At 54.2% G+C, this 57,671-nt stretch carries 49 protein-coding genes, 1 other RNA gene, 5 pseudogenes and 1 other annotated feature (1 of these 56 running past the window's edge); of the genes and pseudogenes, 22 read left to right on the top strand and 33 right to left on the bottom strand.

Annotation, left to right across the window (positions count from 1 at the left end; all coding sequences use genetic code 11):
• Positions 1-882, top strand: partial view of a non-ribosomal peptide synthetase gene (locus XaFJ1_RS07270; protein WP_012916030.1) — the end only. Its footprint begins 5,013 nt before the window's first position; the window shows 882 of its 5,895 coding nt (coding positions 5,014-5,895); the start codon falls outside the window, past its left edge; it ends in the stop codon at positions 880-882.
• Positions 883-904: 22 nt separating this feature from the next.
• Here XaFJ1_RS07270 and XaFJ1_RS07265 read toward each other — a convergent pair whose 3' ends face one another.
• The 5 genes from XaFJ1_RS07265 to pabB form a co-directional block, all read right to left on the bottom strand.
• Positions 905-1,534 (bottom strand): chorismate--pyruvate lyase family protein, encoded by a 630-nt coding sequence (locus XaFJ1_RS07265; protein ID WP_155394434.1) that lies wholly within the window; start codon positions 1,532-1,534, stop codon positions 905-907.
• 20 nt (positions 1,535-1,554) lie between these two features.
• Positions 1,555-2,157, bottom strand: a complete 603-nt coding sequence (locus tag XaFJ1_RS07260) for a pentapeptide repeat-containing protein (protein ID WP_012916028.1) — start codon at positions 2,155-2,157, stop codon at positions 1,555-1,557.
• Positions 2,138-2,509 carry an aminotransferase class IV gene (locus XaFJ1_RS07255; RefSeq protein ID WP_012916027.1) on the bottom strand — a complete coding sequence of 124 codons (372 nt, stop codon included), beginning with the start codon at positions 2,507-2,509 and terminating at the stop codon, positions 2,138-2,140. The genes XaFJ1_RS07260 and XaFJ1_RS07255 overlap by 20 nt, the downstream gene beginning before the upstream one ends.
• Positions 2,510-2,626: 117 nt before the next feature.
• On the bottom strand, positions 2,627-2,806 hold the full coding sequence (locus XaFJ1_RS07250; protein ID WP_045756843.1) for a hypothetical protein: 180 nt from the start codon (positions 2,804-2,806) through the stop codon (positions 2,627-2,629).
• A 19-nt stretch (positions 2,807-2,825) separates the two neighbouring features.
• Entirely contained in the window at positions 2,826-4,976 is a 2,151-nt protein-coding gene (gene pabB / locus XaFJ1_RS07245; RefSeq protein ID WP_012916026.1) for an aminodeoxychorismate synthase component I, read from the bottom strand.
• Between the two features lie 411 nt (positions 4,977-5,387).
• On the opposite strand from pabB, the gene XaFJ1_RS16120 reads away from it, so the two are divergent.
• From XaFJ1_RS16120 to XaFJ1_RS07210, 7 genes and pseudogenes are all read left to right on the top strand, one after another.
• Positions 5,388-5,585 carry an MbtH family NRPS accessory protein gene (locus XaFJ1_RS16120; RefSeq protein ID WP_275402254.1) on the top strand — a complete coding sequence of 66 codons (198 nt, stop codon included), beginning with the start codon at positions 5,388-5,390 and terminating at the stop codon, positions 5,583-5,585.
• Positions 5,586-5,716: 131 nt separating this feature from the next.
• A complete protein-coding gene (locus XaFJ1_RS07235; protein ID WP_012916025.1) occupies positions 5,717-6,664 on the top strand; it encodes an alpha/beta fold hydrolase in 948 nt (315 codons plus the stop codon).
• A 251-nt stretch (positions 6,665-6,915) separates the two neighbouring features.
• Positions 6,916-8,025, top strand: a complete 1,110-nt coding sequence (locus XaFJ1_RS07230; protein WP_155393536.1) for a benzoyl-CoA 2,3-epoxidase subunit BoxB — start codon at positions 6,916-6,918, stop codon at positions 8,023-8,025.
• A gap of 36 nt (positions 8,026-8,061) precedes the next feature.
• Entirely contained in the window at positions 8,062-9,015 is a 954-nt protein-coding gene (locus XaFJ1_RS07225) for an alpha/beta hydrolase family protein (RefSeq protein ID WP_012916023.1), read from the top strand.
• Between the two features lie 12 nt (positions 9,016-9,027).
• Positions 9,028-10,518, top strand: a complete 1,491-nt coding sequence (locus XaFJ1_RS07220; protein WP_012916022.1) for an MFS transporter — start codon at positions 9,028-9,030, stop codon at positions 10,516-10,518.
• A 41-nt stretch (positions 10,519-10,559) separates the two neighbouring features.
• On the top strand, positions 10,560-12,314 hold the full coding sequence (locus XaFJ1_RS07215) for a carbamoyltransferase family protein (protein WP_012916021.1): 1,755 nt from the start codon (positions 10,560-10,562) through the stop codon (positions 12,312-12,314).
• 208 nt (positions 12,315-12,522) lie between these two features.
• Positions 12,523-12,657, top strand: a pseudogene (locus XaFJ1_RS07210) (transposase); the annotation flags it as partial.
• Here the strand turns inward: XaFJ1_RS07210 and XaFJ1_RS07205 are convergent.
• From XaFJ1_RS07205 to XaFJ1_RS07195, 4 genes and pseudogenes are all read right to left on the bottom strand, one after another.
• Positions 12,639-12,767: pseudogene (locus XaFJ1_RS07205) on the bottom strand (transposase); the annotation flags it as partial. The pseudogenes XaFJ1_RS07210 and XaFJ1_RS07205 overlap by 19 nt on opposite strands.
• 18 nt (positions 12,768-12,785) lie before the next feature.
• Positions 12,786-14,486 carry a hypothetical protein gene (locus XaFJ1_RS07200; protein WP_012916019.1) on the bottom strand — a complete coding sequence of 567 codons (1,701 nt, stop codon included), beginning with the start codon at positions 14,484-14,486 and terminating at the stop codon, positions 12,786-12,788.
• A gap of 97 nt (positions 14,487-14,583) precedes the next feature.
• A pseudogene (locus tag XaFJ1_RS16115) lies at positions 14,584-14,700 on the bottom strand (IS1595 family transposase); the annotation flags it as partial.
• An 885-nt stretch (positions 14,701-15,585) separates the two neighbouring features.
• Complete coding sequence (locus XaFJ1_RS07195; protein WP_012916017.1) at positions 15,586-18,159, bottom strand: xsa-associated protein; 2,574 nt, start codon at positions 18,157-18,159, stop codon at positions 15,586-15,588.
• A 109-nt stretch (positions 18,160-18,268) separates the two neighbouring features.
• On the opposite strand from XaFJ1_RS07195, the gene XaFJ1_RS07190 reads away from it, so the two are divergent.
• Positions 18,269-18,343, top strand: a non-coding RNA gene (locus XaFJ1_RS07190) — sX9 sRNA.
• Positions 18,344-18,408: 65 nt separating this feature from the next.
• Here XaFJ1_RS07190 and XaFJ1_RS07185 read toward each other — a convergent pair.
• From XaFJ1_RS07185 to XaFJ1_RS07095, 19 genes are all read right to left on the bottom strand, one after another.
• Complete coding sequence (locus XaFJ1_RS07185) at positions 18,409-19,224, bottom strand: OmpA family protein (protein ID WP_155393096.1); 816 nt, start codon at positions 19,222-19,224, stop codon at positions 18,409-18,411.
• Positions 19,225-19,247: 23 nt separating this feature from the next.
• Positions 19,248-20,231 carry a hypothetical protein gene (locus XaFJ1_RS07180; protein WP_012916015.1) on the bottom strand — a complete coding sequence of 328 codons (984 nt, stop codon included), beginning with the start codon at positions 20,229-20,231 and terminating at the stop codon, positions 19,248-19,250.
• A gap of 243 nt (positions 20,232-20,474) precedes the next feature.
• Positions 20,475-22,088, bottom strand: a complete 1,614-nt coding sequence (locus XaFJ1_RS07175) for a hypothetical protein (protein WP_155393658.1) — start codon at positions 22,086-22,088, stop codon at positions 20,475-20,477.
• 406 nt (positions 22,089-22,494) lie between these two features.
• Positions 22,495-23,667, bottom strand: coding sequence for an IpaC/SipC family type III secretion system effector (locus tag XaFJ1_RS07170; protein WP_045756838.1), 1,173 nt, complete (start codon positions 23,665-23,667; stop codon positions 22,495-22,497).
• 107 nt (positions 23,668-23,774) lie between these two features.
• On the bottom strand, positions 23,775-25,379 hold the full coding sequence (sctE, locus tag XaFJ1_RS07165) for a type III secretion system translocon subunit SseC family protein (protein ID WP_012916012.1): 1,605 nt from the start codon (positions 25,377-25,379) through the stop codon (positions 23,775-23,777).
• Between the two features lie 267 nt (positions 25,380-25,646).
• Positions 25,647-26,162 carry a SycD/LcrH family type III secretion system chaperone gene (locus tag XaFJ1_RS07160; RefSeq protein ID WP_012916011.1) on the bottom strand — a complete coding sequence of 172 codons (516 nt, stop codon included), beginning with the start codon at positions 26,160-26,162 and terminating at the stop codon, positions 25,647-25,649.
• 180 nt (positions 26,163-26,342) lie between these two features.
• Positions 26,343-27,419: an EscU/YscU/HrcU family type III secretion system export apparatus switch protein gene (locus XaFJ1_RS07155; RefSeq protein WP_012916010.1), complete on the bottom strand. Its 1,077-nt coding sequence runs from the start codon at positions 27,417-27,419 to the stop codon at positions 26,343-26,345.
• A complete protein-coding gene (gene sctT, locus XaFJ1_RS07150; RefSeq protein ID WP_012916009.1) occupies positions 27,416-28,186 on the bottom strand; it encodes a type III secretion system export apparatus subunit SctT in 771 nt (256 codons plus the stop codon). Before sctT ends, XaFJ1_RS07155 begins: the two co-directional genes overlap by 4 nt.
• On the bottom strand, positions 28,186-28,452 hold the full coding sequence (gene sctS / locus XaFJ1_RS07145; RefSeq protein ID WP_012916008.1) for a type III secretion system export apparatus subunit SctS: 267 nt from the start codon (positions 28,450-28,452) through the stop codon (positions 28,186-28,188). Before sctS ends, sctT begins: the two co-directional genes overlap by 1 nt.
• 2 nt (positions 28,453-28,454) lie before the next feature.
• Positions 28,455-29,150: an EscR/YscR/HrcR family type III secretion system export apparatus protein gene (locus XaFJ1_RS07140; RefSeq protein WP_012916007.1), complete on the bottom strand. Its 696-nt coding sequence runs from the start codon at positions 29,148-29,150 to the stop codon at positions 28,455-28,457.
• On the bottom strand, positions 29,147-30,187 hold the full coding sequence (locus tag XaFJ1_RS07135) for a FliM/FliN family flagellar motor switch protein (RefSeq protein WP_012916006.1): 1,041 nt from the start codon (positions 30,185-30,187) through the stop codon (positions 29,147-29,149). The genes XaFJ1_RS07140 and XaFJ1_RS07135 overlap by 4 nt, the downstream gene beginning before the upstream one ends.
• Positions 30,184-31,332: a hypothetical protein gene (locus XaFJ1_RS07130; protein WP_012916005.1), complete on the bottom strand. Its 1,149-nt coding sequence runs from the start codon at positions 31,330-31,332 to the stop codon at positions 30,184-30,186. The genes XaFJ1_RS07135 and XaFJ1_RS07130 overlap by 4 nt, the downstream gene beginning before the upstream one ends.
• On the bottom strand, positions 31,322-31,774 hold the full coding sequence (locus tag XaFJ1_RS07125) for a hypothetical protein (protein WP_012916004.1): 453 nt from the start codon (positions 31,772-31,774) through the stop codon (positions 31,322-31,324). Before XaFJ1_RS07125 ends, XaFJ1_RS07130 begins: the two co-directional genes overlap by 11 nt.
• Positions 31,761-33,110, bottom strand: coding sequence for a FliI/YscN family ATPase (locus XaFJ1_RS07120; RefSeq protein ID WP_012916003.1), 1,350 nt, complete (start codon positions 33,108-33,110; stop codon positions 31,761-31,763). Before XaFJ1_RS07120 ends, XaFJ1_RS07125 begins: the two co-directional genes overlap by 14 nt.
• 2 nt (positions 33,111-33,112) lie before the next feature.
• On the bottom strand, positions 33,113-33,523 hold the full coding sequence (locus XaFJ1_RS07115) for a type III secretion system chaperone family protein (RefSeq protein ID WP_012916002.1): 411 nt from the start codon (positions 33,521-33,523) through the stop codon (positions 33,113-33,115).
• Between the two features lie 11 nt (positions 33,524-33,534).
• Entirely contained in the window at positions 33,535-35,646 is a 2,112-nt protein-coding gene (locus XaFJ1_RS07110; RefSeq protein WP_012916001.1) for an EscV/YscV/HrcV family type III secretion system export apparatus protein, read from the bottom strand.
• A 195-nt stretch (positions 35,647-35,841) separates the two neighbouring features.
• Entirely contained in the window at positions 35,842-36,957 is a 1,116-nt protein-coding gene (locus tag XaFJ1_RS07105; RefSeq protein ID WP_012916000.1) for an HrpJ domain-containing protein, read from the bottom strand.
• Entirely contained in the window at positions 36,944-38,758 is a 1,815-nt protein-coding gene (gene sctC / locus XaFJ1_RS07100) for a type III secretion system outer membrane ring subunit SctC (protein ID WP_052688441.1), read from the bottom strand. The genes XaFJ1_RS07105 and sctC overlap by 14 nt, the downstream gene beginning before the upstream one ends.
• A 62-nt stretch (positions 38,759-38,820) precedes the next feature.
• Positions 38,821-39,441, bottom strand: coding sequence for a helix-turn-helix domain-containing protein (locus XaFJ1_RS07095; RefSeq protein WP_049887173.1), 621 nt, complete (start codon positions 39,439-39,441; stop codon positions 38,821-38,823).
• A gap of 181 nt (positions 39,442-39,622) precedes the next feature.
• Between XaFJ1_RS07095 and XaFJ1_RS07090 the strand changes: the two genes are divergently transcribed.
• The 8 genes from XaFJ1_RS07090 to XaFJ1_RS07055 all read left to right on the top strand — a co-directional run bounded on the left by XaFJ1_RS07090 (position 39,623) and on the right by XaFJ1_RS07055 (position 44,615).
• The gene (locus XaFJ1_RS07090; protein WP_012915997.1) at positions 39,623-41,026 is read left to right on the top strand and encodes a PrgH/EprH family type III secretion apparatus protein; all 1,404 of its coding nucleotides are present in this window, start codon (positions 39,623-39,625) and stop codon (positions 41,024-41,026) included.
• A 1-nt stretch (position 41,027) separates the two neighbouring features.
• Positions 41,028-41,321, top strand: coding sequence for a type III secretion system needle filament subunit SctF (gene sctF / locus XaFJ1_RS07085; RefSeq protein WP_012915996.1), 294 nt, complete (start codon positions 41,028-41,030; stop codon positions 41,319-41,321).
• Between the two features lie 87 nt (positions 41,322-41,408).
• Complete coding sequence (sctI, locus tag XaFJ1_RS07080) at positions 41,409-41,693, top strand: type III secretion system inner rod subunit SctI (RefSeq protein WP_012915995.1); 285 nt, start codon at positions 41,409-41,411, stop codon at positions 41,691-41,693.
• Between the two features lie 6 nt (positions 41,694-41,699).
• On the top strand, positions 41,700-42,587 hold the full coding sequence (sctJ, locus tag XaFJ1_RS07075; RefSeq protein ID WP_012915994.1) for a type III secretion system inner membrane ring lipoprotein SctJ: 888 nt from the start codon (positions 41,700-41,702) through the stop codon (positions 42,585-42,587).
• Entirely contained in the window at positions 42,584-43,180 is a 597-nt protein-coding gene (locus tag XaFJ1_RS07070; protein ID WP_012915993.1) for an oxygen-regulated invasion protein, read from the top strand. Before sctJ ends, XaFJ1_RS07070 begins: the two co-directional genes overlap by 4 nt.
• The gene (locus XaFJ1_RS07065) at positions 43,152-43,826 is read left to right on the top strand and encodes a hypothetical protein (RefSeq protein WP_049887171.1); all 675 of its coding nucleotides are present in this window, start codon (positions 43,152-43,154) and stop codon (positions 43,824-43,826) included. The genes XaFJ1_RS07070 and XaFJ1_RS07065 overlap by 29 nt, the downstream gene beginning before the upstream one ends.
• On the top strand, positions 43,823-44,053 hold the full coding sequence (locus XaFJ1_RS07060) for a hypothetical protein (RefSeq protein ID WP_012915991.1): 231 nt from the start codon (positions 43,823-43,825) through the stop codon (positions 44,051-44,053). The genes XaFJ1_RS07065 and XaFJ1_RS07060 overlap by 4 nt, the downstream gene beginning before the upstream one ends.
• A 115-nt stretch (positions 44,054-44,168) precedes the next feature.
• The gene (locus XaFJ1_RS07055) at positions 44,169-44,615 is read left to right on the top strand and encodes a lytic transglycosylase domain-containing protein (RefSeq protein WP_012915990.1); all 447 of its coding nucleotides are present in this window, start codon (positions 44,169-44,171) and stop codon (positions 44,613-44,615) included.
• A gap of 220 nt (positions 44,616-44,835) precedes the next feature.
• Here XaFJ1_RS07055 and XaFJ1_RS07050 read toward each other — a convergent pair whose 3' ends face one another.
• On the bottom strand, positions 44,836-46,353 hold the full coding sequence (locus XaFJ1_RS07050) for a hypothetical protein (RefSeq protein WP_012915989.1): 1,518 nt from the start codon (positions 46,351-46,353) through the stop codon (positions 44,836-44,838).
• Positions 46,354-46,477: 124 nt separating this feature from the next.
• Between XaFJ1_RS07050 and XaFJ1_RS07045 the strand changes: the two genes are divergently transcribed.
• Positions 46,478-46,849 carry a hypothetical protein gene (locus XaFJ1_RS07045; protein ID WP_012915988.1) on the top strand — a complete coding sequence of 124 codons (372 nt, stop codon included), beginning with the start codon at positions 46,478-46,480 and terminating at the stop codon, positions 46,847-46,849.
• Between the two features lie 355 nt (positions 46,850-47,204).
• Here the strand turns inward: XaFJ1_RS07045 and XaFJ1_RS07040 are convergent, their stop codons facing one another.
• Complete coding sequence (locus XaFJ1_RS07040) at positions 47,205-47,393, bottom strand: hypothetical protein (RefSeq protein WP_152625038.1); 189 nt, start codon at positions 47,391-47,393, stop codon at positions 47,205-47,207.
• Positions 47,394-47,642: 249 nt separating this feature from the next.
• On the opposite strand from XaFJ1_RS07040, the pseudogene XaFJ1_RS07035 reads away from it, so the two are divergent.
• Positions 47,643-47,815: pseudogene (locus XaFJ1_RS07035) on the top strand (transposase); the annotation flags it as partial.
• 96 nt (positions 47,816-47,911) lie between these two features.
• Here XaFJ1_RS07035 and XaFJ1_RS07030 read toward each other — a convergent pair.
• Entirely contained in the window at positions 47,912-49,792 is a 1,881-nt protein-coding gene (locus XaFJ1_RS07030) for an IpaD/SipD/SspD family type III secretion system needle tip protein (RefSeq protein ID WP_161525137.1), read from the bottom strand.
• 183 nt (positions 49,793-49,975) lie between these two features.
• Between XaFJ1_RS07030 and XaFJ1_RS07025 the strand changes: the two genes are divergently transcribed.
• Positions 49,976-50,710, top strand: coding sequence for an IS5 family transposase (locus tag XaFJ1_RS07025; protein ID WP_012915984.1), 735 nt, complete (start codon positions 49,976-49,978; stop codon positions 50,708-50,710).
• A 56-nt stretch (positions 50,711-50,766) separates the two neighbouring features.
• Positions 50,767-53,712: a hypothetical protein gene (locus tag XaFJ1_RS07020; protein WP_155393655.1), complete on the top strand. Its 2,946-nt coding sequence runs from the start codon at positions 50,767-50,769 to the stop codon at positions 53,710-53,712.
• A gap of 36 nt (positions 53,713-53,748) precedes the next feature.
• On the opposite strand, the gene XaFJ1_RS07015 is transcribed toward XaFJ1_RS07020, so the two are convergent.
• Positions 53,749-54,980 (bottom strand): IS3 family transposase gene (locus tag XaFJ1_RS07015; RefSeq protein ID WP_425477003.1). Its coding sequence is split into 2 segments (ribosomal slippage): positions 53,749-54,689 and positions 54,689-54,980, totalling 1,233 coding nucleotides; the frame shifts between segments, so codons are not numbered across the junction.
• Positions 54,586-54,702 (bottom strand) — a sequence feature (AL1L pseudoknot). Its footprint overlaps the gene before it by 117 nt.
• Positions 54,981-55,072: 92 nt before the next feature.
• Here XaFJ1_RS07015 and XaFJ1_RS07010 point away from each other — a divergent pair.
• A complete protein-coding gene (locus XaFJ1_RS07010; RefSeq protein ID WP_155393654.1) occupies positions 55,073-56,413 on the top strand; it encodes an F-box protein in 1,341 nt (446 codons plus the stop codon).
• Between the two features lie 58 nt (positions 56,414-56,471).
• On the opposite strand, the pseudogene XaFJ1_RS07005 reads toward XaFJ1_RS07010, so the two are convergent.
• Positions 56,472-57,592, bottom strand: a pseudogene (locus XaFJ1_RS07005) (IS3 family transposase).
• Positions 57,593-57,671: the final 79 nt, after the last annotated feature.

Genomic DNA, 57,671 nt, shown 5'->3' with positions numbered 1-57,671 from the left:
ATGCGCCAAAGCCAAGCCGGCAGCATGCCGGTAAGTCTTATCGTACCGCTTAGCCTACGCACCGAACGCGCGGCGATGTATGCCATCCACCCGATCGGCGGCCAGATTCATTGCTACATCGATCTGGCTGCCGCCCTAGGGCACTCTGCCAGGGTCTATGGCCTGCAATGCGAACCGGTGCGCCGCTTCGCGCATTTGTCCGACCTGGCCGCGCACTACTGCGATGCGTTGCTGGCTGGCCCGACCGGTGCGCCCTACCGCTTGCTGGGCTGGTCCTCCGGCGGCGTGCTAGCCCTGGCTGTGGCTGAGCAATTGCAGCGGCGCGGCCTGCGCGTCGATTACGTGGGCCTACTCGATAGCAGCCTGATACCGGTACATGCGCGCGAGCCCCGGCAGCTTACCTTCGTGGCGGCGCTCAATACGTTGGCCGCGTTGGCCAAGCGCGGCTTCGAGCAGGCTGAAATAGACGAAGCCCGGCAGCTGCTGTTCGCCGACGGTGACGACGAGCACGTGTTCGACTACAGCCGCCACCAGGCATCACTGGACAAACTGCTCGCACACCTGAGGTTTACTCTGGAAAGCCGCATGTGGCCACCGCTGGCCGAGCAATTGCGCGTTACGCGCTATCACCTGGGGCTGTTGGCCGGTTTCGAGCCGCAGTGCCTGCAGCCTAACGCTCATCTGTACCAGGCACAGACTGCGGTACACGTGTCCTATGCCGACATGTCCAAGCCACGCGGGGGTAGCGAGGTACTGCCGGATATCACAGGTTACGTACCACTTTCGCAGATCAAGAGCGCAGCGGGCAATCACTACAGCATGTTGCAAGGCGACCCGCTGCGTGAGCTGGCGCGCATGCTGGTGACGGACCTCGATGCCTGATCGGAGGGCTTCGATGCCAAGGCTATTCCAGCATCGACTCAGGCGAGACGATCTGCGCTGAATGCCGGCAAGGGCCGTCCGCACTCAGACTCGCCTGGCGCGGAGCTGCCACCGGTTCGAGCTTTGCCCACAACGCTGGCAGCATGCATTCGGTGATCAGCAACGGGGCGCCTTGCCGCGTAAATACCGAGCGACGCGTCAGCAGGGCTTGCGTCGCATGCGACTGTGCCACGAAGTTGCATGCGCGCCGGTGCAGCGGATGCTGCGCGGTGATGCGCCGACTCGCCAACGCCGAACGTAGCACGCTGCGATCACGGAACAACAGATCAGCTAACGGGCGACTGCCGATGCTACGCACTGCCTGCCAGGCGTTGTAACTGGCGGTCAGCGGCGTCAGGCTACGCGCATAGACATAGGGTTTGGCGTCCACCACCAGGACCACTTCACGCACCCATACAAGCAGGCAGCGCGACAGTCCGAGCACCCGATATTCATCCAGCCAGGCCATGGCTTTGTGCTCCCGTTGCACTTGCACCTGTACCTGCCCCAACAAGCACAGGTGCGCGGTCAACGAACCACCGCGTGTCAGCCAGTCTTTCTGCTGCGTGTTCAACGGCGACGGCGGATGCATCCGCCAGGTTGCATCAGTCACACGGTAGCGAATGGCCAGGCTCAATCGGACAGCTCGATATCCAGGCTGTTGAGCAGCGAGGCTGCTTCGGGCAGGCTGAACCTAGCCCGCTTGATATCGTTGTGGAAGATGTCAATGTGGTAGTTCACCGCATCGATGAAGCTGGCGCCGGTCAGTTTGGTGTTGTGGAAGGTGCTGCCCTTCAGGTCGCTCTGCGTGAAGTCCGCATCCTCGCAGTCGGCTTCGGTGAAGTTGGCATCGTGGATACGGCACTCCACCATTTTTACCCCGGCCAGGTATAGGCCGTAGAACAAGCTGTCGTTGAGGATGCAGCGCTCGAACGACAGCGCCCCCTCCATCTTCACCGATGGCCATTGTGCGCTGGTCCAGTTGACACCGAGCATCTTGCAGTCGACGAAGCGCACTTCCATGAAGCTGGTTTGCGGAATGCTGATGAGGCTCAGGTTGCAGTCGACGAACTCGCATTCGCGGAACTTGCAGCGATTGAGCTCAGCCTCGGTGAAGTTGCATTGTCGGAACGTACAATCCTCGAATCGGATCGACTCCAGCGATTGCCCGGAGCGATCTTCGCTGACGAAGCTTTCTCCACAGTAATCCTTGCTTTCAAGGGTCTTGGCCGGCATGGATGGAAACCTGATGTAGTGACCGTTCGGTGAAATATACGCCCTGACACAGGGCATTGAGCAAACGCAGGGTAACAGGACCGATGCGGTAGCTGTGAGCGTCAATGCTGCGCACCGGCAGAATGCCGAACACGGCGTTAGTCAGAAACACCTCCTGAGCACGCACTAGCTGGTCCGGATAGACGTGCTTTACCGCGCAGGCGAGACCGTGCTGCCGGCCATATTCGATCACCCTGCCTCGCATGATCCCGCTGACGCCGGCCACGCCCAGGTCGGGCGTCACCAGATGACCGTTCTCGACGAGGAACAGATTGTTGGTGCAGCCCTCGACCACCCGGCCGACCGTATCCATCAGCAGCCCGTCCTGGTTCGCGCGTAAGCGTGGGAGCCTAATTCAGGCTGAGCACCCAGTTGGGCGCCACCGCCAGAGGACAACGATAGCCGCGCTCGGTGCTGCCACGCGTCACGATCAGTTTTTCGCCACGGCACGCGGCGCGGCGCCAGCCGCGATGGCCTCGCAGACCTGCTGACGGATGTCCGGCAGCGCGATGCCTAGCCGTAGGGTTTCGAACAATCCATCGCCGTACTGTAGGCCGCGATCGAAAATCGCTATGGACGAAGCGGGAAGGCCGTTCACAATGGTGTGCATGGACCTCTCTCGCCGCGGCTCATGGTTCGATGAAGGCCTGCCTGGCCGGCATTTCGCTAACGCAGTGCTCGGCTAGCAGCAGCTTGTCCTCTCGCAACTCGTAGTGCAGGGGAGTGTTCGGCGCATGTAGATAATGCCAGATCGGCTTGAGGATCGCCTCCGCCTTCAGCAACACTTCGTCGAACTCATCCTGCGGGTCGGACAGGAAGGTGATGGCGCCGCCGGCGCCGAAACGTATTTCCTGCCCGTCATAAGAAAGACTGCGGATCGCAATGTTTAGGTCGGCGACGCAGTTGTAGCCCAGGTAGCCAATGCTGCCGCAATACACGCCACGCGGCGCATTCTCCAGGCCATCAATAATCTCCATACTGCGCAACTTCGGTGCGCCGGTGATCGAGCCGCCGGGGAACACCGCCTTAAGCAGGTCGACTAGACTGCAATCGGCGCGCAGCCTCGCTTCCACCGTGCTGACCATCTGATGCACGGTCTTGTAGCTTTCGATGTCCATCAGCTTGGGCACGGTGACGCTGCCGGGCACCGCCACGCGGCTTAGGTCGTTGCGCATCAAGTCGACGATCATCAAGTTTTCCGCTCGGTCCTTTTCCGAGGCGGCCAGGCGCATGGCCAAGTTACGGTCCAGTTGGGGATCCTCGGCACGGCGGCAGGTGCCCTTGATTGGCTTGGTCTGAATCGTGCCGTGGCCGTCCACTTCCAGAAAACGCTCTGGTGAAGTACTAAGGATACAATCGCTACCGTTACGCAAATAGGCCCCGAACGGCGCTGGGTTCCCTCGCCGCATGTAGCGATAGAGCATCAAGGGGTCCAGCTCGGCCTGGAACGAGAACAGGTCGGTAAGACAGATTTCATAGGACTCGCCATCGACGATGCGTTGTTTGCAACGCTCGATTGCCTCAAGGTAGCCGCGACGACCATGATTGAGCTCGATTTCCATGCTGCGCAGGCCTAGCGAAATGCAAGCCGGAGCCGCTTGACCAATGGCATGGATACGTTGCTCGATGGCGTCTAGCCAAGCCAATGCCGACAGATCCTCCGTATCGGCGAGCGCCAGCAACCATACCTCCTCAGTGGCGTGGTCGAAGGCAACGAAGCGCTCCACGCGCATCCACAACGCATCGGGGATGGCATTGGCATGTGAAGCCGGCGCGCCGAACACCGATTTCATTTCGTAGCTCATGTAGCCCACGTAGCCACCGCGAAACGCGAACGGTGGCCGCTCGGCGACGTCCTCAGTAAGCACCGATTGCAACGCCCGATCCATCTCAGCAAGAAACCGCTCGCCTGCCTCCTGCACCATGCTCCCTGGCCGCACGCAATGCCGCACTACCTCGCTCTCGTTCACCGCTCCCATGAACGAATAGCGCGCCATTGGACTGCAGACCAGCTGGCTGTCCAGCCAGAAGCAATGCTTTTCGGCAGCGAACAAGGCCAGAAAGACATCTTCCGCCTGCCAACGGCACTTGATCTTCCGGCTCAGCATGCGACGTACCCGCGGTGTCGCCATCTCGGGCGCGCAAACGCTTAAAGCCTTGCCGGCCTGCTCCGACCCGGCAAGTAACGGTGCACTGTGGCGCGCAGCCAGCTTGGCAAAGTTAGCAACAATGCGCTTGCCGTGTTCGGTGAGGATCGATTCGGGGTGGAACTGTACTCCCCATTTCGGGTGTTGCACGTGCTGCAAGCCCATCACCACACCGCAATCGGTACGCGCCGTCACTTTCAGCACAGGCGGCAGCGATTGCTGGCAGACCATCAACGAGTGATAGCGCACTGCCTCGAAACGCTGCGGGATGCCTTCGAACAAACCGTCGCCGGTGTTGATGACGGTGGAGCGACGGCCATGAAAGGGCACCGGCGCATGCAGGATGCGGCCACCATAGACATACGCAAGTCCCTGAAAGCCCAGGCATACGCCTAACACCGGAAATTCGTTCTGCTCCAGCGCCTGCAGCGAGATGTGAAAATCCGCCTCATTAACCACCGAGCCGGGACCGGGCGAAACGATGATCGAGGAAAATCCCCCGCGGTCCTTCAGTTCGTGCCAGGAGTACTCGTCGTTGCGCACCACCAGGGGATCTTCGCCGAAGATCTGCGCTACGTAGTCGGCGAGATTCCAAGTGAACGAATCGTAATTGTTTATGATAAGGCAGCGCAAAATAGCCTCCCAGACTGCTCGATGAGACAGTTGACGCCCGGCAAGACAAAAACCGCCGCGCGTGGATATTAAGCAGAAATTGCTATCCGCACCTCAACCGAAACCCAAAGTATTGCTCCCCACTGCCTTGGTGCTTTACGCACGAACATGGCTCTGCAAGCGCAAGGATGTTGCTTTGACCCGCGTATTGAACGCATGCCCTGGTGAATTTTCAGTGTAAGCTTTGCCGGGATGGCGATGGGACGTACAGCGTTGCGAAACACATCACTTTTACGCACTCTTCACGCGCTATTTTTCTTGACATCGTCGAAGTGACGTCATGTATAGTCGCTTTGCTTGGTCCATCGGCATCGCATTGTGCGATGTAGCAACTTCCGTGCTTTGCAGCAGCCTTCCGGGGGTATCTTTAGGATGACGTTCGAGGAACAGGCTTATCTGGTGCTGATCAACGACGAACTGCAGTATTCACTGTGGCCGTCCGATCTTGAGGTTCCGCCTGGCTGGCGCAAGGAAGGCTATGCTGGCGGTAAGAGTGCATGGCGTATATCGACGAAACCTGGACCGACATGCGCCCCTTATCGCTGCGCGAACTCGATGACAAGGGTTTAGGGGACGCGAGCTCTCCAGACGGAAGTGGGTTCGAATCGAGTTACTCGTGAGGTGTTCCGCCACGGCGCAAGCTTTCCAGCCACCGGTGACGGCGCAGTCTTGTCATGTGGTCAAGCGAGGGTAGGAAACTCATGGGCTGTGTTTGCTTGCCGCACTATCTGGAAAAGCAGGATCTGTCCGCCCTGGACGACGCGCTCGCAGGGGTAAGGCTGTCGCAATACTGCACTACCGATGGACGGCAGCTTGAGCTGTATTGGCTAGGCGCTCAGGCATCGCCCAAGCTGGTGCTGCTACCGCCCTATGGCATGTCCTACCTGCTGCTGAGCCGGTTGGCGCAACGACTGGCTAGGCATTTCCATGTCTTGTGCTGGGAATCCATCGGCTGCCCGAATCCCCAGACATCGGTAACCGCGGAAGACTTCGATCTGGATCGCCAAGCCGCGACCCTGCTGGGCATCCTGCACCAACACGACTACGCCGATTGCCATTTTGTCGGTTGGTGTCAGGCTGCACAATTGGCCGTGCATGCCATTGCGCTGCATGGCTTCGCACCACGCAGCATGGCTTGGGTGGCGCCGGCGGGCCTGCTGCCGCCCATCGTAAAATCCGAATTCGAACGTTGCGCCTTGCCGATCTACCTTCAGATCGAGCGGCACGGTCTGGAACAGGCCAAAAAGCTCGCCGCCATCCTGGACAAGTACCGCGGCCAACCTTTACGCGGCGACGACTTGGCCGAAAAGCTCACCATGCTGCACCTAGCCGATCCAGCGAGCACATTGGTGTTCTCGCGCTACATGCGTGCCTACGAAGAGAACAAGCAATCCGTGCAAGCCTTGCTGCCCACCGCCCTGGGCAGGCACCCTACCCTGATCGTGCACTGCAAGGACGACAGCTTCAGCCACTACTCCGCCTCGGTGCAGTTGGCTAGGCACGACCCGTCTTTGCGTCTGGACCTGCTAGATCATGGCGGTCACCTGCAACTGTTCAATGATCCGGGTGCCGTGGCTCAGCGGATCATCGACTTCATCGGGCTCACGGTCGGCGAAGTCGCCCCTACCTCGATGCACAGCGCGGCCTGACCCTCATGTACATTCCTAACAATATCGACCTTGATCCACACAGCGCGCTGGTCAGGCAACTGACTTCCTACCAAGTTCGCTTCCTGCAATGGTGGCGCCTCCGCGGCCCCAGCGAATTCCACGATCGCGAGATGAACCTGCGCATGCCTACCGGTGGCGTCAAGGGCAGCGAGTGGACGCGCTATCACCGCATGCGCCCCAGCGACTACCGCTGGGGCGTATTCATGATGCCGCCAGACCGCAACACCGTAGTGTTCGGCGAGCGCAAGGGACAGGTGGCATGGACGTGCGTGCCGGAAGAATATCGTGACCTGCTGCTGGATCATGTCACCGTGCAAGGTGACGTAGAAAACGCCGCGGTTGAGCAGAGCCACGAGCTGACGCAAATGGTGCCCAGCGCGATCGACCTGGAGCACTTATTCCAGTTTTTTCTAGAGGAAGGCCGGCACACCTGGGCGATGTCGCATCTGCTGATCGAATACTTTGGCAGCGACGGAGCCGACGCCGCCGAGGGCCTGCTGCAACGCATGAGTGGCGATGCGCAGAACCCGCGCTTGCTCGATGCCTTCAACTACCACACCGAAGATTGGCTATCGCATTTCATGTGGTGCTTCTTCGCCGACCGGGTAGGCAAGTACCAGATTCAAGCGGTGACCCAGTCAGCTTTCCTGCCGTTGGCACGCACCGCCCGCTTCATGATGTTCGAGGAACCTCTGCATATTAAGTTCGGCATGGATGGCCTGGAGCGCGTGCTATATCGAAGCGCCGAGATTACCTTGCGTGAGGATACGCACGCGATCTTCGACGCCGGTGCGATCCCCTTGCCCGTCTTTCAGAAATACCTTAACTATTGGCTACCGAAGATCTTTGACCTGTTCGGCCACGACATTTCGGAGCGTTCACGCGTCCTGTACCAGGCCGGCATCCGCAGTCCACGCAACTTCGACAAGCTCGAAGGCACGGAGGTCGCCGTCGACGTGCGCTGCGAAGACAGACTGGTCTCGTCCACCGCACCTGCCGAGTTGGCAATCAATGCGGTAATGCGCCGACAATACATAGCCGAAGTCGGCGCTATCATCGGCCGCTGGAATCAACAGCTCAGGCGCCTTGGCCTGGCTTTTGAGCTACAGCTGCCGCACGAGCGTTTCCACCGCGATTTCGGCCCGTGCAAGGGGCTTGCCTTCGACCTGGATGGCAACCCCGTGCACGATGCCGACGGCCAACGGCTGGCCGCGTTGCTGCCAACGCCGCAGGATCTGGCCGGCGTGCGAGGCTTGATGGGCAGGGAGCTGGGCGAAGGTCGTACCGCTGCTTGGCTGGCGCCCGCCGGTGCAAGTCTGGATAAGCTGATGCCGGCGTAAGCGGCACGCGTTTTTTATTCTTTCGTTGGGGTACGCATGAATAGCTATGTGGGTTGCCAAAAACTGGAAACCGATGGTGATGCCAGCAGGGTGGTGCCGATGTGGGTGATGTATCCCACCGCCACGCCTTCGCGGGATACGGCGATGGGACCTTATACGCTGGACGTGGCCCTGGGCGCGCCGATCGAAGCCGGCCCGTTTCCGCTAGCGGTGATCTCGCACGGCACGCGCAGCGCCGGCCTAGTGTTTCGCACGCTGGCGCATTACCTAGCACGGCACGGCTTTATCGTCGCCTTGCCGGAGCATCCGGGCGACAACCTGTTCCAGCATCAGCTGGAATACAGCTATCAGAATCTGGAAGACCGCCCCCGGCACATCCGCGCGGTGATCGATACGCTCACCGGCCATGCGCAGTTCGGTCCTGCCATTCAGGCCCATAACGTAGCGGTGATCGGCCACTCCGTCGGCGGCTACACCGCCTTAGCGATCGCCGGGGGCGAACCGCATACCGGTTTCATGGTCGATTTTGCGCATCGCCCGGAACACGCCGAACAACCCGCCTGGACCGCGCTGGTGCGACAAAATCGGGTGCCGATCAGGGCCGTGCCGGTCACAGCTGATCCGCGCGTGCGCGCCGTGGTGGCGCTTGCGCCGGATTTCAGCCTGTACATGCACGAGGATGCCCTGGCGAAAGTCGAGGTACCGGTGCTGCTCATCGTCGGTGAAAAGGATCAATGGGCGCACGAAACGATTGTGGCGGCACGCACGGCGCTAGGCAATGATGGTCGACTGGAAGCGCGCGTGGTGCCCAATGCCGGCCACTACGCCTTCATCAGCGTATTCCCCGAGGCGATGAAAGCTCGCGTGGGCGAGGCGGCCATCGATCCGCCTGGCTTCGACCGCAGCGCCTTCCAGCGCGAGTTGGAGCGCGACATCCTGCATTTTCTCACCGTCACCATGCGACCGGCTGAAGCGGCCATAAGCGGATAAAGAGCACACAACATGCAAAAACCCAAGCAAGCGCTGGGTATGCCGCCCGGCATGGCGCCACCCGGAGCGCAGTTCGACTACCGATGGCGCTGGCCAGCGATGATCGTGTTGCTGAGCGCCAATTTCATGAACTTGCTGGACGTAGGCATCGTCAATGTCGCCCTGCCCAGTATCCAGAAGAACCTGGGCGCGGACGAGCAACAGCTGGAATGGATCGTAGCGATATACATTCTGCTGTTTGCGTTGGGGTTGCTGCCGTTGGGGAGGTTGGGTGACATGCTCGGCCGCAAACGCATGTTCGGCACGGGCGTGGCCGGTTTTATCTTGATGTCCGCGTTCTGCGCCATCGCCGGCAATATCCACGTGCTCATCATCGCGCGCGCTTTGCAGGGCTTGGCCGCAGCCATGCTGGCACCACAGGTGATGGCCATCGCGCAAACCATGTTCGCTCCGAAGGAGCGTGCGGCCGCCTTCTCGTTGTTCGGCCTGGTCGCGGGCCTGGCCTCATTCGCCGGCCCCCTCGTCAGCGGCTTGCTGATCCACATCGATGCGTTCGGCGTCGGCTGGCGCGCGATCTTCCTGATCAACGTGCCGATCGGCCTCGTGACCTTGCTGGCGGCCGCCATCTGGGTGCCCAAGGTGCCGGCGCATGCGGGCATCCATAACGACTGGGTCGGCATCGCCCTGGCCGCGCTCGCCTTGTTGTGCCTGGTGTTCCCACTAATAGAAGGACGCGCATACGGCTGGCCGCTATGGTGCTTTGCAGCCATTGCGCTCGGTATTCCGCTGCTGGTGGCCTTCGTCGCCTGGCAACGTCGGCAAGCCCACTTGGCGCGCCCGGCCCTGCTGCCGATCTACCTGATGAGCCATCGCGACTACATCTTGGGCGCCTTGTCCGTGTCGGTGTTCTATTCGGCGCTGCAGGGTTTTTTCCTGGTGTTCGTGATCTTTCTGCAGCAAGGACTGGCGTATTCGGCACTGGAAACCGGCGTCGCCACTACTCCTTTCCCTGTCGGCGTGGCGATTGCCTCTATGCTCGCTCGGCACGTCGAAAGCCTACGCGCGAAAATCGTCAGCGGCGCCTGTCTGATGATCGCTAGCTATCTGGCCTTGTGGGTCATCATCACGCGCAGTGAAGGCTCGCTGGATCCCTGGACGCTTACCCTGCCGTTGCTGATCGGCGGACTGGGCTGTGGCATCACCATCGCCTCGCTATTCCAGACAGTGATGCGTACGGTACCTCTGAAGGATGCCGGCGCAGGTTCCGGCGCGCTGCAGGTCATCCAGCAGGTCGGCGGTATGCTGGGCATCGCCCTGGTCTCGGAAATTTTCTTTAGCGGCCTGCACCAGCATCTGCAGGGGCCGGCAGGCGTAGCTCTGGCTTTCAAGCAGGCCTTCGGGGCTACGGTGGTGTACTACATCGCGGCCAATGCTTTCGTGGCGCTCTCTACGCTGGGATTGCAGTTCAAACTGACACAATTTGCGCCGCAATCATCGCCGTAGGCATCCGGAAGCATCCATCGTCCCCTTCACTGGAATCGGACATGAAGCACACTTACATCGGACTCGCCAATTCCTTCCACGATTCAGCCATCGCTATCGTCGGCGACGATGGTCAGGTGCGCTTTGCCGAGGCCACCGAGCGCTACCTGCAGTACAAGCGTTCAATCGGCGTTGCCCCGGACGTGTTTCAGCGCGCCATCAAGCTGGTCCACGAATACGGCGATCCCGGCGCCGAACTGGTCGTCGCTACTAGTTGGAGCGGGCAAACACCTGAACTGATGCGGGAGGGCCTGGGCAAGACCGCGCAAGCGGTAGACCAATACCGCAGCGCCTTCGGCGACCTGCCTTGGCACGTCAACAAGCAATTCGTGGCACAGAGCTTCTTCTACCGTTCGCAGCTGGCGATGGTGGAGCACCCCGGACACCTGCTCGAATATGACTTGAGCCACATGGCCGAGCCTGCCTTCAAGCCACCCAGCTACCGTCATTACGAGCACCACCTAACCCACGCGGTGGCCGGCTGCTACACCAGCCCGTTCGAGGAGGCGGTGTGCGCAGTACTGGACGGCATGGGTGAAAAAAATGCTTTGGCCTGCTACCACTACCAACAGGGCAAGCTTACGCCGATCCACCAAAGCGAGACCAGCAGTTGGGCCAGCCTGGGCTTCTTCTACGGTATGATCTGCGAGGTTTGCGGCTTCGGCACCCTGTCCGGCGAAGAATGGAAGGTGATGGGCCTGGCTGCCTACGGGCACCATGATCGGCAACTGTACGAGTTGTTGCGCCAGATGCTACGCGTCGACGGCCTAACGCTGAGGTTTGCGCCCGCAGCACAATTCAGCCAGTTGCAGCGCACGCTGTATGCAATGCGCCGACGCAAGGGCCAGCCAGCGATCGAATTGGCCAACCTGGCCTATGCCGGCCAGCAGGTGTTCTGCGACGTCCTCTTCGAATTCCTGCACAACCTGCACGCTTTGGGCTTGTCCGACCACTTGGTGCTGGGCGGCGGCTGTGCACTCAATTCCTCGGCTAACGGCCGCGTGCTGGCTGAAACTCCGTTCCGTCATCTGCACGTATTCGCCGCCCCTGGCGATGACGGTAACGCGGTGGGCGCCGCATTATGGGCACACGCCGAGGACCATCCTGAGCAGACACCGCCGGCTGCGCGCGAACAATCGCCCTACCTGGGCAGCAGCATGAGTGCGGAGACCTTGCATAACGTGGAGCGCTTCGGCGCGCTATCCAAATTCACTCGTTGCCTCGACGACGCAGCACAACGCGCGGCCCGGCTGCTGACCGAGGGTAAGATCGTCGCCTGGGTGCAAGGCCGCGCGGAATTCGGGCCACGGGCCCTAGGCAATCGCTCGATCCTTGCAGATCCGCGTTCGCCTGCGATCAAGGACATCATCAATGCGCGGGTGAAGTTCCGCGAGGAGTTCCGCCCGTTCGCACCGTCGATTTTGCATGAGCACGGCGCGGAGTATTTCGAGCTGTACCAGGAATCGCCCTACATGGAGCGCACCCTGAAGTTCCGTGCGGAAGCAACGCGCAAGGTGCCGGGCGTCGTGCACCACGACGGCACCGGACGTCTGCAGACGGTGAAGCAACATTGGAACCCGCGCTATCACGCGCTGATCAAAGAATTCTACAGCCTGACGAGTATTCCCCTGGTGCTTAACACCAGCTTCAACGTCATGGGCAAACCGATCGCCCATTCAGTGGAGGATGCGCTGTCGATCTTCTTCACCAGCGGACTGGACGCGATGTTCATCGATGACGTACTGATCGAAAAGTAGGCTTATGCGGCGAACCCAGATGGCGGCGGTTCCTAGCGGCTGATCGTGTCAAACAAGGGCCGAACCAAACCACTAGGCATAACGTACTGTTCTCGATGTAGGCTTCTCTTCTGCTGCGACTTACCCAGGCTGGATGCGTAAGCTCCCCCGATCCGCAGACACCGCATAAGTAGATCTTTCTGGCATCGTTCCCAAGTCAGGAGGCTCCATGCGCACATCGAAGTTCACCGAGACACAGATCATCGCCACGCTCAAGCAGGCCGACGCAGGCGTTCCAGTCAAAGACATGTGTCGCCAAGTCGGCATCAGCACGGCGACCTATTACCAGTGGAAGAGCAAGTACGTCGCCTCGGAAATGCCCAACTCACGGCATACATACTTGACCTGGCGACCGCCCTCCACCTGCTTCAGCGTGGCGACGATCTGGCTCTCGGTGAACTTGCTCTTGCGCATTGTTGGTCTCCTCGGTGGCTAGTGTGCACGGAGACCTCTAGCTATGGCTGGATCAATTTTACGGGAGGCTGACACTCTGACATGGGGGGGCAGTTGCCCGGACCCCGGTTTCTGTAAACGTTTGGCTGTCTGTAGTACTTGATTGTATGCATGCTCCACGCCTTTATTCATTAAATCATAGTCTTCAGCTAAGCTCTTAAAAGAGATTGATTTAAATTTCCCTGCGTTATTGTACGAGAATACAGAATAAGCTTCATTAAAAGAGTGCCCTCCACTATAAGCAAGCCAAGAGGCCACGGCCAATCTCCCGGCATCCATAGGAAAATTCGTTGATGTTTTTCGAATTTTATTGAAAAGAAAATTAAGAATATTTGATGAGCCAGAAACTCCAGTCCCAATGGTTATCTCATTGGATGACGCTACCAGATCATCCTCATGCATACCATCTTCCACGCCAGGGAGTGCATAACGATCAATAGGCCTGATGCCGATCCCGCCACTCATGGAATAGCCTGCATTTGCTCCACGTTGATATGGAAGCATCAAACCATAAAGGTTGGATTTTTTATTATGAGCATTATTACTTAATATAAGCTTGCGAAGCTCGCGTTGCGGAATGATTTTTTCAATATAAAATTCACTCGCTTTATTTTTAAGCTCTTGCAATCCTGGCGCGATAGTAATATATTTCACTGCCACAGAAAGAATCAATGGCACAGAAAATTCGCCATGATATTTCATCATTTCTATAAAGTCAGCTTGACTCTTAGAGGCAAGAAATTTCTTAACTGATTCAATATTGCACCGCCAAGAAGGAGGGTCATCTTCCATAAGAGAAGCTAGCCTTTCACAAATTGCAGATTGCGATTCTTCATTCCCTTTGCACGTTAAAAGTGGAGATATGAAGTCTTGCAAAATAAATGCAGCCACTGCATCACGGACCTCCATCATCGCATAATCAGGATTTTTTATTAAATATTCTGATAAATGCGTTTCAAAAAGGCGACCATAGAAATTGTCATTCCGTTTCGTCTGGAAGGTTTCTTTCTCCAAAGTTCCAGCAATATCGTCAATTTTCCTTCTTATTTTTGGATATAATTCAGGCGCATTAAACCTGGTTCTCAACTTGATAAGCTCGATTAAATTTACAAGGGCTTGACGCGACAAGCCACCATCAAGCCAAGTATATCTTATAGTCGCTTGAATTTCATCCTTAAGCGGGATTGGTGGCATGACACTGTCAAGAGAGATGGCAATATTTATTAAACACTCCCCAGGGGTTCTAATCTTATTTTCTATTAAATGCGGAGTCTCATTAATAGAATGAATGCAATTTTTTATTAGAAAATCAAATTTATTATTTGAAATTTCCTTTTTGAATCCAATTATTTTACCCGTTCCATCAAAGGAAACTTCCGAGCGAAAGCGATCTGCAACTTGGGGATGTATTGTTTTCCCCACTAGATTACTAGCATGGTTAAAAAAAGATTTTTTTCTAAAAGCATCAGACGTAGATTGTCCAAAATCGCATTTTTGCAAAATTTTCATATTTGCATTTATGGCCTGATCTGCGCTGAAAACGGCTGCAATTTCATTGCATAATTTAGGCCTGGGAATTTTTACATTACCTTCAATCTCTATTCTATTTCTTGAGGAATCTATATTTTTTCCATAACTTAAATTATGTGGGGCACAAATTTCTCCAACGTATTGCAACATATATAATCACCTTGTTAATAAATAAAATCGATCATCTATTCTGATGATGGCGATGAGATAGTGCGATTATGTTATTTATTAGTAAATATTCTCGGCTATGAAAATTACTGGCCATCCGCAAGACCGGCTGCGCATGAGCCTGGTGCAGCATCATGGCGCGAGCCAGACGCGGTAGCATCTCGCGCAGTCGAAAACTCCGTTTGAAGTGGTAGGCGCAGGAGTTCTAAGAGTCTATTCAAAGTCTTCCAGTTCTGTGCGAAAGTGGGAGGATGGGAAAAATTTATCCCAGTGACATCAGTGGTAAGAATTTTAATTACAGGAATCACCGCGTTCATCATTTATCAGTTCAAGTCCGACTTGCAGGATACCGGCGTAACTTTGCATCGATATAATTCCGAATATTCGCCTTGATTCTCGCCACAAGACCGCCTGCATTATGTTGGCCCCGTTGGGTCATGTCGTCTTTTTCATGTTTGCCTTTCACGTTGCGCGGGCGGTTGGTCGCGTCTGCACCGCTGGCGATGTCCGATAGGGCATGCCCTGCCGTAACACGACTCCCTAACGTTACAAACGTACTTGCAGGCCGATTGACGAGCAAGCATGAATTTTGAATATACTCAGATGCCAATGGTCCTGCTAGCCTATGGCCCACGGCGACACTCGGTGGCAGATTCGACGGGACACACGACCGGATTCCTCGTCGCACCGCGCTTGCAGCGAAAAGAGGGCTCGCGCTCGCATTGTCCAGCCGCCGCGCCTGCTGCACGACGCCCGAAGCCGGCCTGCACTCCTCCACTGCCGCGCTCGTGGTGGGTTTGGCAAAAAACCGGGGATGGCGATAATCGTCTTTGACACGCCGCTCTTTTGGCACCCTATCGCGTTCATCCACCCAATCGTCAACGGAAGGGCCATAGGGACGCGGATAAATGTTGTTGGTCCACTCCAACTCACCCGCGAGCCTCCTATTGTATCCATCAATACCTATGGTCGTATAACGCCGCTCCTCAAACTTGCCTGCATTGTAGATACCTCCGGTGTGGTAGCCGTGAAATACTGCACCATCCATATTAAATCCTCAAAAAGTATTTTGCCTTGCTCATTACAATCCGGTATAGACCGCGGTGTTCAGAACCGATCCGATCGCAGCCAGTTTTGCGTCGATAAGCGCCGCATAGCTGGGTATCGGCGCTGACTTGTCTTTGCCGCCGCAGTGGCTATCCACACCGTTGACGGCAACGAGTTGCTGGTCGGCGGGCCACGCAGTTAGCTGTGGGTCGTCGCGAAGGGTTATAGGGCGGAATACCAGCCGGATGTAATCCGACGTTCCTTCCGGAATCGGCGCAAACGTCATTACGGCGGCATGATCGCACTCCAGCAGTCCGTTGCCATGGCGCGTCACGTCATCAAATATATAATCGGTTGACTCGAAGCGCAGTTGTGGCCCACTGGACTCAGATATATAGCCGTACGCCTCAGCTGGAAAGCTGGTCACCGATTCGATTTGCAACCACTGTGCGACAGCGCCGATTTCAACGTACACCTTACCTTGGCTAAGTGGAAAAACGGCAGTGTAATATCCATCATATGTCGCATGTGCGGGCACGCATCGACGCGCGACGTCTGCTTCAAATGCGAATGTCAGCGGCAATGTAATGTGGCGGTAAGAAAACGCAGGCTCGGTCATCCGCAAACCGTTGCGAAAGCACGCCATGTAAAGGGCCAGCTGATCTGCGCCCGCATAACGCAGCTCAAAAGGCCAATTGCTCCGAAACTCGCCACCGCCAGTCATATAAAGCAGCCCCCGCCGCCGCAATCCACTCAGGCCTTTTTCTGGATCGCACAGGCTGTGGCAGATATCGGCGCCGAGATTCACTTCCCCCTGCATCTGACTGATCTCGGACAATTCGCACTCGCTGGGGAAAAACAGCATGGCGCTGATGTTCGTCAATGCGGACTCGCGTAAACGGCTACGCGTCAGCTTCGGCAGCTCGGACGCGGATGAGGCGCAAACCTGATTGACGAACATCAGCGCCATACGCTGGCATGCGTCTATCCATGGCGAGCGGCAGACCATCTCCGCATTGCAGACGGAGCGCCCATTCTGCGCATAGTCGACAACGCAGCCGCCAGCACCGGCGCATAGCGCCTCTAGATACGACAGACCCGACTGCGAGAGCGTATGAATCAGTCCGTGGTCGAGCCACGATTCGTCGATGAGGCCCGATGCCCTTCCGTGCAGTCTGAGGTTCTGCCGGTAGATTAGATACCGTCCGATGACGGTGACGTTCATTTCCTTACGCAATACATCATGCAGCAAGTATTGAATCGTTCCATTATAACCTGTATCGACGAGACATAATGTGTCGCCGCGCTTGAGTCCTGTCTGCGCGACGATGTGCCTGATGAGCCTGGCACGGAACGCTTTCGAACGCGTCTTGATAGCGTCCAACATCTGCGGAGAAAAAAATTCCCGCATTGCACCTGTTGTGTCTTCTTTTGCCATGAACGCTTCCGCCAGACGCGCTTTCTCTACCTCGTTCAGAAGTAGACAGACGCCACATTGCGCGGAACTCAACCGATATTCGAGCCTGCCCAACTTGACGAAATGCAGGATGGCATCGTCACTATCGAAAGACGCAGAGAACGCGGTCTTTCGACTGATGTGCAATGACGGATGCGGCTCATGAGGTGCGACGATATCCGCAGCTTCGCGTAACAGATGAGCATCGCGCATCAGAAACCCGAAGCGAACCGTCGGCTGATCGATTCCGTGTGTTTGGCCGGCAAATTCGTCGGCCAGCGTTTTCGCAAAAGCAAAGACCACCGGTCCGAGAAAGTGCCAGCCGAGTTCATCATGCCAGTTCGAACGCTCGGCTTGCGTTCGACAGTCGAGGCCGTCGTAAAGTGTCCACACGGACCGAGTCTCTTCAACGCCGCTGAATATCAATCGGGTCGCGCATTCGCGTCGGCGCAACACGGTCATGGCTGCACCGGCATACCGATCTAGCCACAGGCACGCGATGCCCAGCTTCGACGGCATTAGTATGTCGGCGACGCGATTGTCACCTAAATGCACGATTGTTTCAGGTGCTGCATACAGTTCGTCGAGCACGCGGTGCCATAGCTGGTACTTCTTCATGGTCCGATAGTCGGAAGAGCAGAAGATCCGGTCGACCAGCTCGTCGGCTTCGGGCGACACCGACGCAATGAGTGCACGCAGCTGGCCAGCGTTAAAATAGGTATCGCTGACGACGATAATGGTCATCCCCAAGCGCCTGGCTTCGCGCATGCAGGCAATCACAGCTGGCACGACGAAGCAGATCGATGCCTCAGCTTCCTGTTCGCACGCCATGCATGCCGTTATCCGGGTTGCATCGTCAGGCTCCGGGAATAACTGCTGATACACCTCGCTCAGCGTGACTTCTGGAACCTCTTTCTGTTCAAACCGGACACGACGCGCCAACGATTCGGCCATCACGCGATGGTAGGCGGTATAGCCTTGCGTCGAAAACGGCGGCTTGCCGGCCAACTCACAAAAAACTTGGCTCGGCGCGCTCACGCCACGCCACAGCAGCGTATCGAAGCAGTCGAACGAGGCGATGGTCTTGCCTTCGGCGGCATGACGCCAGACATCCGGCAGCGCACACGGCGCAATACTTGTCATCGTTTCCAAACTATCATTCCTGTTAGTGATGCTCTGATTAACCTCATCCTGCGCTTAGAGCAGCTAACAAAACTACTGCGTGTCCGCCAGACGGGCGCGTGCTGTGCTCGGATTCCTTATGTACCACTCGTACACACCGGTTCCTGCGTGCTGCGCGGTACGCCTGAGAGTCGCTCGCTATGTTTTGTTATCCGCTCTTATTCACACCTATAAAATCAATAAATTGCATTACTGGGGAGGGTGGTATTCAGACCTTCCCTAACGCGATCCAAGCGCACACGACCCGACCGGCATCGCAAGCACAGCAGATCGCCGCCGGGGCTCGTCGATCTTGTAAAAATCCAGCTTCAACGCTAATCGCCTGCTTGCTGCGGCACTTTCCTTCTGTGCGTCGGCGGAATAGCCGCCAACCCTGAACAGGTGCCGGATGGTCTGCAGCGTGTCCTCGGTCATCGTCGGTGCGCCTGTCGCGCTACTCTGTTTTTCCAGCGTGGCAAGTAGCACGCACATCAGGCGTTCGCTGCGGCGCGCACTCAGATCGAGATTGAACAGATACGACCCAGCCGGATCTGTATAGCCGACCACGGTGATGCTCTTCAATGGTGCCATGGCCGGATCGTTCTGAGTCAGTGCGATGAGATCGGCGACATAATTGCGCAGCAACCTTTCCTGTGTCGCGCTCAAGCGGTCGCTTCCAAGCGGGAATAGCCCCGACTGGCCGAGATCGATCGTGTTAGTGGTAGCATCGACCGAAAATCCGTATTTCTGCGATAACGCCGATATATTTTTCAACACGGTGGAAATATCCGATTCGTAGGTAGCAAGTCGGTTCGCATCATGCGAAGCGTTCACTGCCGCACCCACGGAACGCTCGTTGCGCTGCGTCGGCGCGGCGGTATCAACGACTTTCTCGTCGCTGGGCGATGTTCCACTGGGCGATTTCGATTCGGTGATGCGCATTAGCAGCATGCTGCAGGCCAGCACCAGAAAAAGCGCGGTCATGCCGGTCATCATGTCTGACAGCGAAATCCAGAAGGGGCTTTCTTCCTGGCCACGCTCGACGTCACGCCGCACAGGAAATCCGTATCGATAAAATCTCACTGAACTTGATCTCGCGAAATTGCGATGTCGTCTAATGCAAGCGCGATCCGCTTGATTAGCCGCTCTGTCGATTCCGACGTCAACGTCAAACGCATCATCGGATCGTCGCCAGGATTAAATGCGAACAGTCGGTCAATCGTCGACGACAGTTCCTGAAGCTGATGAAAGCATTGCGCCACTAGTAACTTTTCGACGAACGTGGTCAAAAGCGCGCACAACACCGCAATGGCCGAAACGAGGAAAGCGCCCGACACGCTGTGCAGCAGGCAGCTCAACGCGCCTGTCAACATGTCCCCTGTCAATGGAGCCATCACCGGTTTTATCGCCGCATGAGTGATAGCCGCGCCCGCCATGCCGTCATGGCCCTCATTGAGAACCTTCATGCCTGTTACCGCGGGCAATCGCACCGGCGTTGCGGAAAAAGAGACGAACACCCCGCCAGTCATCGGCGCACTGGCCGCGCTAGCGGGTGCATGTCCCATCGCTCCAATCTGCCGCACCGGAGTAGCCAACGCGGTGGCCTTCGGCGCGATAGCATCCGCGAACTGATGCAGACCGAGCAACAAGCCAGAGAAGGTCCCGACAATCCCGATGCCAGTCATCAATCCCGGGCAATGGCGAAAGAATTCCAACTTCAGCGGTACATCGATGTTTTCATGACGCTCGAAGCAGACGGCCGCGGGTACCGTCGCGCGACGGCTACCAGATCCACCGGACGACACCAGTGTCTTCCGGTAATTCTGCCAGGAGCGCGCGAGGTAGCGGCCCGCGTCGAAAATCGCATCGAGTTCGACATCCGCAACGGGGCCGTTGCCTGACCCAGCTATTTTCCGTAGACGACCATTGGCGCGCCGGATCCTTACGCACAACACAAATGAGGGCAGAACAAAACACAACGCGAAATACAGCGACAGCATCATCAACCCGCACAACAGCAACACGACGAAAAGCGGCTTGTCCATCAAATCGAGATACATCACAAAAGCACAGTTCCTTGCAAACCGGTGGAGGGTAAGGGACGGGCCGCGTCTTCACCGCGACCCGCTACCACCCCGAAAAACCGGACTATTCCATTTTTTATGTCCCTTTCACCATGGGTCGATACGCGTTTGGGGTTGGGTAAATGCCCAAACGCGACATTGGCCAAAACCGACGGAAATGCCGTATACCTTTTATCACGGCCGGATTGGCGGCATTGCATCACCCGGCATGCTTATTCAGTGCTAAATTGAATACTTCTGCAATTCCGCCGCATTGTTCGTCCCAAGACCAGTTCCCAAGATCACCCGGCGCGAAGGACTCAGGCTGGATAGGCCCAACGATGAAGACCGGGATAACGCCGATGTGCTGCCCTCCGAAGACTGGCTTGAACCTGGTTCGGGCGTTGGCGTAAGGCTAGTGGATGGGTTTGCCCCACCCGACAGCAACTCTTTCCCCCTCGATGTTTTCCTGAGCCTAGTTACAGAATAATTCTTGAGTTCATCAACAAGGCGAGGAGGCGCGGCGCGGCGTGCGCTCTCCTCATCCGGACTCAGCTTGCGATCTGTTTGACGTAATTGTGATGGTGGTGATGGTGGTGATGGTGGTGATGGTGTCTCCGCAACCTGAGAACCGGGGGGGCGGCTCGATGTATCATTAAGAAGAGGAGTTCCAAGTGTATGTTCAGAACTATCTGATTGGGTCTGAGAGGTAGAGAAAGGCAGTTCCGCAGACTGATCTGCTAAATCAGACCCCGTATTTCTGTGCTCGGCCCGAACAGCTCGGTTCACCATTGGCGACTGTATGCGGTCGGCATCATGTTTCAAACCATACAAATAAATTTTTGACCCTTTCACGATGTTGACTGGTCTATTGTCAATCGTGGGAGTATACGCGTCGGACCGTACCCCACCTGCCTGGTTTACGGGAGAATCCGCGTGCCGATTGCCGCCATCCTGGTTGTTTTGAGACTTTTGGTTATTTTGAGGCAATCGCAGAAAATCTGGCATCTTGTGCAGCGTTTGGCAAGCATGTGCCAAAGCCTGACCTTTTTCCATCGGATTGACAGCTTTGGCGCACATCAACCCTTGCACAATATTCCACGAAGCCGACCATGCACCCGAAGCGACCAATGCATTCGGGTTATCCTTGATATCACCACAGTAGACAAACTGTGCTCTCCGTCGGACACGCGGTTCGACATGCTGTTTGTAATACTCTTCCATATGCTTCATTTCCGAATAAGATTTACCGGAATGCGAATGAAGCGCATCGTTCAATGCAGCCCACGTATCAGACCAAGCCTTGTGACTGACCGTTCCGCCGGATGAATTTAGGTCGAGCAACCCCTTGTACACTTTGTCTGCCTTTTCTGCTCCCTGGGCATGAAGGCTCGCACCCATGTTGATTGCTTTAATAAATTTCTTGACCAGCTCAGATCGCTTATTAATATGCGTGGCGTCCTTCGGATCGCAGATCGAAGGTACATCCAGCATATGCAGCGCATAAAAAAAATCACGCAAATATCGCCGCGTCGCACTATTGGACGCCGTATTATTCAGCAGATCGTTCAACTGTTTGACTGCCTCGACACTCTTGACGCCACCGTGCTGGGCGATCAGCAGATACGCGAATGCTATCATCGTTTGCTCGATTTCCTCCAGCGATGCATCCGGCACAGTGGGCTCTTTTGCAGCTAAAACCCCGCCCTTATTGGTGACCGACACATCTGATGGTGTATCCGACGGTTTTCTCTGCGCTAGAGTTGACAATTGACGATCAAGTCGCCTATCAGCATCGCTGCTGGTGGGCGAACAAGTCTCTTTATCGTTATGTGAGCTCTGCTGGAATCCCTTCACACTCTCTATACTATCCAGCGATCCTCTCGTTTCCGTCCGAAAAGGATTCGTGCCGCGATCCCTCGAAACAGACAGTCGAGAGCCGGGGGCGGAGAGTTTAAACTCGCTATGGTTTCTTGTGCAGTAGAGAGAATCTTTCTCGAGGGGAATGGGCTTCCCCACAGACACAGACGCCACGCTAGAAGCTAGCAAGTTATCAAACTCAGGAGCTGCAAACTCCGTTTGACATACAGAAATTTCGCTGCCGTCATAAGGAGGCATCTGAGCCTGAAGGGAAGTGTGACAATTGTTCACTGTCATAAAGACCTCAGTAAATTGTTCGCGCGATGCTCGTTCGACACACCTGATCGACAGGACACGCCTAGGCGTCGATGCAATTGCTCAATATGAAATCAATCACCGCGACTCAGGCGCGCAAGTTGCTCGCGACCCGTGCCGCAACGGAACTGATATTGTTAATCAGCTGATTGGTGATGGTATGCATTTCCTGCGCGATGGCGCGGCTTTGACGCGCGCTTTCCTCGTGCAGCGATGCATTGCTGCGTGACACTTCCTGCTGATTCTGATCGATCGTCTGCTGCGCACGCTCTTTGCTCTGCTCCATTTGCCCCATGCCATCGACCATCTTCGCGCTGACATCGCCGCCCATGCGCCACAGGTCAGCCTTCGCATAATCGCGCCCCCAGGCACGTTGATTCAATGCATGTTGGGTAGAAGCATCCCCTGCACGCGATCCGGACATCACTGCCGTCTCGCTCAATCGCGCCTGGTCGCGCGCTGTAATGCGGACCTGGTCTTCCTCCAGACGCAAGGTGCGACGCTCGACGCCGCTTCCAACCGTAACTTCGTTGATTTCTGAAGGACGAATAGCTTGAGCAGAACGCAACTCGCGATTGATCAGATTTTCGCGCGTATTTGAATCCTGGGCGTTTTGCGTATTCACTTTTAGCGACGCGTGTTCTTTGTTCAAGGCGCCAACACGGACGACGGTACCCATCACCTGCATGCCAGCGGACAGTGCCGATGCCGAGACCGCCGACGCAAAGGCGTCGTTGCCGGCAGCGATTTGCGAATCCGACTGCGCGACTGCCGCTTTCGACGCGAGCGTCGTCATCTCGCTCTGAAGTCTCCTGTCTGCGACCTGTGCTTTTTGCCATTCGGCACTCATCATCAACAACACGTCCACGTCGGCCTCCCCCATCAGGAAACCTGATAGACGACCTCTACTTCCAGCCACGTCCTTCGCGGCAGAGTCGATCAACGCACCGACAAAAGCGTTGCCGATCACGTCAGTCCCTTCGGCAAGCGGCTGAACGATCGAGGCCATTTCGATTGGCGGGAGCTGCTGCTCCGCGCCGGCACGCGGTGCCGTCAGCTGTGGCAGGTTTGTCGCGGCAATCCCTGGTATTTGTACGAGAAAACGTCCCGGTTGCTCAAGCACCGCGCTTTGCAACGCTACCGCACCAGACGATTTTGTCCGCGACGACGTGCTCGCAGCTTCCGCAGTTTGGCTTTGCGTGGTTTCGATGCGATAAATATCCAGACGAATAGTGTCTTCCGAACCGATGTTGATAGTCATGGTTATAATCCCGTAATTTTGATAAATTTATATAGAAAATTCAAATAATTCGTATAAAATAACGAAATATTTCGTGTAAATTTTTTATTTCGAATTCGTATCTTGACTCAAACGGAGCGCGCGTTTTTCAACACGAATATATCGGCGTTCGTTTCGTTCTTCAGTGCATCTGACATTGTATTGCTAAGAGAAGTCATTGCAGAAAGGTTATTCGAAAAAGATGTTGCCAATTCCTGAAGTATTTGGGCAATCACTTTTTTATCCGCGAGTGCCCGCGTAGTTGCCGCCTGCATGATCGAAGCATCCTTGATGTCGTTTGCCGCGATTACGTTGACAACGCCCTGCGATCCCGACAGCCCCGTCTCACCTACCGCCAGCCCCAATCTGCCGCGGGTTGTAATGGCGCGAATCTGCCCTTCTTCCAGCCTATCCAGGCCAGCCTGCTCACGCATTTCTGTATAAAATGTCTTTACCTTGGAAACCACCGACTTCAAGCCGTTATCGTCAGCAAGCTTCGCCATGACATCTTTCATACTACGAAACACTGTAGATTCCATACATTCGGCAAATTCCTTCGCGACCGAGTCCGCCACCAAAGATGCAACTTTTCCGGCGGCACTGCCGACTGCCACGACACCTGTCATCATCACAGTGGCCACGACAAGGCCTGCGATCACCGCCCCACCGATCTCCGCCTTGTCTTTGGGCACGCCGCAATCCTCCAATAGTGACGTGACTTTCTTGCTCAGCCACTCCATCATAGGCTTGATCGTATGATCCATGAGCGGTTGCATTGCCTCGTCAATAAACGACTTGCCGGTTTCTTTCTCGTAGATCGCATCGGCCGCCATCAACGCGACACCCGCCGCCGCGATCAGCAGACTGGCGCCACCTGTAATTAATGCCAGACCCAAGCCGATGATGGTCATTGCCCATCCGCCAATTTTTGCGATCGTGCCGATTATTTTCTCCAAACGCTGTGCCTGTGCGACCTTGGCTGCATATTCGTCGGCAGACTTCTGCAAGTCGGCTTGTCTTGCTGCCGAAAGTTCGTTCATTGTCTTTCGCTGACTGTCTAGCCCATCAATATCGCTTTTCGACATGAGCTTCTGCAGCTTCGCCATCGCAAGGGTCAGGATTGCAGTTGCAGACAGAAGCGGCGTGACGTCGATACCGAGCGACTCCGGCGTAGACGGCAGTGCTCTAGCGCATACACCGCACGCGGCTTCATTGCTCACAGCTTCTGCGAGCGCGGCTGCCGCCGCATTCATTTTCACGGAGGTCATCGCGCCACGCTCGCAATCATCCACTGCCGCCTGCGCATGTCCGACCGACACAGAGAACGCAAAAATCGCTTTCATGTGCGCCTGCACCTTCTCCGAAAGTGATGCCTCCCAGCTTGCCACATTGCCCCCGATCCGCTTCAACGCGGAGGAAACGTCCGCATCCCCGATGCTCGTCGACTTGATAATTTCAGCGAGCGATTCAGCTTGCCCCGCATCCAGCGTGATACCGGCACGCGGTGTTTTCAACTGCGGCACCGCAAGCGAAGCAGCTTCCGCTGTGTATTTCTGCGTCGAATGTAAAGATATTTTCCCAGATGGATGAACGGTGTTTCCTTCAAGAGCCACACTTTTCATAAGGGCGATGACATCGCCATTCGGAACATAAAGGGCCCGGTCCGCTATTGCGTTCATTGTTTGATAGATCAAAATCTTCTCCTTTCGAAAAAATCAACAGGGTTGATACATATTTAGGGAACCTCCGAGCAAATTCATCCTGCTCTTGATTTTTAATCTAAAAAAATCAATTACTTGCATTGCTGCCGAGGGGTTTAATCAGAACTTCCTTAGATTAGCTAACAACACTTGGTTGGCAGTCACCAGACGGGTGTGGATAACATGCGGGACGGAATCTACCAGTGGAACCAGCACTTCCAGCAACGACCACACCGCCTGACAGCTAGCAAATAGTTTTTATTAGTCTCCTTGCTCCAAAGATGCTGTTTCGGCATGGCGCAAATCCTTGTCCATCACGTTGAGACAAGCCTTTGCGGCATCTTTCAACACTTGTTCACCGGCGCACTTCAGCACAACCTCGAAGTTTTGCCGCGCAAGGGAGCGTTTTCCCAGGCACAGGTAGCACTGCGCCGAGTGGAAAATCGGCCGCAAGTCATCCTTTGCCAGCGAACTCGCTATCGCGTAATACTCGATAGCCTTCTGATATTCGCCTTTTAGTTGATATACCGCCGCCAGCCCCATCGGGTATTCCGCACAACGGAAATTGTACATAAACAAGAAACGGAAAAATGATTCTGCTTCTTTCAATTTCCCTTGCTGGTAGAAGCGATAGGCATAGGCATACATCCCTTCCATCGCCGCATCCGTCACTCCGTGCAAATCTTTGATCGTCGCGCCTTTCTGAATAGCCGCGAAGATCGATCTATTCAATCGATTTAATTCCTCCATATCAAATTTTTGTTCTGTTTCACTCATTAATTAAATCTCCGATGCTCACTGGCGGATGAGCAATGGCCTATGTGGATACTATAGCGGATAGGTTTGAAAGCGCTATAAAAAAACGCTCAAATCCGCAGAGGAAAGTGCCGCCACCCTTCCAGTATGAGCACGCGGTGTTGACTCTTCTGTTTCTCACCCAACGCGCGGATCGTGCAGTTACCCGAGTGGATTGCCTTCATCTGCATCCGCTCGTGGGGCTGCCGCCTCCTCCACCTGCCGCAGCCAGGTCAGAATCCTGATGATAGGTTCCAGATCTTCGGTTGAAACGAACTGATAGCGTTGCGTCCGATCGAAAATTCGCCTCGCCAATGGGATATCCCGTAAGACCGGTACGCCGCATTTCATCGCGTAATCGATGACTTCGCGTGCCCTCGCATCAACCTCTCGCACAGACACCATTGGAAACGGTGCAACTTTAAAATCAGCGTAAATTCCTATCGCAATATGGGTCGGATTGGCAAGGACAAAAGTCGAACCTTTAACGTTCTCTTTGACCTTTTCGCTCAATACCTCACGGGACAGTTGCCGTTGCCTCGATTTGACTTCCGGGTTTCCTTGACTTTGCTTAATTTCCTGCTTTACTTCGTACTTCTCCATTTTTAATCCATGTATATATAAAAAATACTCAGTCAAACAATCGAGCACGAGTACCGGAATCGCCATTCCGATCATATACAGGCAAAGATACTTTGCCAGATGCCCTAGCTCTGAACAAAGCGCGAATTCCGGCATGCGCATTGTCATAAACAGTTCGCGACAATGGTTATGTATGAAAATAGCCACCGCAGCACTGGTTGTGATGATGTAGAGCAAAGTTTTGACAAGATCTTTCGCTACACGAATATTGAAAAGCTTCTTCAATCCATTCGCTGGATTCAATGCATCAAAATCGAATCTGATTGCATCGAATGCGAGCGTGAGCCGACTCTGGATCAATGAAGGCACCGTCGTCGCGAACGAGCAGACGACGATGAAGATGACGGTGCCCTTCACTGCCACCCACCCCAGCGTCTTCACATATGCGAACGGGCCAGGAAGATCCTTAGCTTGTACGGCGCTACCGAATAATTTGAATAAACTAAATATACTGTCAAAATCGAACAAGAACGGAATCGCCACTCCTCCCACGATAAGCAGTAGCATCGCGCCGATGTCCGCCGCCTTGAACGATTTCCCCTTTTTTTCCGAATCGGCGCGTTTCTTTTGAGTAGGCTTTTCGGTTTTTTCGCTCACTCAAACACCCCGTGAAAAGACCAATCATGCACAAGCTGATAGATCCGCATCGGCACCACGGAAGAAAAATAGAAATACATGATGCCGTACGCAGCGAGGCTTTTTACTGTCAACGAAAGCGAGAACGCGTTTAATTGCTTGCAAAATCGCGACAGGAACGCCAGCACACCGTCTAGCAGCATGAGTCCGATCGCCACCGGTGCCGAAATACTGATTGCCAACTGGAGTACATGGCCGAGCAGCGTGACCAGTCCAACGTAACTGAAGTGGGGTATCTGCCCGAGCGGCACATCAGACAGGCTTTTCGAGAAAAACAACATCAGCACGATCAATCCGCCCTTTTGCAAGAAGACATTTGCAAACATCAGATTCAGGAACGGCGCCATAACGGATGCCTCCACGCCACTCGCCGGATCGATCGAATCGGCGATCGTCGCGCCACGCTGGTTGTCGATCAATTCACCGACAACCGATGCGATCCAGAATGGACTCGCCACAATCACGCTTATTACGATTCCGATAATGGTCTCCACGACGCACGAGCCGGCAAGCGCAACTCCAGCGGGTCCATTGACGCGGAATGGCACATGTGATTCTAGGCCGATCACGACGAACAAAATGACGATCTGTCGCGTCACTGGGTTGACCACAAAGCGCGAACTGATGATCGGGATAAGCTGAAAAGTGGGAGCAACACGTGCGTAGAGCATTGCCCAGAGCACGAGATGATGAAAAATATAATCGACCCACCAACGCATCAAAAGCATCAGCCAGCTCCGCTCAGGAACGCCATTCGAAAGACTTCTCGCGCGAATCTCATCACGATCATCGCCATCCATGGCTCAAGTAGAAGCAGACAAGCCAACACGGCAATCAATTTCACACCGAATGGCAGGGTCTGCTCCTGCAGTTGGGTGACGGTTTGAAACAATCCCATTGCAATGCCGACGATGGTGGCAGTAATAATTGCCGGCGCGGAAAGCAGGAGTACGAGAACAAGTGCTTTATTTACCGCGTAGATGATTTTTTCCATAATCACGTCACCGAGTGAAAAGCCATATACGGTTCCATCAGGTCCTTCGACACGAGTGTCCAGCCATCGAGCGCCACGAAAAGAATCAGTTTGATCGGCATGGAGATCGTTACCGGGCTCATCATCATCATCCCGAGCGCCAGCAACACATTCGATACGATCAGGTCAATAACCACGAATGGCAGATAAAGATAGAAGCCGATGCGAAAGGCGTCGCGCAACTCGGTCAGCCCATAGGCCGGCAATAGCGCATACAGTGACGGTTGCTGCACTTGATGGATCGCACTCTGGTTGGCCGTGCCCTGCCCTGGAGTGGTGGGCGTGTTCTGGACAGTGGACGGCACTCGCTGAAAGAATTCCACAAGCTCCTTGTCCGCATACTTAGCCAGATACTGCCGATAAGGTGTCAGCACCGTCGTGAGGTATGGACCGACCTCATCCATGGAGGTGACCTGATCGGTTTCCTGGAACGCATGAAACGTCGATGTGATGACGGGCTGCATGACGAAAGCCGCGAGCATCAGCGCAATGCTGTTCAACACCATATTGCTGGGAACCTGTTGCATGCCGATCGCATTACGCAGCAACACGAACACAACCGAAAATTTCAGGAAGCATGTTCCCGATGCAAACAGAAATGGAATCAGCGCCATGACGGCGATCAGCGCGATTAGCGATAATTCTTGGTTGTGCATCATGCTTCCGACTTCAAATGTATCGCAGTGACCTCTGCCGCAAGCACGCCCTCCACTTCGACCAGTTCGGCCTCGCCGACCGGGCGGCCGTTCGCGTGAATCAATAGACGCACGCCCGATTCGAGCGGCACGACGTCGCCCGGACGCAGCGCCGATAGCTCAGCGAGCTTAAGTGCAAGCGGTTCAAATGCAAACGACAGCTCGACGGGCAATTCGCCGACCCAAATCGGGCTCGACTCATTGGGCGCTGGATCGTCATCCACGGAGTGCGCAACAGGAGGCACACTTGGTGTCTGCGACACTTGCTCCTGGTAGGGGAAAGGAAGGTCAGCCACAGTCAATACTCCTTGATCTAGCGATAACGGAAACGCAATGTGTGATGCACGCAGCATAAGCGTCGGGGTGGTTATCTTTATGACATCGCCCAGACGCAACGAACGAAGCAAACGCAGGGGAACACGAGTACTGCCCATCACGACGGTTGTCGTCACAGGACAGGCCCGCGAAAAGGCTGCTTCATGATGAGGCGGCGCATCGACGGAAAGTTCAAGCGAGCCGTGGGCCTGTTGAAAGAAAAAATACGCGCCGAGATGGACAACTTCGAGCATCATCCCTGCCGCGCCTGGCACCGGCCCGACCTCTTCGAGACGTACGCCACCCCATCCACCGACAGGGCCTGGAATGAAATCGTGCCATCGCTCTCGATGCAGAATGGTATGAAGCGCCTCATTGCTGAGCGCCTCCCATGCCCACTCAGTCGCGTCCGGATAACGCCACGCGATGCAGGCGTCGACGTCTACATATACCGAGGTCGCGAACGCTCCCTGCCGTACCGAAAAGCACGCATGGCGCATCCGCGTAGATGGACGTGAAATCGCGGCGTCCATGCCAAGCGCACGCATCGCCCAAATGTCGCGCAATGGGCGCAACATGCACACGCCATCCACTTTTCGTAGGCTGTGCCAGTCGCGCAGAGCCCTTTTCGCCTGAGTGGCGATCACGTTGTTTCTCAGTTCCACGGCGCTTAACACGTGGCTCATGCGGTAACCCCGCGGACCGGCGTAAGAGTTGCACCAGCCAGTTCGGCTGGCGCGTCGTCTCGTGCCAATGCACGTTCGATCATCCGCTGGGCTGCGGTGCTCACCTCATTATTGCTCGCCGTAACAGCAACCATTAACCGTCCCGTGCGATCTGTTCTGTCTAATGAGGCAGGGTCCCGCACCAATTCGATCGAAGGATCGCCATTCCAACTGCGGAAGATGTAATGCAAACGCCATGGCGTGGCTTCGCCGTGCGCTGCCATGTCCTCGGCAGACGACTGCCGGCATGCCGGTGCGACATCCATCGACGGCACATACGCGGCAGCGCTCTTCACACGCGACGATGTGCTGTGCGCGACGCTTTCTACCTTGTCTTTGCCTGCACAGGAAAACTGTCGCCGCGTCCGTATAGGGCCTATATGCTTTTCAACGGGCGCATAAGCCGAGAATTCAGTGGATTGATTATCGATCAGGTCGCAATCGTAGCGATCACTAACCTCGTCGGTTGTCTGAGCGTCGATAACAAGCCTGCTCATCGACCAACAATATGCGGCGAGACCCGATTCATACAGCGCGGTCGCGTGCGTCTTGGCAACACTATGGGTGACGGGCGCATGACTGCTCCGTGGATCACCATCGCGTCTTAGGCGTGATATCACCGTGGCGTGATGGACAGCCTGGTAAGATTTCGTAACCGGTATCACGTCCAGCCATACGTTGTACGCGCTTTCCCGCGTCAGGGGTGGTTCTACATATTGTGAATTTTTCGCATTTTCGATGTTGCCTTCCTGCCGCGGTTTGCAAGCTGATCCAGGATGCGCGTCATCGTGCCTCGGTTGCACCATAGACCCACGTGCGGTTTCTGCTGGCGCCGCGATTAATGACAGCGCTGGATAATTCAATCGTTCGATGCAGTCTGTATGCATATTGATATGGTTCTGAGCGGACGCATGCTGCTTTGTTCGATCAATTTCGAGTTCGTCGTCTTTTTCATTTTCCGACGATGATTCGGATATCGATGCAAGCTGCAACAGCTGCTCATGCAGCGCATCGAACCGTGCCGTTTCGCAACGTGCCGACGCAGCGGCCTCGTCGATGCAAACTGACATGACGGTCTCGTTTTGCATAATTACCTTATCGGACATAGCTTTTCACCTCCAGAATTTCATCGATCTCGCTTCGCTCTACGGCATTTTTCGCTGCGAGTGCAAAATTTCGCTGGAAATTGACAATCTTTTCACGCTTTTTCTCCGCGCGCTGCCTTGCGCGCCCCGCGTCGGCTATTTCATCGCCAGCCGTCGATTGCTGGACGACGAGGCTATCCAATTCCGCCTGCAGCATCGCGAGCGCATCGAGCGACTCGGCCTGCCGTGCAAGTGCCCGCGCATAGTCCGCTTTCGAGTAACACCCAGAATGAATGCATGCTTTCGCACGCCCATGCTCCGTCTGAATAGACGCTTCCGTTTCTTTTACCGAGGCATCGAGCATCGCATGGCGCGCAACTGCGTCCCGATGTCGTTGCTCGGTTCGCATGCGTCTCAGCGTCGCGGAGCGCGTCGCCTTATCCAGCAAATCACGTCGCTTCATGTAATAATCGTCTTGTTTCTGAAGGGTCTGACCAACGCGATTGATCCTGTATCAAAAATTGACGCATTTGCGCATAGCCATCTACGATTCGATCGTTTTCCGCGTTCGTTCCACGCTGGTATTCGCCCATATCGATGTAAACTTGCAACTCCTGATATCTCGCAAGCTGCTTGCGGAATGCGGCAGCCATCATTTGCTGCTGTTCATCTGTGACAGCATTGAACAGACGACTCGCGCTCTTGAGGACATCGATGGACGGATAGTGATGCGTCTCAGCCAAGCCACGCGAAAGATAGATGTGGCCATCAAGCAATGAGCGAAATTCGTCCGCGACCATGTCCGCTTCCTCTTCGGATTCCAGAAGAACCGTATAGAATGCGGTGATGCTTCCTACATGAATGCGGCCTGCCCGTTCGATCAACTTTGGCAGGCGGTCGAACACAGACAGCGGATAGCCGCGTTTGACCGGCACTTCACCCGATGCCAGCGCAATGTCACGTTCGGCCCTGGCATAACGCGTCAGTGAATCGAGATACACGACAACATGCATGCCTCGATCGCGATAAAACTCCGCAGCGGCCATCGCGACTTTGGCCGCATTCGCTCTTTCCACTGCGGACTGATCCGATGTCGCGTACACAACGATCAACTGGTCGGCGCGCTGGCTGTGCCGCATTTTTTCAACGAATTCGCTAACCTCCCGCCCACGCTCGCCGATCAGCGCGACGATCGCTACATCGGCATCGATGCCTCCGACCAGCATCGAGAGTAACGAACTCTTGCCGGAGCCAGCCGCCGCGAAAATACCGACGCGCTGCCCGATAGCGCACGTTAACAAGCCGTCGATCGCACGGATGCCTGTCCACAAGGACTCCGCGTGCGGATTACGGTCTGTATAGCGCGGCCCCGCGACGTCGAGGGGCATTTCCTGAGGCTCATCGCTGAACGGAGCGCCATTCGTATTCGCTATGCAGGGCGAGTCCGATTTCTCGCCAACCGGCGCATCAGGCGATTCAGAGAACCTCTCAACGATCCTGCCATTGGCGTCCAGTACCGTACCCAGCATGTCGACCGACATGCGTACCGTAGCTCGCTTGCCTGTCGGCTGGACGACGAAATCGCGTCGGAAACCTTCTACCGGGTTGAGTGTGCTAAGCACAGTCGTATCGCCTGAAAGCGCGACGACCTGCGCCATACCGATCGGCTCACCCGAAAAAGTACTTTGATAGACCGTGCAGATCTCGCCCACGGCAACATTCCGCAGGCGGACACGAAGCGTCTGCCCCGAAATCACATCGACTTTGGCGGACTGTTGTGTCAGATCAAGCAGCCCCATTCCTAATCTCTCACGATATGCAGCAGTGCGCATGTCTCGTCGAAGAAATATTCGAGCGCGTCGCGAAATTCGGGCATTCTTTGTGCATCGGCTATAAGCTGGGCCTGCAGCGACAATCCATCTTCGTACCAGACGATGACCGGCCTGCAAGGAGAAAAAAGCGGGTTTGGCGGACGCAACAAAAATCTCGCCAAGAGCGTCGAGGCGTGCGCCAGTATCTCCTCCGTGACAGAAGGCATCGGTGCGATGAAAAGCACGCCGTCGCTGCTGGTATCGATCCGGATTTCCGATCCATCACGAAGATTGATGCAGAGCGGCAGATGCGGACTCACCACGTCATCCATCTTGTCAGCGCAACCTATCTCTTGGAGTACCTGCCTTAACAGGCTGACGATATCTATGTCTGTTCCCATTGCAAGATCCTTTAGATATTCCCGATAACGTCGAGCTCGACATTATCGGATACTTCACCGAATGAAATCACCTGCAATCCCGGAAAGCGCGACTCGATCAGTGTTCGCGCATAACGGCGCACATCCATTGATGCGAGCAATACGAAATCGCGACGCACCGCATGTAACTGGTTCAACGCAACAGTAATACGGTCCACGAGTTCATTTGCTACGGTAGGGGTGAGATTGAGAAATGTCCCAGTGGACGTATGCTTTATTCCCTGCCGCACTTTTTCCTCAAACTCCGGAGTCAGCACTATAACCTTCATGTGTCCGTTGCGTGCGATCCTATGCGAGATATAACGGCCCAACGCGATACGCACGTGTTCAGTTAGAACGATACTGTCCTTTTCACGCGTCCCCCAGTTCGCCAACGTCTCGAGAATCAGTTTCATATTCCGGATCGCTACGCGCTCGGTCAGCAGGCGCCTCAATATTTCGCATAGCTTCTGGACCGGAATTTGTCGATACACCTCCTTCAACAACTCCGGATAGCGGCTATCCAGCATATCGAGCAGGTTCTTCGTTTCCTGTATTCCAAAAAATTCGCTGCAATTACGCAGAATCACAGTAATGAACTGATCGTGCAACTCGTCGAGCGCGCTACGGAACGCGATGCCAATATCCTGCAATTGCGCCGGCTGCGCCATGACCCACTCTGCCGGCTCGCCGTCGCAATCGATTAGCCTCGAAACGTGCATGCCGAGGCCAAGGAGCAGATCGGAGTCTCCCACGAGCCTCACGCCGTCGAATGCGATGTAAAGCACCGCCGCATCCACATCATTGATGCGAATCACCACACGTTGCCGTGCATCGTCCTGGGCATCGCTGACTATCGCATCGGCAGCGGCGAAACCCACGACGATGGTCGGCAACAACAACCCAACTTCATCGAATACCCTCGCATGCAACGATGTGGCAAGATTCTGTGGCGAAAGTGAAGGCGTATGCGCACAGGCATGTGGCAAAATCACCACCAGCGGATGACCCAAGAAGGCCGTATCTGTATCAGCTTGCACATCTGCGTCCGCTTGCGCGGTACCGGCGCCCAGCGCCTGAAGTGCGGGTCTTCCCGCGTTGGCATGTCGACCCTCTGCCGAAGCCGACCTTTCGGCACGCCAACGGCTCCAACAGAAAAATCCGAGACTTGCCGACACGGTCAAAAACACTGGCAGCGGAAAACCCGGAAGCAATCCGATCAGCGCGGACAGCCCTGACGAGATCAGCAATACGGGGCTGCTCGACAACAGTTCCGAGACAATATCATGCCCGAGGTTCTGTTCGCTTCCTGAGATCCGCGTAACGAGAAAGCCGGCACCCATCGAAATCAGCAGTGCCGGAATCTGTCCGACCAACGCATCGCCCACGCTTAAAATCGAGTAAGTTGACATCGATTCTGAAAATGACAAGTGATTCTTGATCATTCCTATCACGATGCCACCGATCATATTAATGAAAATGATCAATATTCCAGCAATCGCGTCGCCCTTGATGAACTTCATCGCACCGTCGAACGAGCCATACAGCTGACTTTCGCGCTCCAGTGCGCTGCGTCTTGCGCGTACACCGTCTCCATCAATCACACCGGCACGAAAGTCCGCGTCGATGCTCATTTGTTTTCCAGGCATCGCATCGAGCGAAAACCGCGCTGCTACTTCCGCCACGCGCTCCGCGCCTTTCGTGATGACGATGAACTGCACTATCGTGACGATCGAGAAAATGACTAATCCAACCACGATGTTCTGACCGATTACGAACTCGCCGAAGGTCTGGATGATCTGCCCGGCGTGCCCGTACATAAGAATCAGGCGACACGAGCTGATCGAGAGCGCGAGCCGGAAAAGCGTTGTGAGCAAAACGATCGCGGGAAACGTCGAAAGGCTCAGCATATTCACAACATGCAGCGCGCTCATCAGAACTAGCACGCCCCCAATCATGTTCACGGCGATCAGAAAATCGAGCAACCCGGGCGGCAGTGGCATCACCAGCATGCCGATGATCATGATGATCAGGCACAGCACGACCAGCTCAGGTTTGCTCTGAACAGTCGTGAAAATACGGCGTCCGGTAATCAGGTATGACATATTTTTATGTTAATTATTATTTTTAGAATTAGCACTTATGGATGTTTCGGTTAAATTAATTAAACTGTAAATAAATTTTAATTAAATGAGAAAATTAATTGAGAAAAATATATTAATCAGAGCATACCTAGCGATGAAAGACGAGAAATTGGCAAGAAGATGAATACAGAAACGCTCGCAGCCACTCTAGTTTCGCTAGAAACAGGGGGTAGTCAGATCGAGAATGTCAACAAGAATGGCTTCGCGGCACGTGGCGTCGGGGTAAAGCGCCGCCGGCAACGCGGCAAACGCGCAATAGACGCGCTGCACGAATCGTTCTCGCGCGGTCAACGCTTTGACCTGCATGCACAGTGAAGCTACCGCCAGCTTGACCTGGGATGGCTCGCGCATCATCGTCGTCAACAAGCCCGCGAGATGCTGTTCAAGCAGCACGCGTGATTCCACGGTAGCGCTATCATGCATGATCTGCGCAAATAGATGTTCCGCGGCCGTCATCATCCGCAATACATCGCATTGCGCGAATAGCGAAGAAAACACCGCCTGCTCGCAACTCGGATCCTGCGCCCGACGATCGGCGATAAGCGTTCCTCCGATGTAGTGCGCGAGGCCGACGCGCTGATCGTAGGCGAAGCGACTGATCCAATCGTCATACAGGTCCGGCAATGCGTCGGCAAAATCGAGAAATTCTCTGTAAATTACGCGCATCATGCGGGCGCAAAGATTCAATCGCTCGCCAAAGTGCCGTGCTTGCCGGGCGGCATTGATGCCCGCCTTGATGTTTCTAACGTTCCCCTCTTTAAAAACTTTCCTAATTGCCGAATCGAGCAACCTCGCCTCGCCGGTGCCATCGAGTGCATTTGCACCATTTGTTCCGTCTGTAGCATTCGTGGCCTCGGCTTCCTCGTCACTGGCGGTTCCGACCATGCGTCGACGCGAGCGCAGCGCAAGCACCAGATCGCTGTCATCGGGAAAAAGCCCACGCGCCTGTCGTAGAAACTCCCGCAAGCTTTGATTACGCGACTTTACGACCCGCGCAAGACTGGCAAGGCGGTTCTCACGGTCCTCTTCGAGAATCAGCTCTGTCTCGTCCGAGACGCGCGATCGCATGCGCTCGACGTCTTTGCGGCGGGCGCTTTGTGCGAGCATCATGCCCAGGTCTTCCTGCAGTGCGTAAAGTTCCATTTCCGGCGATTCAACCGTTACTGCCGTGGCTTGCCCCGACGCATTGCGGTAAACGCCTTCGACGATCGCGCCACCCGATACGGTGTTGTCTATCCTCGGTTCCATTGCCAAGCTATTAATGCCTTGCATCGTGCGCCTCCGTTGATTTTCCTTTCTTGTTTCCCCCGAAGTCGCTTCCTACGTTTTGCATATATTGCTCCAGCATCTGACTGGTTTTCGCCATCTCGGAGCGCTCGCTCATTAGGTCTCCCGCCGGTAGCGTTTGCCCGTCCATCCAGCCATCCTCATGCATCAGCACGCGCGGCTGAATCAAAAACAGGCGGACCATGTGTTCGGTAATCGTCTTATCCAGACGGAATAACCTTCCCACCACTGGTAGTTTCGACAAGCCTGGGATGTAAGACGTGTCGTTTTCGTGTCGATCGATCGTACTCCCCCCCAGCAGCAGACTTTTGAATTTCGGCACACGCGCCACGGTACTGATTTGAGTGTCGCTTACCTCAGGAATGACAGTCGTGTTCTTTGCCGTGCTGCTATTTTGCGACTGGCCGTCTCGCACGGTCACGATCATTTCGACCTCTCCGTCTTGCGTCAGACGAGGCAACACGCTGACCATCGTGCCGTATGTGAAATGCTCTAATGAAACTGCTCGCTCGCCAACAAGTTGATAATACTGAGTATGACTGTTATCGAAAATTGCCGGTACATTTTCCTCCGTGAGCACAATCGGTCGCGATACGATATTTGCCAACCCCCTTTTCGACAGCGCACTGACAGTTGCAAGAAATTTAATTCCGTTAAGCGAGGCCATTTGCGGGCTGTTCGCGCTCATGGTGAAAGACCCGTAGCGAGCCGAGGACTGCCAGTCGATACCGAGCGCGTTAAGCTTCTGACGATCGACATCGATGATCCACAATGACAGTTCGATCTGGCGTTTGGCGACGTCCACCGCGTGGATTGCCCGCTCCATCAGCTCAACATGCGCACTCGGTCCATACAGCAAGATGCTATTGTCGTCAGGGTTGGGCACCATACGCACGTCCCAAACGGCCTCTCCCTTCATCGCCACCATTCGATCCCGGCCTGAAAGATCTTCAGCCTTTGCATCACTTGATTTCGGCAACGGTAGATTCAATACGTCGGCGGGCACATCTTGCTGCATATCCAGCACACTGCTCCCTGAAGGCGTGCTCTGAGGATGCGCGCCACTCGACGAACCAAAGAGCTCATGAATGACATCGGCCACACCGGGAACTTTCACCATTTCGTCGCGGATCTTATAGCGACGATTGACGACAAACGTGTTGTGTAGCGGCACGACTCGCAACACCATTGCCGAGTTGAACTGAACATCCGGCTGTTGATCCAGATATTTCGCCGCAGCGACGACCAAACTTACATAGATTGGAGGTCCCGACACATAGAATACCGGTGCGTTGCCGTCTCCGGTTAACGGATAGTGTTCGTCATAAAGCCCTGAAGAACGCAAAAAAGACTGCACGTCACTCATGCGTTGATGGCCCATATGCACAATGGAGTTTTTTACTTCGCTATCCCGATACAAGTAGATCGATCGTCCGTCGTCGTATGTCATTAATCCCATCGTACGGATGAGTTTTGTCAGAGTCGCCATGGGCGATTCGAGGTCAAACGTACCCGTGACGAAAATCGCTCGCACCTTCGGACTGGCGACCATCGGGCGTCCTATCTTTCCCTGGATCGCATCGATCACATCGTTCAAGCTAGTATTTTTGGCAATGAATTTCGCCGGTATCGTGGCAGGCGTAGGAACACCCATCGACGGCGACGTTACAGTTTTCTGCGAATCGGCTTGCTGCGCCACCACCGGGCGAGATTCAGTCGACTGCAACCCTACCTGCGCGGTATCTTGCGCCGACGCCACGACGGACCACAAACCGGTCAGAGTCACAACCAACGCTAGCACAATTCTATAACCGTAGCGTCGTACAGCCGACGACAAAACGCAGACAATCACTGTTGGCGCCCTGGACGCGCACCAAAATGAAACTTCATTTCCTGAGAAAAATGCGATGAAGATGCGAAACCGTGCTGATACGCCAGCTCGGCCACCGATTTTGCTCCGCTCAACAGATCGTGCAAAGCGCTTTGAGCTCGCCACTGTCTGAGACGACTTTTCAGTCCACCGCCAAAAATTCCGCGACATATCCGACGGAAATGGGAAGTCGACAGACCATAGCGGCTCGCGAGTCCGGCCACAGAGGAGTGGTCGTCAAAGGAACACAAAAGGAAACGCACCAATAGATACGCTTCCTGTGCACGAAGGAATTCGCGTAGCGGCTCGATGGAGTCGTCCATATTAAGGATGCGATCACAAAACCAGCGCTCGAACGCCGCAGCATGATGTAGGTCACGCGCAAAGAATCTCATCCCATCTCCGGCTTGACTTCGCCTGACCGTGATCGGCTCATTGGCATCAGCGCCTTCCGATGCCTCCATGAATGCTAGCAAGCTGGCAATTCGGGCAATCGATTCGCTCCAATCTTCGACATCGGCATCAGCACGCATCACCACTAGGCGGTGTTTATCGACTATTACGTCCCGCCCCATGTTTTTCTTAATACATATTGACATTCTTAAATTCATCCAATTATTGGCTTATGGCATTGATAAATTCATGCATTGCACTGAATCGATAGTCGGTCCACGCCGATAATATACAGCCGAAAAACGTTCAAACGGGGTAGGCTCGCCCTTAATGCGGTCTAGGCATTTGCCCAATTACGGATAGGGCAAGCCTCAATCAATCATCAAGGTGGTCATTGGCCTTGACAAGGCTATTTTAGCCATGTTCTTATCGGCGGCCTTAATAAATTCATTCCTATTATTCCTGCACCCGATTCCTATGTCATTCGATGACGAAAAAAACTACGAATTGCGTATTTTGTTTGGCCCAATGTACGGGGTCGATTTGCTACTTCCTAAACAGGAATCGATCTTTGTATTCGTTGGCGCCGAAACAGCCAAATCACAATCAGCCTCGCAATTCGCGTCGAATGCACTGGTAATACCGCACCATAAGTCAGGAATCAACTTTAGAATCAGTTTTGATGCGCACATCAGCCATAGCGACATAGCGAATAAGGATGACCCACTATTTGACATGGAGATGTCGTCGCAAAGGTCGACTGATCATGATCGAGATGTCAATGATGACCTGCTTCGTTTTAGCGTCGAATGGATCAAAGGCAACGAAGTCACCGTCGAGGAAGGTGTACTCAACAGTATATGTCAATTCGAAGACATCGCATTTGCGATCCGACTCAACAATACACCATGGTCCGATGCTGTACGCCAGTTTCTGATCAAGTCGACAGACGAAAACGCAGCCGAAACATCCGAGGTGACTGCGGATTTGCTCGTGCCATCTGGCATGGGGCAACGTACCCGTCGCTTTACCGCTTTGGCTTGCATAGCGGTAGCGTTGCTCGCGCTTCCTTTGAGGTCATTGATAAGCTTCTTCGCCGACCATGCAAGGACGAAACAACTTGCCGCCGTGTTCGACACCGATACTGCGAGGAACGATTTGATCACGAGGGATGGCAAAGTGTACGTCATCGCGAAAACGCAAAGCGATCTAGAATGGGACAAGCAGATCGCGCTGCGTTTTCCTGCTGCACAACGACCGCTGGTGACCTCGGTTGACGATCTCCGGGAAAAATCGGAACAAGTGCTGGATCAGCACAATATAGATTACTTCACGATACTTTTTCGCAACATAGACGAGCCTGAATTAATTCTCGTCGCACATCAAGGCGAGGACGAAGAAACCGTCAAGAAGAGAATAGCCGAAATAACTCGCCTCCTAAAGGGCGTATTGCCCTTTGCCAAGGGTTTACATATACGAGAAAAGACGCTTTCCAACGTGGCCGGAATCGCGGGGTCCAAGTTGACCCACATACCGGTAACATACTCGCGCATCGAATCCGGTGGCTATATTACATTCTTTATTAACGGTTACATCACAGATTACGCACTGTCCGAAGTATCGGATCTAGTGAAAGGTTTTTCGCATGACTGGGGTCAGCGAAAGGTCCGTTTCGGCCTTGTTCTAAATACGACATGGCTGGATGGAAAATCTCGGCAGGTAGGTGAGGACGGTTATGTTCTCGTCGATCCAAGCCATTGGTACTTCAACCATACAATTAATGGAAACTAAAATGACCAGTAATATTTCTCCTATTTCCAACTCTCCGTCCGACATACTTTCGAATGATGGTGATATTAATACTTACATCTATGATATCGCCAAAGGCTTCCAAAACGGCGTAGGCAGCCTAGGCAGCGCGCTGACCGCAGCGCAGCAAGCACTGGAGGCTAACCCGTCGGACCCTGCGGCGCTGGCCTCGTATCAGGCTGTCCTGTCTGACTACACCATATTCCGGAACGCGCAATCGAGCGCAGTGAAAGCGATGAAAGATATCGACACGACTATCCTCGGCAATCTACGGTAACCCATCACCGGCCTCATACGATTTTCGCTATCGCATGAGGCCGGAGCGAAAGCTGATCCTTATGTTAAATCTTAAAGGCGTTATTCGATGCAAATTTTCCCCATGGTTGCTCCGTCATTCTCAGCAACCGACTTTCACAACGAACAGCACCTCGATATGGATTTGCAATCCGCCATGCGGAATCTGACCGACGAAATGATTTCGGCGCGCCACCGGATCGATGCGTTCATGCAGACACCTGCCGATTATTCCAATCCTGCGGCACTGGCTGCCTTTCAGGTGGAAATGGCCAACTACACCGTCAACAATGCGCTCGTAAGCGGTGTCGTAAAACGCCTCGCCGGTGGCGTCGAAACGCTAGTCAAAGGTTAATCCGCCGTGCGCGGTCTCTACAGGATACTATTTCTCATAAGCTTGTTCGCACTCTCCGGCTGCCACAACCGTTCACTGCTATCCGGGCTTACCGAATCGCAAGTGAACGACGTGGTGGCGATATTGCAACGTCATGGCGTGACGGCGATAAAGAATGACGTGGGAAAAGGCGTTTTCGAAGTAGATGTTTCGCGTGCCGATTTTCCGGCTGCTGTCGACCTGGTGCGGCGCTACAATTTGCCGACTCCGCCCGATTTGCAGATCAGTCAGGCGTTTCCCTCCGACAGCCTTGTTTCCACACCGCTCGCGGAGCATTCGCGCCTAATTTCCTATATCGAGCAACGGCTTTCGAACAATCTGTCAGCACTTAACAATGTTGTCAGAGCACACGTCAATGTCAGTTACCCGCTTACGGAGGATGTCGACAGCCCGCAGCGCATGCATGTCGCCGTACTGATAGTCTACAGCGGCGAGCTGGACAAGGACACATTGATCAGCAAAGTGAAGCGTTATGTCAAGAATAGTTTCGATCAGATCGACTATGATGATATCTCCGTGCTAGCCGAACAAAGTGCACCCATTTTCCGGGGTATGCCGCCATCCGCACCGCTGATCTCGTGGAGCACGGACTGGATTCATGTCTGCATGCAAGTTTCTGCGTTTGTCGGTTTTTTCGCGCTGCTCGCCGCGGGGTGGCTCGGGCTGACGTCGCGACCGTTCAGGACTCGCTGGTGGCGCGAGCGGCGCATCGATTCCGAACCCAGGCACGATCACGACAAATCACGCCCGCTCGGCGCGCAGCTGGCCAATAGTCCGCCATCCGGACCAGTCGATTTTTTTAAACGTTTTCGCAAGTCCCGAAAGCGCGATCGTGTTGAACCTTTCATCAAATGACAGATTTTAAATACCTGTTGAGGATCATGCTGGCTCCCGACGACTACCTGCATCCGGAGCGTGTGCCGATGACATCGGCGCAATGGTGCGCGCTGCCCAAGGCAGTGAGGAACACCATCCTCTTCGACACGTACGATTTGAGAACCACGTCGCCCGAGTCGATTCCGATCGACCCATGCACGTCCATCCTACTGCGTAAGTGGTACGTGATCCCTGATCTTTGCTTTCTGCTGGGCCTATTCAGTCAGCGCGGGGAATGGTTGTCATCCAATCGATATCGGCAGCTTGACGGGCGATGCAAGCGCTTCATCGAATTGCCTCTGCCCCATCTCGCGGTCCCAGCATGCGTACTAGACGAAAATGTCGATCCTGTGGTCTGCGGGCTCGCTGCGCTTCGGTTTTTGATTCCGGCAATGCCACCCGTCATCGATGAACGTCTCCGACTGCTCTTTTCCTCACGAATCGAGGCCGAAACGGCCGCCCTTTCCTTACAAGTGGGACGAGCGTCACCGGAAGATTGCGGCAGATGGATTTCCATTACTCTTTTTTCAATGGCGGCACACTATGCGCAAAACCGTGCAGAAGGTTTATAACAAAGCGCCCGATAGCGAAGCACAGGTCGTCTATCGGCACGCAGCCCTGCATCGCGCCAATCGGCGACATGCACTAGAACAGGCTGCGAAAAAATCGGCCAGAAAGATCATAGAAGACGCCGAACACTACGCACATACGCAGTATGAGCAGGCGCGCTTCGAAGGCTATCGTGATGGCATCAGGCTTTTCGTCGACACGCTGATCGACGAAACCACGCATCTTTCTCAAACATATGCGTTGCAGCTCGAACAAGAACGCGGTGCAATCGCTCACAACGTGCGAAAGCTTTTCGAAGATTCGAAGACGGCCACAGTGTTGATCGAGGAGTACCTCGATACGCAGGATGCCGATTCCGATCGATCTGTCACCGTTTATATTCCGAAATGGTGCAAACTCAGCCAGCTTTCGATCGATCATTTACAAACGAACAACGGAAGGCGTATCACGCTCACGACATCGCCCAATGATCACTTCGTAATCAGCAACGGACAATTTTCTGTTTCATTTGCGCCATTTTCCGCTTCGACAGATATTTGCTCGCGCGCAGTGCAACGCCACCAGCAACGTGTTCCGGACACAACGGCGAATATCGTCGAGGCACTGCTATCTTACGTCCAACAAATTAGGATATCCAATTCCCCATGATGATCAACCCACTCACGATTGCCAAGTATGCACTGGCAAAGGCTCCCTCCGCTGAGCCCCATCAGCCAGACGAAAATCTGGCAGAGGCAGCAAAAACAGCGATGCATGGTATAACGACTGATGAAATGAAAAAGTTCATGATGCAAATCATGATGACTGAGATGAGCCAGGACGACGATGCACCTGATGCAAAACCTAAACTCAACGCCGATACTGACATGTTCTGAGAAAGCCGGCAATGCATGTGCCTTATGTGCCGTATCCGTATCACACACCTTTCGCCGATTCCGTGCGTGGCGTGCCTGGCTGATTCTTGGTGTATGTGCAGTCGCATGGGCGAGCATGAGGCCTGCTTATGCCCAAGATTGCTGGACCCAGGCGGCCCGCACATACGGCGTCGACGCGAAGCTGTTGTACGTAATTGCTTCGCGCGAATCGGGATTGAACGCGACCGCAGTGAGCCGTAACAAGGACGGATCGTTCGACATCGGTATCATGCAGATCAACAGCCGATGGCTTCCATTCCTCCGGCGATACGGGATCGACAAGCAACGTCTCTTCGACCGGTGTACCAACGAAAGCGTCGGAGCGTGGATTCTAGCTGGAAATATCACACAATATGGTGCAAATTGGCGCGCGGTCGGCGGTTATAACGCGCATACATTGGAAAAACAACGAATTTATGCGCGTAAGATTTACGACAGCTACTATGCTGAACGCAGTCCGATCCCGATGAAACGCGCGAAAAAATCCTCGGCACGGAGCAGAGTGTCAAAAAACAGCCTGTGACGCTTCATCGCAAGAACTAGGTAGGTCTTTTACTTTGCACTGTTTCCTTGAAATACTGATTTGAGCTACTGAGACACAATATACATGCGAAATATATTGTGTCGTGCATCCTCACAGTTATAAGCAAACGTGGCACTCTGGTTATGAGACCTTATCATTCAATACGTGAAACGTCGAACGCGTCTGGCTGTATTATGACAGTCGTTGAACGGTCCGGCGCTTAACATCGTTTGGATTCTGCCGCGGAAAACGCACTGTAGCAAACATATTGCACAAGACTATCGCGATTGGATTTGATGACTGCCGCGATTTTCCGAGCATCACGTTGCAACGCTTTGAGCGCTTCTTTCCGATCCGGCGTATCGTTGCCGAGACGGACGGCACCACTATCGATGTCGGCGTCAGCTTGCCCTGATAGCAGTTTGCGATGCAAACGGATTCCGGCCTGGCAGAATGCTTTGAACCCGCTTAATGTGCTGTACCAGCGTGATTCTTCGACATCTTGGAACGCACTAGGCGACGAGGTGACTGGCCCCGTCGAATCCTTATTATCTGCGATCGGAAATACCAGCACATCGCTTCGTTTCGTACTCAGTGCTATCGCACGCATCATCTGAAGCATACGTTTAACCGCCATATCTTTGAAGAATGAGTCGGTAATGATCAATAGAGGATTATTAGCGTTGTTCTCACGCATCGAGGTGATGCGCTCGTCGTCAATAATCTTCCTCTCATCCATGTTTGTAAATAAAATAATCGCATCCCTATTTTTCAAGAAATGGTTCGCATGCTCAGACATCGTCGCGATATCCCGGCGCCACGCCTGTACTTCGCGACCAGAAAAACACCTGCGAAATGTACGCCCCAGGTCGATCGCGAGTTGTTTATCGGTCATCGTCACATTGCGTTTGTGGGCTTCAATGCACAACAAACCGGCGAGCGCCAGCAACTCTTTGACTTCAGAGGTGTGTTGTATGTTGCGTAGTTTCTCGTAGGACCACGTCCGCAACGCGAATTTCGCTGCGGTGTCACATTCCGTAGAGGCCGACCTGGAGCACGGATCAACATCAGCTTCCTGCATCGATGACTGGGGCGGCTGCACCGGTGGCACGTTAGGCAAATTCATAGCAGCAAGCTTTTCTTCCTCAAAAATGCGCTGCTGTTCAAAAACGAGTCCAGGCGAAATCAAACGTTTTGATTCCTGCGTCGGATTTATATACTCTATGGACTTGGAAACGCGCACCGCAGCTACGGCACCAACAAGCGCTTCCACTGCCTTCGGCCTGACGATTTCTTCAGGGTTGCCGGCGATCAAACCCAATACTTTACTCACTACAGGCACGTCACTTTTTATAGATGATGGCTGCAAATCGACGCGAGCGTTCGTTGAATGGCGAAACGAATGGAGATTACGGATAGCGACATGGGGTTGATTCATGTCGATCGCACTATTTCTTATGTTCGTAGCGGAAGCGATGGATTCGTAAGGCCGGCCATCAAACAGCGAGGTTCGTCGAATAGTGCCTATGCCACACGGCAACAACAGATTCTGCGGTTGATACGAGCCGGCAGGCTCGGGATACGAGGACACTCTGCTGATTTTTTCTGAGATCAACAATCGAAACTTGCCTGTCACGCCGGATTCTATCGATTTATGGCTGGCACGAAGAATGGCTGGCCTACCAATGAATGCCTTGGTGACCGAGTAAGATCCGCGCGATGCGAAAGGAGATAACATGGTGGATAATTCCTTAGCTAAAAAACGAGCGATGGTATTATGACAACGGATGAAGATTTACCTTAGAAAATTAGGCAACCGCACTTTACAAATCTAACAAACGATACCCACTGGTGACCGTCAAGTGGCATCTTTTCTTTTCCAACCTCCATCGAAATATTCGCTCGATGGCGATGAGATGCCAGCCGATCCCAACATCCAATTGTTTCCACAATATCGGACCGCCGAAGTCGTCGACACGTCAATAGACAGGCTAAGCACCTCAGTCCTTGCAATAGCTCGACCTAATCAGTTCATTGTATCCATGCTTTCGCTCGGCGGAACTACGCCCGTGGTGGCGTTAGCCTCCTGCATTAATAACGAGGTTCGCGGCAACGTCACGGGAACTGCGGATGCCGTCTCAATAGGCGAACCCTTTTTGCTCGTAATGTTCAAAATATCCGTCAAAGAAACAATTTTTTTCGCGACCCGATGGGCAGCGAGTTCGGTCGAGTGACTACGGCACGCGGCAACGACGAAATCTGCGGTTGATGCGAGCTTGCATGCTGAGGATGCGACGATACGCTACTGATTTCTTCTTTGCTAAACGATAGTGGCTGGAACTTACCTGGTACGCTGGATTCACTAGTAGCATAGCTTGAGCGAGTGACTAACCGCTCATTGGATTCATTGGTGAGAGAGAAAGATGCGTGCGACGATAAAGAAAACGGCATGGTGGAAAATTCCTGAGTTAGAAAAATGGTCAATTTTTAAAAATAGAAATTGCGCCCTGCCAATTAATAAATATTCATCTTGGCAAGCTGGGTGCGCGCGATAACCAACTCCCGGCGCGCATGCATTGGCATCTTCAGCTATCCATCGTGCATCATCGAATATTCAAAAATTCCAGATGCGCTCATCGCCTTACTTTTCACTGCGATCATCGGACCAGCAAGATCGCCAGCGCGACGATAGACGACCGTGGGCACTGCGAGGCCTGCAACCGCCAAACGTATCAGTGATGCGGGACGCCGTTCGTAAGCATGCAGAATATCAGCCATTAATTTTACGCCGTTACAGCATCCTGTATTTTCCGATCCGATCATCGAACACGATCATCAGCACTATCCTTCTTAACATGAAGGTAGATTCGTATTTATAGTCGATTTCGTGACAAGCGACGATCAAAAACCGATCACTCCAATATCTATCATCAATTAAGGGCACTCTGATTTTTCCGCGCTGTCGAAGCGGGGTTTGATACGTCCAGTGATACGCCCACATCTCAAGGCCGTGATTCGAAGGTGCCCATGAACAGCAAGCTGTATCCGGATGAGTTCAAGGTTGAGGTGGTCCGTCAGTGACCGATCGCGGGTTCAACGTAGCGGAGGTCGCCGAGCGGCTATGTGTCACCAGGCACAGCCTGTATGCCTGGCTGCGCAAGTCCGGCAAGTCCGGCGTCGTGCAGCGCGCCGAGTTGGACCACATCGCCAATGATCGCGCAAGCTCGTATTATTGCTCAACCATCTTGCCGCTCGCGCTTCCATCAAGCGCGAGCGGCGACATCGCAGTTCGTCAGTTAAAACTGCAAGTACTTTTCCTCCGACTCGAGCAATGCGGAGATCGCCGAACTCATCAATTGTACCAAATTATCGAACTCGCTGTTCATTCTTGAAAATTTTTCGGCGATACTTTGCGAAAGGTTCATCACGTTGTCCTTCTGCCCTGTAAATCCTGCATACCATGCATTGTATTGCGTAACGCTGATATCCCCGTTAGAGTAATTGGATAGCGAGTCCCTCATCGCTTCCAGATTGCTTAGGTCCAACGATATCGACGTCGTGCCATCCGCATTCTGCGTCACGTTGAAATTCCCAGAGAGTTCCTGTTTCCAGTCACTCGCGGATAGCGAAGACGTGCCCGGCAAGGTAATCGACCATTCTTTGAATGGTGCGCCCTCTTTCAGCATATCGTTTATCACACTTTTCAGATCGTCCGCCTTGAAATTAACCGTCGTTCCGTCTCCAGATGCTGTGACATATTTTGAAAGATTCGATAAGAGATCGGTGATAGACTGCACATACTGCATGTACTCTTGCAGCAGCGAGCCATAGGGATCGATAATGCCGGCCTTGGCATTGGAGGTCACTGTTTGCAAGCCGCCGTATACTGCTGCATCCGAACGGATCAGGCTGTCTATCTCCGCAGACACGTTGTCTGGATCTGGAACGGGAAGTGCGTCAAAGTCTATAATCGCACCGTTCTGAATCACGTTCACCCACTGCTGTTCGAGCGTATCATGTCCCGGCGCGCCCCACTCCGCAACCCATAAACCGGCTAACTCTTCTGCTGCAGCACCTACACCAGTGCTTTTGTCCGGTGGATAGTCTTTTTCCTTCCATGCATTGACATAATTCTGAAATACATTGATCGCATCAAGGAACTTCTGCGACGCTTTAACGGTGTAGCTCCCATCCGCATTTTGTGTAATCTTATAAAAACTCAAATTATCCGGCAGATTTTCGGTGACCTGATAGGTATTTTGCGAGGCCGCTTCGAGCTGCCTGAGCGATTCTTCGGCTTGTCTCAGCGAGATGGTGACATTGCGTGTTACCGCCCCCCATATCGCATGGGCATCAGTTGCATCCGTGTGCAATTGCTCGATAAATTTCTCTCGCCTTTCCAAATCAGCCAGTGACGCCGCATTGATGCTATACGTTTGATAATTGCCTTTTTGTGGAAGGTTGACGTCACTTACGACGAACGTGTCCCCCAGCGACAGTGAAACGTAGGCTGGATTGATACCGGCGTTGATATAGAGCGGCTTGGCATACCTATGAGCAAACGCGTCAAGCTGCTCTTCGCAACTTTCTGGATCGCTCTCTCCATATTCCGCGATATAAGTTTTTAGAGTCGCATAGTCTTTAGCATACTGCGTATAGAAGGTTTTCAAATCTTCCAGCGTATTGATGACGATTGCGTCCACCTGTGAAGGGGTGAGATTGGACGACGCAGCTCCACCGAGATGGTAACCCACGACAGAGGTCGTGGGGATTGATGCTGTCAGGTTGCTGATACCTACGGAAATATTCGAGATCGCATCAGCACGAGCCTCCGATTGCATCTTCAACGCAAACGCGAGGTTGTGCACATTTCCCGTTGCGGCGTCGTTAACCACACGCTGCACGATGTCACCCGCTTTACCGAGCGACGTCATATCCAACTCCCGCAGCTCGTCGGCATCGGTCGGCAGCAGCCCTACTGCAACACGCGTAGCCTCGCGAAGCACGTCACTCACTCTGCCATTGGATTGCAGGTGCTGAACTGGCGCAATGTCATCCGAGTGATTGGCACCACTTGTGTGTGGCGCATGGGTCGACGATTTTGTCGTGGCGCGTACCATAGCATATGGCTCGCTTGTAGGGGTCGCGCGTTGAATCATGCTTTCCAACGGTTTCATTGAGACTGTTCTCTGGGTCTGATCGGAAATTTTTTTATAGCTGCTAGCTCCCGGTCTTGGCGCTCAAAAAACGCGCATCTGCGTAGTCGATTTAGAGCCTGTTCAAAATCTTCCGGCTTTGTGCGAAAGTGTGCGGATGAGAAAAGTTAGCCCATTGCCATCAGTGGTAAGCAGTTCGAGCAAGTGAGGCTGCTGCTGGAAGAAGCCCGGAAGAAGATGCGGCCCCGGACGGCGGACCTGTACAAGGTCTTTTGCGCGGTGCTGTATGTGCTCAAGAGTGGTTGGCCATGGCGGATGCTGCCGGAGAGTTTCCCCAAATGGCGTACGGTGCATGCTTACTTCCAGATCTGGAGTGAAGAGGACGAAGAGGGAGTGAGCCCGCTGGAGCGGGCGTTCAAAAAATCAGGTTGCCGCGGCTCGCGCGAGACAGGGGCACAGCGCCCTCAGCGGGTTCTTGTCGTGGACGCGCAGAGCGTGAAGAACTCGGATACGGCTAGGCAAAAAGGCGATGATACCGGTAAGAAGGTGCCGGGGATCAAGCGCCATATCGCAGTGGATACGCAAGGCTTGCCGCATGCCGTGGCAGTCACAACGGCCGAGGTGACCGATCGCAAGGGCGTCCTCAAAGCGTTCGCTCGTTGCAAAGCTGGTCTAGGCAAGGTGCGGAGCGTGCTGGCCGACAGCGGCTATGTGGGTCAGCCCTTCGCTCTGGATATCCAGGCGATTCTGGGCGAACACGTCACGGTTCAGATTGCCAAGCGCATACGTTCAAGGTCATGCCCCAGCGATGGGTCGTCAAGCAGTTTGGCCTGGTTGGAGAAACACCGAAGGCTCTGGAAGAACTACGAGCGCAAGCTCAACACCAGTTTGCAGTTCGTCCATCTGACCCTTCAGGCATCAATGCTCTGGAGATTGTGAACAGACTCTTAAAACCCAAGATTCGAGAACAGTTTGAGCGATAATTGATAGCCAATGTGACTGACATTGTTTTACCAATTGTATTTCTCCAATACAGAAGAAATAAGGTCATGCCGCAATCTGTGACTGAATACCGCAAAACTACCGGAAACCACATAAACTGGAAAAATCAAAAGCAGGCAAGTCAAAAACAGCAGGATGAACGCGTTCAACAGATGGCTGCTCAGCCCGGAAACCATGCAGGAAACAGACAAAGACATGATGCCATTCATGCTGCGGTACAGTTACTTTCTATACTTAGCTCAGTACAGAACACATCTGCAAGTCCCGCCATCACACCCAGGAGGGCTGATGAGCTATCTACTGAAGCAAGAATAACTCGCGCCGGTAATTTAGAATTGAAAAGAAGGGTTGAACGCGTCGTTAACCGGGAGGTCAATAGAAACGCCAGGCAGCATTCTTCGACGGGAAACGCACCGGGAACACAGCGTGGACAACCCAACTTCGCATTTTCAAACGCGCGACCAGGGTCAATCCCTGAGAAATCCATCACTTTTCCAGTCCACTCAGCAGGAGCGAACGCCGCCAACCTCTCCGGGGACATCATTCCGGAACGTCCTACCTCAGCACAGGACACACAGCCAGCGTTAAGCTGGCTTACGCCCGATACGACAGCGGAATCGCAGGATATGGCAAGACTGATTCCTGCCACAGGACATCCTCTTGCCAGACGCGCCAAACGCGCCAAACGCGATATCGAAACAGAAGACCATTCTGCAGAAAGCGCTGCTGAAATCATGCGGCATCAGATCGACTCCGTTAGGACTTTATTATCTCGTGCCGGACTTCCACATGACTCGCCAGTCAAAGGTAACAATATCCCGTTTGTCAACAGCGTTGTCCGCTACTTATCGAAATTCCCATCCCGTGCGTCGAAATTAGCACAACATCTTTTCCGAATAACTCACGAATACGGAGAGAGACGTAATGAGACGCTGAGTGAATCGCGCGTACAAAGTAAGATTACTGACTGGCTATCCACATTAACCTTTGGCAGTCCGGCCGAAACGTTTGTGAATGACCAACTTTCCGCATTGGTGCAAGAAGGCAACGCGGGTACCCCGCCATACGTGGAAAATTCACGTATCCGCTTGCAATATCTTATCGGCGCTACAAATCGCTGGCTTTCAAATCCAGACACGCTCACTAAGAAGTACTTTATTGAGAAATTACTTGATGTGATTGCACCTGCCATCATGTGGCAACCTACGGACTATGAGACGTTTGGCCGTACTGAAATTTGTAGCCTCGAATGGGGATATATGCATGCTGCACTACGGTTTGCCAAGGATATCGGACTGGACACTCATGAATGGGCGATGCAGGATGCGATAGATATTGGGCAGGCACTCGCAACGCTATGTGATGAAGCTGTGGTCCCCTCAGAGTGGCAGGATTATTTTTTACTGCCAGCTCAGCTTCATTTACTTCGAGAAGGCAAAGAAGTTACAGGGAATTCAAACCCGGATGCATCAGTACCGGACATATCAGTGCGAGAACAAGTATCGCGCGAAACAGCACTTCGACTATTTTTCACAGCCCGAAAGGCCGAGCGTCAACGCAATGATCCCTTTATACGACTACAGGAAAGTTTAGAAAATTTTAAAACGCGCCCGGCACTTGCCATGGCCATCCTGCAGGAAAGGTGCCCAGGCCTCGGAACCGAGAAAGACTATGAAACGAAGGCTGATCTTTATCTTGATGCGGATGAACATCGCTGTCTGATTCTTCCGCGCGGGGCAAGTTTCACTGATCCCCGACGCAAAGTCATCGAATTACCGCGGATCAATGATGAATTCGCCGCACAAAACAGGCGGATCGCCGAACAACTCGGCGATGTTGATCGGATCTTACTCCCTTTGGCTTTCACACAACTGAGCGCTGAAGAGTCAGCGTTTATTGAGCACGCTGAAGTGCATAAAGCTGAAGCAACGTTCTCTGCAGCACATGCTATAAGGCATACACTTATAGGAGGAAATCGCCATGCCATTGAAGGGCTTACTAAACGGATGCCGCGAAAACTTGAACTTTTCTCGGCTAAGCATGGTGGCGAGGAGCGTATCTATGCGCTCTATCCAAAGCAAGGCATAGGCTACTCTTTGAAACGAGTGGATAGGAATCAAGATTTCTATCTTAACCTCTACGAGGAGATCACCGGCATTTCACTTCGACTCGACAATGATTACCGCCTACGCGTCACAACGTTGAGAGCTGCACTGAAAGACAGTGCCTCGGATATCAGCGTCTTATACAACGCGATCCGACAAAAGCATGAAAATCAGATCCAAGAAGAGCTACATGCATATGGTTACGCAAAAACTACCTATGAAAAGGTCACAGACTTCGCCTTAAGCCTTATTCCTTTCTATGAATGTGGAAAAAATATATACCAAGGCAAAATTGAGGAAGCAGTAATCCCCTGCACCGTCGATGTGCTCGGCCTGATACCACTAGCAGTGCCGGCCGGACGAGTAGTCATGAAATTCGGTGAAGCCTTGAGCTTCAGTGCACTGAGGGCATTACGCCAAAGCAGTGCCCACAATATCGTCAGGCAAATGGCATTAGCCGGTTCGGAAACACTCACCGCTGGCTCAGTAGCTGAACTCGCCACAGGTGCCGCGCGCGTCTTCGACCCCGGTATAGAGTTGATCGCGGCAGGGGGAACAGCAGGTATGCGAAGAGCTCAGAAATTTTTAACTGCACTGCGTGATATCTATCCGGGCGCTGAAAAGGTCGCAACGGCTCTCGCCCACCGGGCCGATTTGTTGGTCGAGCCGGCTACCAGCGGCATAGTGAAAGGCCAGCTTCCCGGGCTAACTCACTCCTGGGATGTAGTCAAGATAGGGCAGAGAAAAGGAGAAGACGTTTTCGTTCGGGTCATACCTCAGACAGGCGACAAATTCGGGAAGAAATACTACCGTAACGTAGACGGTGAGCTTTGAACCGCCCCGGTTTCCGCGGAGGCTGTTTGGTTTAAGTCAGGCCGCCACGGCGGCGGTCTGACTGGCGAGTTGCCGGTAGTAGTTTGCCTCGGCCTCGGCTGGCGGGATGTAGCCGATGGGTTGGAGCAGGCGTTGGTGGTTGAACCAGGACACCCACTCCAGCGTGGCGAATTCGACGGCCTCCCTAGTTTTCCAGGGTGCCCGGCGGTGAATCAGCTCGGCTTTGTACAAGCCGTTGATGGTCTCTGCCAGCGCGTTGTCGTAGCTGTCGCCCTTGCTGCCTACCGACGGCTCAATGCCGGCCTCGGCCAGCCGCTCGGTGTAGCGGATGCTGACGTATTGCGAGCCCCTGTCGGAGTGGCAAACCAAGCTGCCATCGCGCTCAGGTTGCCGGGCATACAGGGCCTGCTCCAAAGCATCGAGCACGAAGTCCGTGCGCATAGAACTGCTCACTCGCCAGCCTACGATGCGACGAGCGAACACGTCGATGACGAAGGCCACATACAGCCAGCCCTGCCAGGTTGAGACGTAGGTGAAGTCGCTGACCCACAGCTGGTTCGGCCGCTCGGCACGGAACTGCCGATTGACCCGGTCCAGCGGGCATGGGGCCTTGGCATCGCCGATGGTGGTGCGCACGACCTTGCCGCGCACCACGCCGCGCAGCCCCATGCTGCGCATCAACCGCTCGACCGTGCAGCGGGCCACGACGACGCCTTCGCGTGCCAGTTGCCGCCACACCTTCTCGGCACCGTAGACCTGCATGTTGGCTTGCCAGACGCGCTGAATCTGCGGCATTAGCCGCTCGTCGCGTCTGGCGCGGATACAGCGCCTGCTGGGCTCGCGCAGTAGCGCGGCATGACGTCGATAGGCCGACGGGGCAACCTGCAGAACCTTGCAGAGCGGCTCGACCCCGAAGGCATTGCGATGCTGGTCGATGAAGGCCTTCACGACTTCAGTCGGCGGTCGAGCTCCGCCTGGGCGAAAAACGCACTGGCCAGCTTCAATATCTCGTTGGCCCGGCGCAGCTCCTTGACCTCGCGCTCGAGTTCCTTCATCCGCTGCGCCTCGCTGCTCGTCACGCCCTCACGCGCACCGGCATCGACCTCGGCGCGCTTGACCCATTCGTTCAGAGTCTGCGGCACGCAGCCAATCTTTGGGGCTATGGATTCAATGGCCGCCCACAGCGATTGGTACTCTCCGCGCTGCTCCTGCACCATCCTTACCGCGCGCTCGCGTACCTCGGGCGAGAACTTGTTCGACTTGCTCATGGCTCAATCCTCTCAGAGTGTTGAGCCTCCGCGGAAACCGGGGCGGTTCACTTCGGCCTGTTTATCCGGGGTTAGGCGAACGTTTACATGTGATGCGCCAGCAAGGGTTGGGCGGGCGAGGCTCTAAAGTTGTAGCGCGCACTTGGGGGCGAGTGCGCGCCTTGGGGGCGAGACAAGATGCCGCCGGACAAGCAGAGCTCGGTGATCGCCTTGATCCTCATGAAGTCGATCCACTACGCGCCCCCGCACAACCTCAAGAAAGCGAGCAACTACCCGCACTTACACTATCTCAGGAAGGTGAGCAACTACTCGCGCCTGCATCACCTCAAGCGATCTATGCCAATGAGATAGGCGGGGGAGCACCACACGATCCGCTCCCCAGTAATCTTGAACTGCAACAGTTGCCTTACGATGCCCTTGAACAGATTATTTTGCGTTGCGACCTTGACACGCTGGTGAATCTTTCCAAAACCAATAGGCAGTTGCATGAAGCGGTATCTAATGTATTTAAACAAAATTGGAAAGACAAAAAAGGTTCTGCCGCAATCCAGGCTATAACTCAAAATAAATCCGAATTGCTTCAGTTTCTTTCCTCACAGAATGTCAGGATCGATGAAGTTTATGTAAAGATCGGCGCCGAAAATAGAAGTAAACCTCTTCTTGCTTATGCACTCGAGCTCAACCTTGATATAGAGAAATTTAAGCTAATTTTCGATTTAGTTGATAAAATGAACGGAAAAATCCTTCCCAACCCGAAGTATCCCTGGAAAGGGTACGAGCAGTATTTATTAGAAGCAGCGGTCAGGGCAAACAATATTAATGCAGTGATAGCTTTGCTGAATTATGAGCGTTATGAGATCCCGCCAGAACACGCAGGCATCTTGCAAGCCGCGGCCGAAGTAAAAAATCTAGACATGTTCAGATACCTTTTGGATAGTGGGAGGTTCGATATCAACTCTGGCGGCAGTAATGGATGGACCGTGCTGCGAAATGAATTACTTAACAGGGGGAATGCTGATAACGCCATATTTCAATATATCATTTCACGAAATGACATCGAAATGAACGACGCGTATGTTTTTGCAAACCGTTCTCTTAAGAACCCAGAGAAGTTCCGACTTTGGATAGCAGACCCTCGTGTTGACGTCAATATTGAAATTCCAATAGGAAACGAAAACGGGTTTGGAACACCACTCAGCTTTTCCATACTTCACGCGCTGGAATCCCCAATCAGCTTGCCTACATTCGATTTATTAGTCGCCGAGCCACGTGTCGATGTACTGAAAACATCGCTTTGGCTGGATGGCACCCGGCGCACACCTGAGCAGGTTCTTGACTATTACGTGCAACGTTATGAGAATTTGAATGATGACGTCGTATCTCATATCCGACAGAAGCTACATGATCGCGTGGAAGCCGCTGATGCTTTATGAAGCCTGTGATCCACTCACAAAAAGGGTATTGTCCAGGCCTGTCAACACAGAGATGGCATTAATCCCACTGGTTTTTGCTGACTCCGAAAGTGGAGCTATGCGGCAAGCGCCAGTTTCTGTATGGGGGTGATCCGCCGAGCGCTATATCCGGGCACCCCTCGTTATAAAAGCGCCGCCACTGTTCGATTTTGCTCCGTGCGTCGGCCAGTGACAAGAACCAATGCTCGTTGAGACATTCCTGCCGCAGGCGTCCGTTGAAGCTTTCCACCAAGGCGTTATCGGTTGGTGTGCCACGCCGGGAGAAGTCCAGCTCTACCCCGTTTTCATATGCCCACCGATCCATGACCTTGCCGACAAACTCACTTCCGTTGTCCACCTTGATCGCCGCAGGCTTGCCTCGCTGCGCCACCAGCCGTGTCATCGCATCGGCAATGCCATCGCCTTTCAACGACTGGTCAACAACGATATCCAGGCACTCATGAGTGAAGTGATCCACCACCGTCAGCGACCGGAAACAGCGACCATCGAACAGTGCATCACTGACGAAGTCCATGCCCCATCGTGCATTCGGTGCGGTGGCGCCCCCTATCGGTTGACGTCGCCGTGCGCTGCGACTGCGTCGGGACCTGCAATGCCTCAATGATAGGCCTTCCTGCTTGTAAATGCGGTGTACGCGCTTGTGATTGTCCCGCCATCCTTCACGACGCAGCACAACGAACACGCGCTCACACCCTTAGTGCACACGCGTCTGGGTGATCTCGCGCATCCTCAGACGGATGGCGCTGCAATCGCGTGCTTTAGCCTTGTAGGAAAACGCCGAGCGCGACATCGCCATGATCCGCAGCGCATGCCGCTCGCTTATCCCGAAGTGCTCACGTAGCTGGCCTACCCAGGTGCGTCGCTGGGCAGGCCTTAGAGCTTTTTTGTGACGACCTCCTGCAGCATCGCCTTATCTAGGCTCAGGTCGGCCACCAGCTGTTTAAGCTTGCGGTTTTCCTCCTCCAGCAGTCGCAAGCGCTTGAGCTCAGACGGCCCCAGACCACCGTACTTCTTCCGCCATACGTAAAACGTGGCCTCGGCAACTCCCATCTTCCGACAGATCTCACCGACCGCCATCCCCAACTCGGCCTGCTTGAGCGCATAGGCAATTTGCTCCTCGGTAAACCGTGACTTCTTAATCGCTTGACTCCTCGTGATGGCGGGGCCCATGCCGGCGAAGTCTCTACTTTACGTTGGCCCGGTTTTCCGGGGGGGGGGG

Source organism: Xanthomonas albilineans, assembly GCF_009931595.1.
Lineage (GTDB): Bacteria > Pseudomonadota > Gammaproteobacteria > Xanthomonadales > Xanthomonadaceae > Xanthomonas_A > Xanthomonas_A albilineans.
This window is presented reverse-complemented; position numbering and strand designations above follow the sequence as displayed.

What these genes read in the sequence shown, in the direction of transcription:
- XaFJ1_RS07055 (WP_012915990.1), top strand. Translation starts at nt 44,169, where the DNA reads ATGAGGCCTGCTTATGCCCAAGATTGCTGGACCCAGGCGGCCCGCACA.
- XaFJ1_RS07235 (WP_012916025.1), top strand. Translation starts at nt 5,717, where the DNA reads ATGGGCTGTGTTTGCTTGCCGCACTATCTGGAAAAGCAGGATCTGTCC.
- XaFJ1_RS07220 (WP_012916022.1), top strand. Translation starts at nt 9,028, where the DNA reads ATGCAAAAACCCAAGCAAGCGCTGGGTATGCCGCCCGGCATGGCGCCA.
- XaFJ1_RS07115 (WP_012916002.1), bottom strand. Translation starts at nt 33,523, where the DNA reads ATGGGAACAGACATAGATATCGTCAGCCTGTTAAGGCAGGTACTCCAA.
- XaFJ1_RS07050 (WP_012915989.1), bottom strand. Translation starts at nt 46,353, where the DNA reads ATGTTATCTCCTTTCGCATCGCGCGGATCTTACTCGGTCACCAAGGCA.
- XaFJ1_RS07170 (WP_045756838.1), bottom strand. Translation starts at nt 23,667, where the DNA reads ATGACTATCAACATCGGTTCGGAAGACACTATTCGTCTGGATATTTAT.
- XaFJ1_RS07160 (WP_012916011.1), bottom strand. Translation starts at nt 26,162, where the DNA reads ATGAGTGAAACAGAACAAAAATTTGATATGGAGGAATTAAATCGATTG.
- sctF (WP_012915996.1), top strand. Translation starts at nt 41,028, where the DNA reads ATGACCAGTAATATTTCTCCTATTTCCAACTCTCCGTCCGACATACTT.
- XaFJ1_RS07095 (WP_049887173.1), bottom strand. Translation starts at nt 39,441, where the DNA reads ATGTCAATATGTATTAAGAAAAACATGGGGCGGGACGTAATAGTCGAT.
- XaFJ1_RS07060 (WP_012915991.1), top strand. Translation starts at nt 43,823, where the DNA reads ATGATGATCAACCCACTCACGATTGCCAAGTATGCACTGGCAAAGGCT.
- sctI (WP_012915995.1), top strand. Translation starts at nt 41,409, where the DNA reads ATGCAAATTTTCCCCATGGTTGCTCCGTCATTCTCAGCAACCGACTTT.
- XaFJ1_RS16120 (WP_275402254.1), top strand. Translation starts at nt 5,388, where the DNA reads ATGACGTTCGAGGAACAGGCTTATCTGGTGCTGATCAACGACGAACTG.
- XaFJ1_RS07105 (WP_012916000.1), bottom strand. Translation starts at nt 36,957, where the DNA reads ATGCAAGGCATTAATAGCTTGGCAATGGAACCGAGGATAGACAACACC.
- XaFJ1_RS07110 (WP_012916001.1), bottom strand. Translation starts at nt 35,646, where the DNA reads ATGTCATACCTGATTACCGGACGCCGTATTTTCACGACTGTTCAGAGC.
- XaFJ1_RS07250 (WP_045756843.1), bottom strand. Translation starts at nt 2,806, where the DNA reads ATGCACACCATTGTGAACGGCCTTCCCGCTTCGTCCATAGCGATTTTC.
- XaFJ1_RS07010 (WP_155393654.1), top strand. Translation starts at nt 55,073, where the DNA reads ATGCGCCAGCAAGGGTTGGGCGGGCGAGGCTCTAAAGTTGTAGCGCGC.
- XaFJ1_RS07135 (WP_012916006.1), bottom strand. Translation starts at nt 30,187, where the DNA reads ATGAGCCACGTGTTAAGCGCCGTGGAACTGAGAAACAACGTGATCGCC.
- XaFJ1_RS07070 (WP_012915993.1), top strand. Translation starts at nt 42,584, where the DNA reads ATGACAGATTTTAAATACCTGTTGAGGATCATGCTGGCTCCCGACGAC.
- XaFJ1_RS07140 (WP_012916007.1), bottom strand. Translation starts at nt 29,150, where the DNA reads ATGATGCACAACCAAGAATTATCGCTAATCGCGCTGATCGCCGTCATG.
- XaFJ1_RS07125 (WP_012916004.1), bottom strand. Translation starts at nt 31,774, where the DNA reads ATGAAGCGACGTGATTTGCTGGATAAGGCGACGCGCTCCGCGACGCTG.
- XaFJ1_RS07130 (WP_012916005.1), bottom strand. Translation starts at nt 31,332, where the DNA reads ATGTCCGATAAGGTAATTATGCAAAACGAGACCGTCATGTCAGTTTGC.
- XaFJ1_RS07255 (WP_012916027.1), bottom strand. Translation starts at nt 2,509, where the DNA reads ATGGATACGGTCGGCCGGGTGGTCGAGGGCTGCACCAACAATCTGTTC.
- XaFJ1_RS07215 (WP_012916021.1), top strand. Translation starts at nt 10,560, where the DNA reads ATGAAGCACACTTACATCGGACTCGCCAATTCCTTCCACGATTCAGCC.
- sctS (WP_012916008.1), bottom strand. Translation starts at nt 28,452, where the DNA reads ATGGAAAAAATCATCTACGCGGTAAATAAAGCACTTGTTCTCGTACTC.
- XaFJ1_RS07200 (WP_012916019.1), bottom strand. Translation starts at nt 14,486, where the DNA reads ATGTTGCAATACGTTGGAGAAATTTGTGCCCCACATAATTTAAGTTAT.
- XaFJ1_RS07260 (WP_012916028.1), bottom strand. Translation starts at nt 2,157, where the DNA reads ATGCCGGCCAAGACCCTTGAAAGCAAGGATTACTGTGGAGAAAGCTTC.
- XaFJ1_RS07225 (WP_012916023.1), top strand. Translation starts at nt 8,062, where the DNA reads ATGAATAGCTATGTGGGTTGCCAAAAACTGGAAACCGATGGTGATGCC.
- XaFJ1_RS07065 (WP_049887171.1), top strand. Translation starts at nt 43,152, where the DNA reads ATGCGCAAAACCGTGCAGAAGGTTTATAACAAAGCGCCCGATAGCGAA.
- XaFJ1_RS07030 (WP_161525137.1), bottom strand. Translation starts at nt 49,792, where the DNA reads ATGAAACCGTTGGAAAGCATGATTCAACGCGCGACCCCTACAAGCGAG.
- XaFJ1_RS07120 (WP_012916003.1), bottom strand. Translation starts at nt 33,110, where the DNA reads ATGGGGCTGCTTGATCTGACACAACAGTCCGCCAAAGTCGATGTGATT.
- sctT (WP_012916009.1), bottom strand. Translation starts at nt 28,186, where the DNA reads ATGCTTTTGATGCGTTGGTGGGTCGATTATATTTTTCATCATCTCGTG.
- XaFJ1_RS07040 (WP_152625038.1), bottom strand. Translation starts at nt 47,393, where the DNA reads ATGGCTGATATTCTGCATGCTTACGAACGGCGTCCCGCATCACTGATA.